We start from the raw sequence: 57671 nt of genomic DNA on the forward strand, positions 1-57671 counted from the left end.
GCTCCCGGGCGCGTGCCGGGGCGCCGTCCCGCCAGGCCGCGTACGCCAGCACGTACAGCGCGTACGACCGCGCCCAGCGCTCCCCGTGCTCCTCGCACACCCGGCGCACGTCCTCGCACAGCCGCACCGCGTCCGGCAGGTCCCCCTGGAAGGCTCGTGCCATCGCCAGCTCGACCCGCCCCATGAGCACGTTGCTGTTCAGCTCGCCGATCTCCCCGTAGCGGGCGAGTGCCGACCGCAGCAGCGTTTCTGCACGCGGCAGGTCGTCCGTCACCAGCGCCAGACAGCCGGTGCGGTGCTCGGCGTACGCCACCGCCAGCGGGTCGGCCGCCCGCTCCGCCCGCTCCCGGCACGCGCGCAGCGCCTCCCGCGCCGGCCCGCGGTCGCCCTGGAGCACCGCCACATAGCCGAGCACCCACAGCGCCTTGAGCCGGGACCGCTCGTACCCCGACTCCAGGGCCGCGCTCCGCTCCAGCCAGCGCCGCCCCTCCGCGAGCCGTCCGCAGCCCACCCAGCAGAACCACAGCGACCCCGCGAGGTACTGGCCGAGATGCGCCTCCTCGGGCTGGGTGAGGCAGAACTCCAGCGCGGCCCGCAGGCTGGGCAGCTCCACGGCCACCCGCGCCGCCACCTCCCGCTGCCGGGGCGAGAACCACTCCTGCTCGCACCAGGTCGCCAGCCCCAGGAACCAGTCCCGGTGCCGCCGGCGCAGCCGGGCCGCGTCCCCGGTCGCCTCCAGCCAGCCGGCTCCGTAGGCCCGCACGGTGTCGAGCATCCGGTAGCGCGACCCCGCCGGGGTCTCCTCACGGGTGATCACCGACTGGGCCACCAGCTCGCAGAGCACGTCGAGGACGTCCGGTTCGGGCAGTCCGTCCCCGCTGCACACGTACTCGACCGCCTCCAGGTCGAAGGTCCCCGCGAACACCGTGAGCCGCGCCCACAGCAGCCGCTCGGACGGGGTGCACAGCTCATGGCTCCAGCCGATCGCCGTGCGCAGCGTCTGGTGCCGGGGCAGCACGTCGCGGCCGCCGCCGGTCAGCAGCCGGAACCGGTCGTCCAGGCGGTCCAGCAGCTGCGCGGGGGACAGGGCCCGCAGCCGCCCCGCAGCCAGCTCCAGTGCCAGCGGGATGCCGTCCAGGCGTCGGCACAGCTCCCGCACCTCGGGACCGTCGGACACCGGGACCCCCTGCTCCCGGGCCCGGTCGGTGAACAGCTCCACCGCCTCGTCCGCGCCGAGCGGCGCCAGCGGGAACAGCCGCTCGCCCGCCAGGCCGAGCGGCCGCCGGCCCACCGCCAGCACCCGCAGCTCGGGCAGCTTGCGCAGCAGCTCCGAGACCAGCTCGGCCGTGGCGTCCACCAGGTGCTCGAACCCGTCGAGGACCAGCAGCACCGGGCGCCCGGCCAGCTGCTCCGGCACCGTCTCGCGCGGCGCCCGCGTGGTGTGGTCGGTGAGCCCGAGGGCCTCCGCCACCTCGTACTCCACGAACTCGGGGTCGTGCGCCGTCGCCAGTTCCACCCAGCCGTGCGCCGTCTCCCCGTCCGCGGCGACCCGCGCGGCCAGCCGGGACTTGCCCACGCCGCCGGCCCCGGTCACGGTCACCAGCCGGGCCGACCGCAGTGCCGCGGCGAGCCCCGCCGCCTCCGCCGTACGTCCGACGAATCCGGTCAGTTCGAGGGGCCGCCCGCCGTCGGCGAAAGGTTCTGGGCACTGAGGACCTCGCATGGGACACGGAGCGTACTGAACCGTGTTCGTTCCGTACAATCGCTTCCCGCGACTCCACCGCTCGCGCGGGAAACCGGTACGGAGCGTCCGCCCCGGCGCGATAGGCTCGGGACACGACTTTTCCGATGCTCAGGCACGTTTTCAGGGAGCGGGTGCGCACAGTGTCCGGTGGCGAGGTGGCCGGGATCCTGGTGGCCGTCTTCTGGGCGATCCTGGTCTCCTTCCTCGCGGTGGCTCTCGTGAGGCTGGCCCAGACGCTCAAGGCGACCACCAAGCTCGTGGCGGACGTGACCGACCAGGCCGTCCCGCTGCTCGCGGACGCCTCCCAGGCCGTGCGCTCCGCGCAGACCCAGATCGACCGGGTCGACGCGATCGCCACCGACGTCCAGGAGGTCACCTCGAACGCCTCCGCCCTGTCGACCACCGTCGCCTCCACCTTCGGCGGCCCGCTGGTCAAGGTCGCGGCCTTCGGCTACGGCGTCCGCCGGGCGCTCGGCGGCCGCCGGGCGGAGGACGTGCCCGAGAAGTCGCCCCGGCGTACCGTGATCGTGGGTCGCACGGTCCCCGCCGCACGACGCAAGCGCAACCTCCGCGGGAAGAGGGACTGAGACCGAGCCATGTTCCGCCGTACGTTCTGGTTCACCACCGGCGTCGCCGCCGGCGTCTGGGCCACCGCCAAGGTCAACCGCAAGCTGCGGCAGCTGACCCCCGAGAGCCTGGCCGCGACCGCGGCCGACAAGGCCCTGGAGACCGGACAGCGCCTGAAGGACCGCGCGGTCGGTTTCGCGCTCGACGTCCGCGACAACATGGCCCAGCGGGAGCACGAGCTCCAGGAGGCCCTCGGCATCCGGGAGGACCCCGGACTCCCCGCCCCCCGGCGGCTCGCCGCCATCGAGTACACCCCGAGCACCGACCGCACCCACCCGAAGTACATCGAATCCCCGATGCACTCGTACAACCGGAATGAGGACCACTGATGGAGTCGGCCGAGATTCGCCGCCGCTGGCTGAGCTTCTTCGAGGAGCGCGGGCACACCGTCGTCCCTTCGGCGTCGCTCATCGCGGACGACCCGACTCTGCTCCTCGTCCCCGCCGGCATGGTGCCCTTCAAGCCCTACTTCCTGGGCGAGGTCAAGCCGCCGTTCCAGCGCGCCACCAGCGTGCAGAAGTGCGTGCGCACGCCCGACATCGAAGAGGTCGGCAAGACCACCCGCCACGGCACGTTCTTCCAGATGTGCGGCAACTTCTCCTTCGGCGACTACTTCAAGGAAGGCGCCATCAAGTACGCCTGGGAGCTGCTCACCAGCTCCCGGGACAAGGGCGGTTACGGGCTCGACCCCGAGCGCCTGTGGATCACCGTCTACCAGGACGACGACGAGGCCGAGCAGATCTGGCACGAGGTCGTCGGCGTGCCCAAGGAGCGCATCCAGCGCCTGGGCAAGAAGGACAACTTCTGGTCCATGGGCGTCCCCGGCCCCTGCGGCCCGTGCTCCGAGATCAACTACGACCGCGGCCCCGAGTTCGGCGTCGAGGGCGGCCCGGCCGTCAACGACGAGCGGTACGTGGAGATCTGGAACCTCGTCTTCATGCAGTACGAGCGGGGCGAGGGCACCGGCAAGGACGACTTCGAGATCCTCGGCGACCTGCCCAGCAAGAACATCGACACCGGCCTCGGTCTCGAGCGCCTCGCCATGATTCTGCAGGGCGTGCAGAACATGTACGAGATCGACACCTCGATGGCCGTCATCGAGAAGGCCACCGAGCTGACCGGCGTCCGCTACGGCGACGCCCACGACTCGGACGTCTCCCTGCGCGTGGTCACCGACCACATGCGCACGTCCGTGATGCTCATCGGCGACGGCGTCACCCCGGGCAACGAGGGCCGCGGCTACGTGCTGCGCCGCATCATGCGCCGCGCCATCCGCAACATGCGCCTGCTCGGTGCCACCGGTCCGGTGGTCAAGGACCTCATCGACACCGTGATCGGCATGATGGGCCAGCAGTACCCGGAGCTGGTGACCGACCGCGAGCGCATCGAGAAGGTCGCCCTGGCCGAGGAGAACGCCTTCCTGAAGACGCTGAAGGCGGGCACCAACATCCTGGACACCGCCGTCACCGAGACCAAGCAGTCCGGTGGTTCCGTCCTGTCCGGCGAGAAGGCCTTCCTGCTCCACGACACCTGGGGCTTCCCGATCGACCTCACCCTGGAGATGGCCGCCGAGCAGGGCCTGTCCGTGGACGAGGAGGGCTTCCGGCGCTTGATGAAGGAGCAGCGGGAGCGCGCCAAGGCCGACGCCCAGGCCAAGAAGACCGGCCACGCCGACCTCGGTGCCTACCGCCAGATCGCCGACAGCGCCGGTGCCACCGACTTCATCGGCTACACCGACACCGAGGCCGAGTCCACCGTCGTCGGCCTGCTGGTCGACGGCGTCTCCTCGCCGGCCGCCTCCGAGGGCGACGAGGTCGAGGTCGTCCTGGACCGCACCCCGTTCTACGCCGAGGGCGGCGGCCAGATCGGCGACACCGGCCGCATCAGGATCGACTCCGGCGCCGTGATCGAGATCCGCGACTGCCAGAAGCCGGTCCCGGGTGTCTACGTCCACAAGGGCGTGGTCCAGGTCGGCGAGGTGACGGTCGGTGCCAAGGCCCACGCCTCCATCGACAACCGCCGCCGCAAGGCCATCGCCCGCGCCCACTCGGCCACCCACCTCACCCACCAGGCCCTGCGCGACGCCCTCGGCCCGACGGCCGCCCAGGCCGGTTCCGAGAACCAGCCCGGCCGCTTCCGCTTCGACTTCGGTTCGCCGTCCGCCGTGCCGACGGCCGTGATGACCGACGTCGAGCAGAAGATCAACGAGGTGCTGGCCCGCGACCTCGACGTGCGCGCCGAGGTCATGGGCATCGACGAGGCCAAGAAGCAGGGCGCCATCGCCGAGTTCGGCGAGAAGTACGGCGAGCGGGTCCGCGTGGTGACCATCGGCGACTTCTCCAAGGAGCTGTGCGGTGGCACGCACGTGCACAACACCGCCCAGCTGGGCCTGGTGAAGCTGCTCGGCGAGTCCTCCATCGGCTCGGGTGTGCGCCGCATCGAGGCCCTGGTCGGCGTGGACGCCTACAACTTCCTCGCCCGTGAGCACACGGTCGTCAACCAGCTGACCGAGCTGCTCAAGGGCCGCTCGGAGGAACTGCCGGAGAAGGTCTCCGCCATGCTCGGCAAGCTGAAGGACGCCGAGAAGGAGATCGAGAAGTTCCGCGCCGAGAAGGTGCTCCAGGCCGCCGGTGGTCTCGCCGAGTCCGCCAAGGACGTGCGGGGCATCGCCCTGGTCACCGGCCAGGTGCCGGACGGCACCACGCCGGACGACCTGCGCAGGCTGGTCCTCGACGTGCGTGGCCGCATCCAGGGCGGCCGGGCCGCCGTGGTCGCCCTGTTCACCGTGAACAACGGCAAGCCGCTGACGGTCATCGCCACCAACGAGGCCGCTCGCGAGCGTGGCCTGAAGGCCGGTGACCTGGTGCGTACGGCCGCCAAGACCCTCGGCGGCGGCGGCGGCGGCAAGCCGGACGTCGCCCAGGGCGGCGGCCAGAACCCGGCCGCCGTCGGCGAGGCCGCCGAGGCCGTCGAGCGTCTCGTCGCCGAGACGGCCAAGTGACGGGCGAGACCGCCAGCTGATCTCCGAGTAAGGAAACGGTCGGAAATGCGCAGAGGACGTCGGCTTTCGATCGACGTCGGGGACGCCCGGATCGGGGTCGCCTCGTGCGACCCCGACGGGATCCTCGCCACCCCGGTGGAGACGGTCCCCGGCCGGGACATCCCCGCCGCCCACCGCCGGTTGCGTCAACTGGTGGCGGAGTATGAGCCGATCGAGGTAGTCGTCGGTCTCCCTCGCTCCCTCAAGGGGGGCGAGGGCCCGGCCGCCGTCAAGGTCCGTGCCTTCGCGCAGGAGCTGGCCAAGGGCATCGAACCGGTGCCGGTCCGCCTCGTGGACGAGCGGATGACGACCGTGACGGCCAGTCAGGGGCTGCGGGCCTCGGGCGTGAAGTCCAAGAAGGGCCGGGCCGTCATCGACCAGGCCGCGGCCGTGATCATCCTGCAGCAGGCCCTCGAATCCGAACGGGTGTCAGGCAAGGCACCTGGCGAGGGCGTCGAAGTGGTCATCTGATCGCGATACGGTAACGTTCCGCGCGATGCGGCGGCGTTCGAACAGCCGACGCACAGCAAGAGGCGGAGCGGAAGCCGGCCCCCGGCCGCGTGACCGTCGGCCTCGCGGCTCTAGGGGATCGATGACTGAGTATGGCCGGGGCCCAGGCTCCGAACCGTGGCATCCGCAGGACCCGTTGTACGGGGACGGCGGATGGGAAGGGCAGCAGGCGTACGCCGGGCATCAGGCTGCCTACGGCGGCCGGTCGCAGCAGCAGTACCCCCAGCAGCCGCAGTACGGCGACTGGTCGCAGGGCCAGCAGCCGGGGTACGACGGTCAGCAGTACCCGTACTACGGTGACCAGGGACATCCTCAGTACGACCCCCAGTACCACGGGCAGCACCCGCAGTATCCCCAGCAGCCGGACCACTCCGGCCACCAGGGCGGCTGGGACGCGACCGGCACCCACGGCCAGGTGCCCTACGCGGCCGACCCGGGCGACCCCTACGGGCAGCACCCCGTGGCGTACGGCGCGGAGCAGCCCGACCTCTACGGCACCGAGGACGCCTATCCGCCGCCGGAGCCGCCCGGCCGCAGGCGCCCCGAGGCCGAACCCGAGCCGGACCCGGTCGCCGACGACGAGGAGGAGCACGCCTTCTTCGCGGGCGGCGGCGAGGACGACGAGGAGGAGCACGAGCTGGCCGGCCGCCGGGAGCGGCGCACCGGCAAGGGCAGAAAACCCGTCAAGGCCAAGAAACGGCGTACCGGCTGCGCCTGCATGGTCGTCGTCCTGGTCTTCGGCGGTGGCCTCGGCGGAGTCGGGTACTACGGCTACAAGTTCTACCAAAATCGTTTCGCCCCGGCCCCGGACTACGCGGGCGAGGGCACAGGCGAGACGGTGACCGTGGAGATCCCCAAGGGCGCCGGCGGCTGGGACATCGGGCGGCGGCTGAAGGAGGCCGGTGTCGTCAAGAGCGCCGAGGCCTTCGTGCACGCCCAGGGCACGACACCGGGCGGCGACTCGATCCAGGCCGGCGCCTATCTCCTGAAAAAGGAGATGTCCGCGGCCAGCGCCGTGCGCATGATGCTCGACCCGAAGAGCCAGAACAATGTGATCGTGACGCCGGGTGAGCGCAATGTCGCCGTTTACCAGGCCATCGACAAGAAGCTCGAGATCTCCGCCGGCAGCACCGAGAAGATCGCGAAGAAGGAGTACCGGGACCTCGGTATGCCTGCCTGGGCGCGGAACAGCCCCGAGGCGAAGGACCCGCTGGAGGGATTCCTCTTCCCTGGCACCTATCCGGCCGCCAAGGGAATGAAGCCGGACGCGATCCTCAAGCAGATGGTGGCCCAGGCCAAGGAGCGGTACGCCGCCTACGGCCTGGACGCGAAGGCCAGGTCGCTGGGCCTGCACGACGCTTTCGAGCTGGTCACGGTCGCGAGCCTGGTGCAGGCGGAGGGCAAGACCCACGACGACTTCCGCAAGATGGCCGAAGTGGTCTACAACCGTCTCAAGCCCACCAACACCGAGACGAACCAGCTGCTGCAGTTCGACTCGACGTACAACTACGCCAAGGGCACCAGCAACATCCATATCTCCGAGAAGGAGATCAACAGCAACCAGAGCCCGTACAACACGTACACCCACAAGGGCCTTCCGCCCGGTCCCATCGGAAACCCCGGCGAGGACGCGATCAAGGCGACGCTGAGTCCGACCCACGACGGCTGGATCTATTTCGTGGCGACCGACGGTACGACCAATACCGAATTCGCCCGTACCTACGAAGAATTCAAGCAGCTCAAGGAAAAGTTCAATGCCAGCTCGGGCAACTGACGCCCGCCGGGCCGCCGTACTCGGAAAGCCCATCGCCCACTCGCTCTCCCCGGTGCTGCACCGGGCGGCCTACGAGGAACTGGGACTCGCAGGCTGGTCGTACGACCGTTTCGAGGTCGACGAGGCCGCGTTGCCCGCCTTCTTCCGGGGGCTCGGGCCCGAGTGGGCGGGGTTGTCGCTGACCATGCCGTTGAAGCGGGCGGTCATCCCGCTGCTGGACGAGATCAGCGATACGGCCGCCGCCGTCGACGCCGTCAACACGGTGGTGTTCGACGCGGACGGCCGTAAGCGCGGGGACAACACCGACATCCCTGGCATGGTGGCCGCCCTGCGCGAACACGGGATCGAACAGGTGGGGTCCGCCGCGATCCTCGGTGCCGGCGCCACCGCCTCCTCGGCGCTCGCCGCCCTGTCCCGCGTCTGCACCGGCGAGGTCGTCGCCTACGTGCGCAGCGAGCCCCGCGCCGAGGAGATGCGCCAGTGGGGCCGCCGCCTGGAGGTGGACGTCCGCACGGCCGACTGGTCGGACGCGGCCGAGGCCCTGCGCGCCCCGCTGGTGATCGCCACCACCCCCGCCGGCACCACCGACGCCCTCGCCGCCGCCGTACCCGAACGCCCCGCCACCCTCTTCGACGTGCTCTACGAGCCCTGGCCCACCGAGCTGGCGGCCCGCTGGTCCATGTACGGCGGAGCCGTCGTCGGCGGCCTCGACCTGCTGGTCCACCAGGCCGTCCTCCAGGTCGAACAGATGACCGGGCTCGCCCCGGCGCCGCTGGAGGCCATGCGCAGGGCCGGGGAACAGGCGCTCGCCGCCCGCTGACCTTCCCGTGCCGCCTGCGCCGCCCGTCCGCGCCCCGTCCGCTTGCTGGACCGGGCACCGGACACCCGCCCCGGACGTGGGAGGATCGGAAGTGGCGGACCGGCGCCGCGCATCCGGTCACGCCGTCGGCGCCGGCGTGCGCCGGGCAGTACCGGGCGCGAACACTGAGGAGCACCGTTGAGCAGGCTGCGTTGGCTGACCGCGGGGGAGTCCCACGGTCCCGCACTTGTGGCGACGCTGGAGGGCCTTCCCGCCGGCGTACCGATCACCACGGAGATGGTGGCGGACCACCTCGCGCGGCGGCGGCTCGGCTATGGCCGCGGTGCGCGGATGAAGTTCGAGCGGGACGAGGTCACCTTTCTGGGTGGTGTCCGGCACGGGCTGACCCTCGGTTCGCCGGTCGCGATCATGGTGGGCAACACCGAGTGGCCGAAGTGGGAGCAGGTCATGTCGGCCGACCCGGTCGACGCCGAGATCCTCGACGGACTCGCCCGCAACGCGCCGCTGACCCGGCCGCGGCCCGGTCACGCGGACCTCGCGGGCATGCAGAAGTACGACTTCGACGAGGCCCGCCCGATCCTGGAGCGCGCCTCGGCCCGTGAGACCGCGGCGCGGGTGGCGCTGGGCGCGGTGGCCCGGTCGTACCTGAAGGAGACGGCAGGCATCGAGATCGTCTCCCACGTGGTCGAACTGTGCTCGGTGAAGGCCCCGGCCGGGGTGTACCCGACGCCGGCCGACGTGGAGAGGCTGGACGCGGACCCGCTGCGCTGCCTGGACGCGGACGCGTCGAAGGCGATGGTCGCGGAGGTCGACCAGGCCCACAAGGACGGCGACACCCTCGGTGGCGTGGTCGAGGTGCTGGCCTACGGCGTTCCGGTGGGCCTGGGCTCGCACGTGCACTGGGACCGGAAGCTGGACGCGCGCCTGGCGGGCGCCCTGATGGGCATCCAGGCGATCAAGGGCGTGGAGATCGGCGACGGCTTCGAGCTGGCGCGGGTGCCGGGCTCGAAGGCGCACGACGAGATCGTGAGCACCCCGGAGGGCATCCGGCGTGTCTCCGGCCGCGCGGGCGGCACCGAGGGCGGGCTGTCCACGGGTGAGCTGCTGCGGGTGCGCGCCGCGATGAAGCCGATCGCGACCGTGCCGCGCGCGCTGCGGACCGTGGACGTGGCCACCGGTGAGGCCGCGCAGGCCCACCACCAGCGCTCGGACGTCTCGGCCGTGCCGGCCGCGGGCATCGTGGCCGAGGCCATGGTCGCGCTGGTGCTGGCGGACGCGGTCGCGGAGAAGTTCGGCGGCGACTCGGTGGGCGAGACCCGCCGCAACGTCCGGTCGTACCTCGACAACCTGCGGATCCGATGAGCGGGCCGCGTCTCGTCCTCGTCGGCCCGATGGGTGTCGGCAAGTCCACCGTCGGCCGCCTGCTGGCCGAGCGGCTGGGCACCGGCTACCGGGACACCGACGACGACATCGTGGCCGCCGAGGGCCGGGCCATCTCCGAGATCTTCGTGGACGAGGGCGAGGAGTTCTTCCGGGCGCTGGAGAAGGCGGCCGTGGCCACCGCGCTCGCCGAGCACGAGGGCGTCCTCGCGCTCGGCGGCGGCGCGGTCCTCGACGCGGACACCCGCGCGCTGCTCGCCCGGCACCCGGTCGTCTACCTCTCCATGGACGTCGAGGAGGCGGTGCGGCGCACCGGCCTGAACGTGGCCCGCCCGCTGCTCGCGGTCAACCCGCGCAAGCAGTGGCGCGAGCTGATGGAGGCCCGGCGCCATCTGTACGAGGAGGTCGCCACCGCCGTCGTCGCCACCGACGGCCGCACCCCCGAAGAGGTCACCCAAGCAGCGCTGGACGCACTGGAGTTGAAGAAGGCATGAGCGAGGCAGTCACCCGGATCCAGGTCGCGGGCACCGCGGGCACCGACCCGTACGAGGTGCTGGTCGGCCGTCAACTCCTGGGCGAACTGGCCGGGTTGATCGGTCCCAGGGCCAAGCGCGTGGCCGTGGTGCACCCGGAGGCGCTGGCCGAGACCGGGGACGCGCTCCGCGCCGACCTGGCCGAGCAGGGCTACGAGGCCATCGCCATCCAGGTGCCCAACGCCGAGGAGGCCAAGACCGCCGAGGTCGCCGCCTACTGCTGGAAGGCCCTCGGCCAGTCCAACTTCACCCGCACCGACGTCATCGTCGGCGTGGGCGGCGGCGCCACCACGGACCTCGCGGGCTTCGTGGCGGCGACCTGGCTGCGCGGGGTGCGCTGGATCGCCGTACCGACCACCGTGCTCGCCATGGTGGACGCGGCGGTCGGCGGCAAGACCGGCATCAACACCGCCGAGGGCAAGAACCTGGTGGGCGCCTTCCACCCGCCGGCCGGCGTGCTGTGCGACCTCGCGGCCCTGGACTCCCTGCCGGTCAACGACTACGTCTCCGGACTCGCCGAGATCATCAAGGCCGGCTTCATCGCCGACCCGGTGATCCTCGACCTGATCGAGGCGGACACGGAGGCGGCGCGCACCCCGGCGGGACCGCACACGGCCGAACTGATCGAGCGCTCGATCCGGGTCAAGGCCGAGGTCGTCTCCTCGGACCTGAAGGAGTCCGGCCGCCGCGAGATCCTCAACTACGGCCACACGCTCGGCCACGCCATCGAGAAGAACGAGCGCTACAAGTGGCGGCACGGCGCCGCGGTCGCGGTCGGCATGCACTTCGCCGCCGAACTCGGCCGCCTCGCGGGCCGGTTGGACGACGCGACCGCCGACCGGCACCGCGCGATCCTGGAGTCCGTGGGCCTGCCGCTGCACTACCGCTACGACCAGTGGCCCAAGCTGGTCGAGAACATGAAGGTCGACAAGAAGTCCCGCGGCGATCTGCTGCGCTTCATCGTCCTGGACGGACTGGCCAAGCCGACCGTCCTGGAGGGCCCGGACCCGGCCGTCCTGCTGGCCGCCTACGGGGAAGTCGGCGAGTAGTCCTCTCAGGCCGCGCCGTTCTCTTCGGCGCGTCGGGCACTTCGGGCCGCCCCCGGCCGTTTCACCGAACGACGGCCGGGGACGGTACCGTTCGGAAAGGAGCGGGGTCCACCCCCCGCCGCCTGCACCCCCAACTGCCTGTACGAGACGGAGTGGCAACGGATGCAGCACGCAGTGGGTTCTCCGCTGCCGCCGCCCCACCAGCCGGGGCACCGGCCGCACACCGGCTGGCCGTCGGCCGCACACCACCCGGGCGACCACCCCGCGCCCGCCCAGGGCCCCGCCGTCCCGCCCCCGGCCTTCCCGCCTCCGTCGGGACAGGTCCCTCCGGGCGGGCCCCGGCCCCTGGCCCCCGCGGGGCCGGGACACCCCCAGCCCCTCGCGCCCTCGGGTCCGGTGCCGCCGGGGCAGCCGCACCAGCCGAACCGTTCCGCCCCGGGGCACCCGCAGCCGCCGGCTCCCGCCGGCCCGCCGCCGCAGGCGCCCGCGCCGCGGCGGATGCCCGCTCCGCCGGCCCCGGACAGCACCGGTCATGTGCACCTGCCGCCCGGCGGGCCGTTCGGAGTGCCCACCCCGGCGCCGACCGCGGCCGCGACGCCCGATCCGACGACCACCACGCTGGCCGTTCTGCTGATCGGTCCCGCCGGTGCGGGCAAGACCAGCGTGGCGAAGTACTGGGCGGACCACCGCCGCGTGCCCACGGCCCACGTCAGCCTGGACGACGTCCGCGAGTGGGTGCGTTCCGGCTTCGCCGACCCCCAGTCCGGCTGGAACGACCACTCGGAGGCCCAGTACCGCCTGGCCCGCCGCACCTGCGGCTTCGCCGCGCGCAACTTCCTGGCCAACGGCATCTCCTGCATCCTTGACGACGCCGTGTTCCCGGACCGCCCGGTCGTGGGCCTCGGCGGCTGGAAGCGCCACGTCGGCCCCGGCCTGCTCCCGGTCGTCCTGCTGCCCGGCCTGGACGTCGTCCTGGAGCGCAACGCCGAACGCTCGGGCAACCGCCGCCTCACCGACGAGGAGGTCGCCCGCATCCACGGCCGCATGGCCGGCTGGTACGGCTCGGGCCTCCCGATCATCGACAACTCGCAGCTGGACGTCCCGGGCACGGCGAGGGTCCTGGACGAGGTCCTGGCGAGGGCGATAGCGAGCCCACCGAACTGGTGATCGCGGGGGGCACCGGTCCGGGACCCGAGGGCGTGGGCAACGGCCGCGACAGGCCCACCGCCACCCGCGCCCCGACCGCGGAGCCCCCTGGCATCCCCACTCGGCGGCTATAAATCGGCATAAACGACATAAAACTCCTAAGCTCATCTCATGTCAGAGGTGTACGCGAACCGCCGATCCCGCCTCCGGGACCACTTCAACGCGGCCGGCACCGCGGCAGCGCTCGTCACCCGTCCCGCCAACGTGCGCTACCTCGCGGCCGCCGCCCCGCACGGCGCCGTCCTGCTCCTCGGCGGTCACGAGGACCTCCTGGTGTGCGCGGTCCCGCCCGACGACCGCCCCTTCGAGGGCCGCCCGGACGACAGCCTGCGGGTGCACGTCCTTCCCGCGCGGGGCGGCGACACCGCCGTGACCGCCGCCGACCTCGCCCGGGACCAGGGCGCGGACTCCCTCGCCGTCGAGGAACACCATCTGACGGTCACCCGGCACCGGGCCATCTCCGCCGCCGCCCCCGCCCTGCGCCTCACCGACGTCGGCGGCGCCGTGGAACAGCTCCGGATCGTCAAGGACGAGGAGGAGATCTCCTGCCTGCGCATCGGCGCCGAGATCGCCGACCAGGCCCTCGGCGAGCTGCTGGAGTCGATCCTCGTCGGCCGCACCGAACGGCACCTCGCCCTGGAGCTGGAGCGCCGCCTGGTCGACCACGGCGCCGACGGCCCGGCCTTCCCCACCTCCGTCGCCACCGGCCCGAACTCCGGCCGCCGCGGCCACCGGCCCACCGACCGGCGCGTGGAGGAGGGGGACTTCCTCTCCGTCTGCCTCGGCGCCACCTACCGCGGCTACCGTTGCGAGATCGGCCGTACGTTCGTCATCGGCACGTCGCCGGCGGACTGGCAGATCCAGCTGTACGACCTGGTCTTCTCCGCCCAGCGCGCCGGACGCGAGGCCCTCGCCCCCGGTGCCGCGTACCGTGACGTGGACCGCGCGGCACGCCAGGTACTGGACTCCGCGGGCTATGCGGAGGCCCTGCCACCGCTCACCGGCCACGGCGTCGGACTCGAAATCGACGAGGACCCGGAGCTGGCGCCCGCGGCCATGGGTAAACTGGACGCTTGCGTGCCGGTCACCGTCGAACCGGGGGTCCACCTCCCGGGCCGGGGCGGTGTCCGGATCGATGACACGCTCGTCGTGCGCCCCGAGGCGGACGGCGGACCCGAGCTACTCACCATCACGACCAAGGAGCTGCTCGCGCTGTAGCGCGTGACCCGGGGTCGTACGTCAGTCCAGGAGATTCCGCAACCGTGGCTTCCACGAACGACCTCAAGAACGGCCTGGTGCTCAAGCTCGAAGGCGGCCAGCTCTGGTCCGTCGTCGAGTTCCAGCACGTCAAGCCCGGCAAGGGCCCGGCCTTCGTGCGCACCAAGCTCAAGAACGTGCTCTCCGGCAAGGTCGTCGACAAGACCTTCAACGCCGGTGTCAAGGTCGAGACCGCCACTGTCGACAAGCGCGACATGCAGTTCTCGTACATGGACGGCGACTACTTCGTCTTCATGGACATGGAGACCTACGACCAGCTGATGGTCGACCGCAAGGCCGTCGGCGACGCCGCCAACTTCCTCATCGAGGGCTTCACCGCGACCGTCGCGCAGCACGAGGGCGAGGTGCTCTTCGTGGAGCTGCCCGCCGCCGTCGAGCTGACCATCCAGGAGACCGAGCCGGGCGTCCAGGGCGACCGCTCCACCGGTGGCACCAAGCCCGCCACCCTGGAGACCGGCCACCAGATCCAGGTCCCGCTCTTCATCACCACCGGTGAGAAGATCAAGGTCGACACCCGTACGAGCGACTACCTCGGCCGGGTGAACAGCTAACCGTGGCTGCCCGCAACACGGCCCGCAAGCGCGCCTTCCAGATCCTCTTCGAGGGCGACCAGCGCGGCGCCGACGTCCTCACGGTCCTCGCCGACTGGGTGCGGCTGTCCCGGTCCGACACCCGGCAGCCGCCGGTCAGCGAGTACACGATGCAGCTGGTCGAGGGGTACGCCGAGCACGCCCGGCGCATCGACGAGCTGATCGCCCAGTACGCGGTCGGGTGGACGCTCGACCGGATGCCGGTCGTGGACCGCAACATCCTGCGGCTGGGCGCGTACGAGCTGATCTGGGAGGACGAGACCCCGGACGCCGTCGTGCTGGACGAGATGGTGCAGCTGGCGAAGGAGTTCTCGACCGATGAGTCGCCCTCGTTCGTCAACGGTCTGCTGGGTCGGCTCAAGGAGCTGAAGCCGTCGCTCCGCCGGGCCTAGCCGTCGGCTGCGCCGGGCTTGGCCGGAAAGACCGCCTGGAGGGGCGCGGGGAGAATTGCGACACGAAGGCCACGAGTCGTCCGTGGCCTGTCGCGCAGTTCCCCCGCGCCCCTTACGCATGGGCGCGGCCACCGGCGTCGACGGCGTGGCCCGACGGCCGTGACAAACGTCGCCGGGGTGGCCCGAACCGTCTGGTTCAGGCCACCCCGGCGACACGTTTCTGCGTAGGGCCCTACGTCCTCACGCCTCTTCGTGCGTGGCGACCGCGCGACGGGCGTCCGCGTCCAGGACGCCCCAGCTGATCAGCTGCTCGGTGAGGACCGACGGGGACTGGTCGTAGATGACGGCGAGTGTGCGCAGGTCGTCCTGGCGGATGGACAGCACCTTGCCGTTGTAGTCGCCGCGCTGGGACTGGATCGTCGCCGCGTAGCGCTGGAGGGGGCCCGCCTTCTCGGCCGGCACGGTCGCCAGCCGCTCCAGGTCGAGGACCAGCTTCGGCGGCGGCTCGGCGGCGCCGCCAGGCGTGGTGCCCGGCAGAAGCTCCTGTACCGGGACGCCATAGAAGTCGGCCAGCTCGGCAAGGCGCTGCACGGTCACGGCACGGTCGCCGCGCTCGTACGAGCCCACCACCACGGCCTTCCAGCGACCCTGGGACTTCTCCTCGACACCGTGGAGGGAAAGGCCCTGCTGGGTGCGGATGGCCCGGAGCTTGGCCCCGAGCTGTTTGGCGTATTCGCTGGACATATAGCTCCCCGGACACTGTGTCGACGCGGCCGGCTGTCTTCCCGCCGCGCGTTTTGGTAACTCACTGTGAGGTTACGCAGCGTGATTCTTCTGCGTCAAGCCGAATGGGCCACCCCGACGCTTCCGTGGTAGTGAACACCGGATGGGCCAAGGGGGTGACCGGAGACCGCCCCGGGGACCTGCTACGGTAGATGGCGCAATTCCGACGTCCTTTAAGGTCCGTCCCGTGAGGCGGAGAAGGAGGTCCGTTTTCTATGGACACGAACGCCCACCCCCAGGCGACCGATGCCCGGCCCGTTCTCGAGGGCCCCGACATCGCGCGGGTGCTGACCCGCATCGCCCACGAGATCGTCGAGCGCGCCAAGGGCGCCGACGACGTGGTGCTCCTCGGCATTCCCACCCGGGGCGTCTTCCTCGCCCAGCGGCTGGCCGCCAAGCTCGAGCAGATCACCGACCGCGCCATCCCGGTCGGCTCCCTCGACATCACCATGTACCGCGACGACCTGCGCATGCACCCGCCGCGTGCGCTGGCCCGCACCGAGATCCCCGGTGACGGCCTCGACGGCAAACTGGTCGTCCTCGTGGACGACGTGCTCTTCTCCGGTCGCACCATCCGCGCCGCCCTCGACGCCCTGAACGACCTCGGGCGCCCACGCGCGGTCCAGCTCGCGGTCCTGGTCGACCGCGGCCACCGCGAACTGCCGATCCGCGCCGACTACGTCGGCAAGAACCTCCCCACGTCGCTGCGGGAGACGGTCAAGGTCCAGCTCGCCGAGGAGGACGGTCGCGACACCGTGCTGCTCGGTGTGAAGCCGGCCGACCAGTAGCGACCCAGGCGCACAAGGGTCGCTTCGGCGTACCCGCCCGTGCCCGGGTTCGCCCCTAACCTCCCGAACTGCCTTACGGAGCCTGACAGATGCAGCGTCATCTCATCTCGGCCGCCGACCTCTCCCGCGACGACGCCGTCCTGATCCTCGACACCGCCGAGGAGATGGCCCGGGTCGCGGACCGGCCGATCAAGAAACTGCCGACCCTGCGCGGCCGTACCGTCGTGAACCTCTTCTTCGAGGACTCCACGCGCACCCGGATCTCCTTCGAAGCCGCCGAGAAGCGCCTGTCCGCTGACGTCATCAACTTCTCCGCCAAGGGGTCGAGCGTGTCCAAGGGCGAGTCCCTGAAGGACACCGCCCAGACCCTGGAGGCGATGGGCGTCGACGCCGTCGTCATCCGGCACGGTGCCTCCGGCGCGCCCTACCGCCTCGCCACCTCCGGCTGGATCGACGCCGCCGTGATCAACGCCGGCGACGGCACCCACCAGCACCCCACCCAGGCCCTCCTGGACGCCTTCACCATGCGCCGCCGCCTGGTCGGCCGCGACACCGGCCTCGGCCAGGACCTGGCCGGCAGGCGCGTCACCATCGTCGGCGACGTCCTGCACAGCCGGGTCGCCCGCTCCAACGTCGACCTGCTGCACACCCTCGGCGCCGAGGTCACCCTGGTGGCCCCGCCGACCCTGCTCCCGGTCGGCGTCGAGTCCTGGCCCTGCGCGGTCTCGTACGACCTGGACAGCACCCTGCCCAAGAGCGACGCGGTGATGATGCTGCGCGTGCAGCGCGAGCGGATGAACGCCGCGTTCTTCCCGACCGAGCGCGAGTACTCCCGGCGCTACGGCCTCGACGGCGACCGCATGGCCAAGCTGCCCGAGCACGCCATCGTGATGCACCCCGGCCCGATGGTGCGCGGCATGGAGATCACCGCCGAGGTCGCCGACTCCGACCGCTGCACCGCCGTCGAACAGGTCGCCAACGGCGTGTCCATCCGGATGGCCGTCCTGTACCTGCTGCTCGGCGGCAACGAGCCCGCCGCCGCCCCCATCCGCACTGAGGAGAAGTAAGAACATGAGCAAGATCCTGATCCGCGGTGCGAAGGTGCTGGGCGGCGAACCGCAGGACGTGCTGATCGACGGCGAGACCATCGCCGAGGTGGGCACCGGACTCAGCGCCGAGGGCGCCGAGGTGATCGAGGCGGACGGCAAGGTGCTGCTGCCGGGCCTGGTCGACCTGCACACCCATCTGCGCGAGCCCGGCCGCGAGGACTCCGAGACCGTCCTCACCGGCACCCGCGCGGCCGCGAGCGGCGGCTACACCGCCGTCTTCGCCATGGCCAACACCTTCCCCGTCGCCGACACCGCCGGCGTCGTCGAGCAGGTCTGGCGGCTCGGCAAGGAGCACGGCTACTGCGACGTCCAGCCCATCGGCGCCGTGACCGTCGGCCTGGAGGGCAGGAAGCTCGCCGAACTCGGCGCCATGCACGAGTCGGCCGCCGGGGTCACCGTCTTCTCCGACGACGGCAAGTGCGTGGACGACGCGGTGATCATGCGCCGCGCCCTGGAGTACGTGAAGGCGTTCGACGGCGTCGTCGCCCAGCACGCCCAGGAGCCCCGGCTGACCGAGGGCGCGCAGATGAACGAGGGCGTCGTCTCCGCCGAACTGGGCCTCGGCGGCTGGCCGGCCGTCGCCGAGGAGTCGATCATCGCCCGCGACGTCCTGCTCGCCGAGCACGTCGGCTCCCGGGTCCATATCTGCCACCTGTCGACCGCCGGCTCCGTCGAGATCGTCCGCTGGGCCAAGTCCCGCGGCATCCGGGTCACCGCCGAGGTCACCCCGCACCACCTGCTGCTCACCGACGAACTGGTGCGCACCTACGACCCCGTCTACAAGGTCAACCCGCCGCTGCGCACCCAGCGCGACGTCATGGCCCTGCGCGAGGCGCTCGCCGACGGCACCATCGACATCGTCGCCACCGACCACGCCCCGCACCCGCACGAGGACAAGGACTGCGAGTGGGCCGCGGCCGCCATGGGCATGGTCGGCCTGGAGACCGCGCTGTCGGTGGTGCAGGAGACCATGGTCGACACGGGCCTGCTGGACTGGGCCGGCGTCGCCGACCGCATGTCCGCCAAGCCCGCGCGGATCGGTGGGGCCACCGGACACGGCCGTCCCGTCTCGGCCGGTGAGCCTGCCAACCTCACCCTGGTCGACACGGCATACCGTGGCCAGGTGGACCCCGCGGGCTTCGCCTCGCGCAGCCGCAACACCCCCTACCAGGGACGCGAGCTGCCGGGCCGTGTGACGCACACGTGGCTGCGGGGCAAGGCCACGCTCGTCGACGGGAAGCTCACGTGACACCTGTAATCCTCCTGGCCGAGGCCGAGAAGTCGGCGCCGGTCACCGACTGGCCGGCTCGTATCGGCTGGCTCGTCGGTCTCCTGCTCTTCATCGCGCTCGTCTACTGGCTGATGCGCGAGGGCTGGAAATGGCGCGCCACCCTCCAGAGCGACATCCCGGAGCTGCCCGGCGCGCCCGAGGAGACCGGCCCGGTGAGACTGAGCATGAGCGGCCGCTACCACGGCTCCACCACCGCCGGGCAGTGGCTGGACCGCATCGTGGCCCACGGCCTGGGCACCCGCAGCCTGGCCCGGCTCACCCTCACCGACGCGGGCCTGGAGGTCGAACGCCCCGGGGCGAACGACTTCTTCGTCCCCGCCGCCGCCCTGCGCGGGGCCCGGCTCGACAAGGGCATCGCCGGCAAGGTCCTCACCGAGGGCGGACTGCTGGTGGTGACCTGGGCGCACGGCGACAAACTGATCGACTCGGGCTTCCGCTCCGACCACGCGGCCGAGCACCCCGAATGGGTCGACACCCTGAACCACATGATCAACGACACGGAAGGCGCACGATGACGACCTCCACCAGGGGAGCCGCGAAGGCTCCCGCCGTACTCGTCCTGGAGGACGGCCGCACCTTCCGCGGCCGTGCCTACGGGGCCGTGGGGGAGACCTTCGGCGAGGCCGTGTTCTCCACCGGCATGACCGGCTACCAGGAGACCCTGACCGACCCGTCGTACGACCGCCAGATCGTCGTCGCCACCGCCCCGCAGATCGGCAACACCGGCTGGAACGACGAGGACGACGAGTCGGCCCGCATCTGGGTCTCCGGCTACGTGGTCCGCGACCCCGCGCGCGTGCCGTCCAACTGGCGCTCGAAGCGCTCCCTGGACGACGAACTGGAGCGCCAGGACGTCGTCGGCATCTCCGGCATCGACACCCGTGCCCTCACCCGCCACCTGCGCGAGCGCGGCTCCATGCGCGCCGGCATCTTCTCCGGAGAGGCGATCGCCGCCGACTCCGAACTCCTCGCCCGTGTGCAGGCCCAGCCGCACATGAAGGGCGCGAGCCTGTACGAGGAGGTCGCGACCAAGGAGGCGTACGTCGTCCCCGCGGTCGGCGAGAAGAAGTTCACCGTCGCCGCCATCGACCTCGGCATCAAGGGCATGACCCCGCACCGCATGGCCGAGCGCGGCATCGAGGTGCACGTCCTGCCCGCCACCGCCACCGCCGACGAGGTCTACGCCCTCGCCCCCGACGGCGTGTTCTTCTCCAACGGCCCCGGCGACCCCGCCACCGCCGACGGTCCGGTCGCCCTGATGACCGCCGTCCTGGAGCGCGGGACGCCGCTGTTCGGCATCTGCTTCGGCAACCAGATCCTCGGGCGCGCCCTCGGCTTCGGCACCTACAAGCTGAAGTACGGCCACCGGGGCATCAACCAGCCGGTCCAGGACCGCACGACCGGCAAGGTCGAGGTCACCGCGCACAACCACGGCTTCGCCGTCGACGCGCCCCTCGACCGGGTCAGCGACACCCGGTTCGGCCGCGCCGAGGTCTCGCACGTCTGTCTCAACGACGACGTCGTGGAGGGGCTCCAGCTGCTCGACCAGCCCGCCTTCTCCGTCCAGTACCACCCCGAAGCGGCGGCCGGTCCGCACGACGCCGCCTACCTGTTCGACCGCTTCGTTTCCCTGATGGAGGGCCAGCGTGCCTAAGCGCACCGATATCCAGTCCGTCCTGGTCATCGGCTCCGGCCCGATCGTCATCGGCCAGGCCGCCGAGTTCGACTACTCCGGCACCCAGGCGTGCCGCGTGCTCAAGGCCGAGGGCCTGCGCGTCATCCTCGTCAACTCCAACCCGGCGACGATCATGACCGACCCGGAGATCGCCGACGCCACCTACGTCGAGCCGATCACCCCCGAGTTCGTCGAGAAGATCATCGCCAAGGAGCGCCCCGACACCCTGCTGCCCACCCTGGGCGGCCAGACGGCCCTGAACACCGCCATCTCGCTGCACGAGAACGGCGTCCTGGCCAAGTACGGAGTCGAGCTGATCGGCGCCAAGCCCGAGGCCATCCACAAGGGCGAGGACCGCGACCTGTTCAAGGAGGTCGTGGAGGAGGTCCGCCGCAAGATCGGGCACGGCGAGTCCGCCCGCTCGGTGATCTGCCACTCCATGGACGACGTCCTCAAGGGCGTCGAGACGCTCGGCGGCTACCCCGTCGTCGTGCGCCCCTCCTTCACCATGGGCGGCGCGGGCTCCGGCTTCGCCCACGACGAGGAGGAGCTGCGCCGCATCGCCGGCCAGGGCCTCACCCTCTCGCCGACCACCGAGGTGCTCCTGGAGGAGTCCATCCTCGGCTGGAAGGAGTACGAGCTGGAGCTGATGCGCGACAAGAACGACAACGTCGTGGTCGTCTGCTCCATCGAGAACTTCGACCCCATGGGCGTGCACACCGGTGACTCCATCACCGTCGCGCCCGCGATGACGCTCACCGACCGCGAGTACCAGATCCTGCGCGACATCGGCATCGCCGTGATCCGCGAGGTCGGCGTCGACACCGGCGGCTGCAACATCCAGTTCGCCGTCGACCCCGAGGACGGCCGCGTCATCGTCATCGAGATGAACCCGCGCGTCTCCCGCTCCTCGGCCCTCGCCTCCAAGGCGACCGGCTTCCCGATCGCCAAGATCGCCGCCAAGCTGGCCGTCGGCTACACCCTGGACGAGATCCCGAACGACATCACCCAGGAGACCCCGGCCTCCTTCGAGCCCACGCTCGACTACGTCGTCGTCAAGGCGCCCCGGTTCGCCTTCGAGAAGTTCCCGCAGGCCGACTCCACGCTGACCACCACCATGAAGTCGGTCGGCGAGGCCATGGCCATCGGCCGCAACTTCCCCGAGGCCTTCCAGAAGGCGCTGCGCTCGCTGGAGAAGAAGGGCAGCCAGTTCACCTTCACCGGCGAGCCCGGCGACAAGGAGACCCTGCTGCGCGAGGCGGTGCGGCCCACCGACGGCCGGATCAACACCGTCATGCAGGCCATCCGCGCCGGCGCCACCCCGGAGGAGGTCTTCGCGTACACGAAGATCGACCCCTGGTTCGTGGACCAGCTCTTCCTCATCAAGGAGATCGCGGACGAGCTGGCCGACGCCGCCGAGCTGACCGGTGACCTGCTCGCCGAGGCCAAGCGGCACGGCTTCTCCGACCAGCAGATCGCCGAGATCCGCGGCCTGCGCGAGGACGTCGTCCGCGAGGTCCGGCACGCCCTCGGCATCCGCCCGGTCTACAAGACGGTCGACACCTGCGCCGCCGAGTTCGCCGCGAGGACGCCGTACTTCTACTCCGCCTACGACGAGGAGTCGGAGGTCGCCCCGCGCGAGAAGCCGGCCGTCATCATCCTCGGCTCCGGCCCCAACCGCATCGGCCAGGGCATCGAGTTCGACTACTCCTGCGTCCACGCCTCCTTCGCGCTGTCCGACGCCGGGTACGAGACCGTGATGGTCAACTGCAACCCGGAGACCGTCTCCACCGACTACGACACCTCCGACCGGCTCTACTTCGAGCCGCTCACCCTGGAGGACGTCCTGGAGATCGTGCACGCCGAGCAGCAGGCGGGGCCGGTCGCGGGCGTCATCGTCCAGCTCGGCGGCCAGACCCCGCTCGGCCTGTCGCAGGCCCTCAAGGACAACGGCGTGCCGGTCGTGGGCACCCCGCCGGAGGCCATCCACGCCGCCGAGGACCGCGGCGCCTTCGGCCGCGTCCTCGCCGAGGCGGGCCTGCCGGCCCCCAAGCACGGCACCGCCACCACCTTCGCCGGGGCCAAGGCCATCGCCGACGAGATCGGCTACCCGGTCCTCGTGCGGCCGTCGTACGTGCTCGGCGGGCGCGGCATGGAGATCGTCTACGACGAGACCCGCCTCGCCGCCTACATCGCCGAGTCCACCGAGATCAGCCCCTCCCGGCCGGTCCTCGTCGACCGCTTCCTGGACGACGCGATCGAGATCGACGTCGACGCCCTCTACGACGGCGAGGAGCTGTACCTCGGCGGCGTCATGGAGCACATCGAGGAGGCCGGCATCCACTCCGGCGACTCGGCGTGCGCCCTGCCCCCGATCACCCTCGGCGGCTTCGACATCAAGCGGCTGCGCGCCTCCACCGAGGCCATCGCCAAGGGCGTCGGCGTGCGTGGCCTGATCAACATCCAGTTCGCCATGGCGGGGGACATCCTCTACGTCCTGGAGGCCAACCCGCGCGCCTCCCGTACGGTCCCCTTCACCTCCAAGGCGACCGCCGTGCCGCTCGCCAAGGCCGCCGCCCGCATCTCGCTGGGCGCGACCATCGCCGAGCTGCGCGCGGAGGGGCTGCTGCCGAAGCACGGCGACGGCGGCGAGCTGCCGCTGGACGCGCCGATCTCCGTCAAGGAGGCCGTGATGCCGTGGTCGCGCTTCCGCGACATCCACGGCCGCGGCGTGGACACCGTCCTCGGCCCGGAGATGCGCTCCACCGGCGAGGTCATGGGCATCGACTCCGTCTTCGGCACGGCCTACGCCAAGTCGCAGGCGGGCGCCTACGGCCCGCTGCCCACCAAGGGCCGCGCGTTCATCTCGGTCGCCAACCGCGACAAGCGCTCGATGATCTTCCCGGCCCGCGAGCTGGTCGCCCACGGCTTCGAGCTGCTGGCCACCTCCGGCACCGCCGAGGTCCTCAGGCGCAACGGCATCAACGCCACCGTGGTGCGCAAGCAGTCCGAGGGCACCGGTCCCGACGGTGAGAAGACGATCGTCCAGCTCATCCACGACGGCGAGGTCGACCTCATCGTCAACACCCCGTACGGCACCGGCGGCCGCCTCGACGGCTACGACATCCGCACGGCCGCCGTCGCCCGCTCCGTGCCGTGCCTGACGACCGTCCAGGCCCTCGCCGCGGCCGTCCAGGGCATCGACGCCCTCAACCACGGCGACGTGGGCGTCCGCTCGCTCCAGGAACACGCGGAACACCTGACCGCGGCCCGCGACTAGCAGCCCCGAGGGGGACACCGGAAACGGTGTCCCCCTCTTCATGAGGACCCTCGGTCCGCATGAGAACCCAGAGGACATTCCCAGATGTACAAGCTGTTCTTCCGCCTGGTCTTCACACGGATGGACCCCGAGAAGGCCCACCACCTCGCCTTCCGCTGGATCCGGCTCGCCGCGCGCGTCCCGGTGCTGCGCACCTTCGTCGCGGCGGCCCTCGCGCCCCGCCACAAGGAGCTGCGCACCGAGGCGTTCGGGCTGCGGATGCACGGCCCGTTCGGGCTCGCCGCCGGTTTCGACAAGAACGCCGTGGCGATCGACGGGATGTCGATGCTGGGCTTCGACCACGTCGAGATCGGCACGGTCACCGGCGAGCCGCAGCCCGGCAACCCCAGGAAGCGGCTGTTCCGCCTCGTCGCCGACCGCGCGCTGATCAACCGCATGGGCTTCAACAACGACGGTTCGCTGGCCGTGGCGGCCCGCCTGGCCACCCGCGAGCCCGTCTTCAGGACCGTCGTCGGCGTCAACATCGGCAAGACCAAGGTCGTCCCCGAGGCGGAGGCCGTCGCGGACTACGTGAAGTCGGCCGAGCGCCTCGCGCCGTACGCCGACTACCTGGTCGTCAACGTCTCCTCGCCGAACACGCCCGGACTGCGCGACCTCCAGGCGGTCGACCACCTGCGCCCGCTGCTGACCGCCGTCCGCGAGGCCGCCGACCGCACGTCCGCGAGCCGCCGCGTCCCGCTGCTGGTGAAGATCGCCCCGGACCTCGCCGACGAGGACGTCGACGCCGTCGCCGACCTGGCCGTGGAGCTGGGCCTGGACGGCATCATCGCCACCAACACCACCATCGCCCGCGACGGCCTCGGCCTGAGGTCCCCGGCCGCGCTGGTCGGGGAGACCGGCGGCCTGTCCGGCGCGCCGCTCAAGGCCCGCTCCCTGGAGGTCCTGCGCCGCCTGTACGCGCGGGTGGGCGACCGGATCACCCTGGTGGGCGTCGGCGGCATCGAGACCGCCGAGGACGCCTGGCAGCGCATCCTGGCCGGCGCCACGCTGGTCCAGGGCTACAGCGCCTTCGTCTACGAGGGCCCCTTCTGGTGCCGCGCGATCCACAAGGGCCTCGCCGCCCGCCTGCGCACCAGCCCGTACGCCACCCTCGCCGACGCGGTCGGCGCCGACGTGAGGAAGCCCCGATGACCAGCCTGAGCCCGATCGAGCCCTTCGGCGCCCGTCTGCGCCGCGCCATGGACGAGCGCGGCCCGCTGTGCGTCGGCATCGACCCGCACGCCTCCCTGCTCGCCGAGTGGGGCCTCGGCGACGACGTGGCCGGCCTGGAGCGGTTCAGCCGCACCGTGGTTGAGGCGGTGGCCGGCCGGGTGGCCGTGCTGAAGCCGCAGAGCGCCTTCTTCGAGCGGTTCGGCTCGCGCGGCCTCGCCGTCCTGGAGAAGTCGGTCCAGGAGGCTCGCGCGGCCGGCGCCCTGGTCGTGATGGACGCCAAGCGCGGCGACATCGGCTCGACCATGGCCGCCTACGCCGAGGCGTTCCTGCACAAGGACGCCCCGCTGTTCTCCGACGCGCTGACCGTCTCGCCGTACCTCGGCTACGGCTCGCTGAGCCCGGCCGTGGCGCTGGCGAAGGAGAACGGCGCCGGGCTGTTCGTGCTGGCGCTGACCTCCAACCCGGAGGGCGGCGAGGTGCAGCACGCCGTGCGCGCCGACGGCCGCAGCGTGGGCGCGACCGTGCTGGCCCACCTGGCGGCCGAGAACGCGGGACAGGAGCCGCTGGGCTCCTTCGGCGCGGTCGTCGGCGCCACCCTCGGCGACCTGTCCGCGTACGACCTGGACATCAACGGCCCGCTGCTCGCGCCCGGCATCGGCGCCCAGGGCGCGACCCCGGCCGACCTCCCGTCGGTCTTCGGGGCGGCCGTGCGCAACGTCGTGCCGAACGTCAGCCGGGGTGTGCTGCGTCACGGACCCGACGTCGGGGCGCTGCGCGCGGCGGCCGAGCGCTTCGCGGAGGAGATCCGGGCGGCCGTCGACGGGGCTGACACCCGCCGGTAGGCGCTCGGCTGAGCGGGCCGGTGCGGAATTGAGTGTGAATACATCCTCAAATCAAGGGCAATATGTCTGAAATGTCCGACCTGGCGGAGGCTGACCAGGACTTTTCCGCTGTTCTCGCTGACTCTGGCGGACTTGGCCGCTAGTCTCCGAGCGAGGGTGAAACGGGCAAGCGTGTTGCTCGTGGCTCCCCAGGTGTGGGGCGACTAGGTTCCTCACCGGTCCGTATCCGACAGTTCGACATCCGAGGTGACGTAGGCGTGGCTCTTCCGCCCCTTACCCCTGAACAGCGCGCAGCCGCGCTCGAAAAGGCCGCCGCGGCTCGCCGGGAGCGGGCCGAGGTCAAGAATCGACTCAAGCACTCCGGCGCCTCCCTGCACGAGGTCATCAAGCAGGGCCAGGAGAACGACGTCATCGGCAAGATGAAGGTCTCCGCGCTGCTCGAGTCCATGCCGGGCGTGGGCAAGGTCCGCGCCAAGCAGATCATGGAGCGTCTGGGCATCTCCGAGAGCCGCCGGGTGCGCGGCCTCGGTTCCAACCAGATCGCTTCCCTGGAGCGTGAGTTCGGCAGCACCGGCGCCTGAGTCCGGGGCCCGCGCCGGACCGGAGTCCCGGGCACCCCGGGATTGCTGGAATAATCGCTGCATGAGTGAACGTCCGCGGCTGACCGTGCTCTCCGGCCCCTCGGGGGTCGGCAAGAGCACGGTCGTCGCCCATATGCGCAAGGAACACCCCGAGGTATGGCTCTCGGTGTCGGCGACGACCCGCAAGCCGCGCCCCGGTGAGCAGCACGGGGTCCACTACTTCTTCGTCACCGACGAGGAGATGGACAAGCTGATCGCCAACGGCGAGCTGCTGGAGTGGGCCGAGTTCGCCGGCAACCGGTACGGCACGCCCCGCGCGGCCGTCCTGGAGCGGCTGGAGAAGGGCGAGCCCGTCCTGCTGGAGATCGACCTCCAGGGCGCTCGCCAGGTCCGTGAGTCCATGTCCGACGCACGGCTGGTGTTCCTGGCTCCGCCCTCCTGGGAGGAGCTGGTGCGCAGGCTGACCGGCCGGGGCACCGAGTCGCCCGAGGTCATCGAGCGCCGCCTGGAGGCGGCCAGGACCGAACTGGCGGCCGAGCCGGAGTTCGACGAGACCCTGGTCAACACCTCCGTCGAGGACGTGGCCCGTGAGCTGCTAGCCTTGATGGACGTTGTGTAATCGTGACTCTGATCACGATCATTGATTCTTTTCCATCCATCGGAAGGTAGAGCGTGTCCTCTTCCATCACCGCGCCCGAGGGCATCATCAACCCGCCGATCGACGAGCTCCTCGAGGCCACCGACTCGAAGTACAGCCTCGTGATCTACGCGGCCAAGCGTGCTCGCCAGATCAACGCGTACTACTCGCAGCTCGGCGAGGGCCTCCTCGAGTACGTGGGTCCGCTCGTCGACACCCACGTCCACGAGAAGCCGCTCTCGATCGCCCTGCGCGAGATCAACGCCGGTCTGCTGACCTCCGAGGCCATCGAGGGCCCCGCGCAGTAGTACTCCGCGGACGCGCCCGGATCCCAAGGGCGTACCCCGGTCGTACGTTCAGACCGCACTTGGTTTTTCCACAGACCCGGCAGTCACACTGCCGGGTCTGTGGTGTGTCATGGGTGTTGCAGGATTTCCGGACCGAGGAGACATGGTGGACAAGCCGAGGGTGGTACTTGGGGTCAGCGGTGGCATCGCCGCCTACAAGGCCTGTGAGCTGCTGAGAAGGTTCACCGAGTCGGGCCACGACGTGCGCGTGGTGCCGACCGGGTCCGCGCTGCGCTTCATCGGCGCCGCGACCTTCTCGGCCCTGTCCGGCAACCCCGTCTCCACCGAGGTCTGGGACTCCGTGCACGAGGTCCCGCACGTCCGCATCGGCCAGCATGCCGACCTCGTCGTGGTCGCCCCCGCCACCGCCGACATGCTCGCCAAGGCCGCCCACGGCCTCGCCGACGACCTGCTCACCAACACCCTGCTGACGGCCCGCTGCCCCGTGGTCTTCGCCCCGGCCATGCACACCGAGATGTGGGAGCACCCCGCCACCCAGGAGAACGTGGCCACGCTGCGCCGCCGCGGCGCCGTCGTCGTCGAACCCGCCGTCGGCCGCCTCACCGGCGCCGACACCGGCAAGGGCCGGCTGCCCGACCCCACGGAGATCTTCGAGGTCTGCCGACGCGTCCTCGCCCGCGGCGTCCAGGAGCCCGACCTGCGCGGACGCCATGTGGTGGTCTCCGCCGGCGGCACCCGCGAGCCCCTGGACCCGGTGCGCTTCCTCGGCAACCGCTCCTCCGGCAAGCAGGGCTACGCCCTCGCCCGCACCGCCGCCGCCCGCGGCGCCCGGGTGACGCTGATCGCGGCCAACACCCACCTGCCCGACCCGGCGGGCGTGGACGTCGTCCGGGTCGGCACCGCCGTCCAGCTGCGCGAGGCCGTGCTGAAGGCCGCGGCGGACGCCGACGCCGTCGTCATGGCCGCGGCCGTCGCCGACTTCCGCCCCGCGGCCTACGCCACCGGCAAGATCAAGAAGAAGGACGACAAGGAGCCCGAGCCCATCGTCCTGGTCCGCAACCCCGACATCCTCGCCGAGGTGTCCGCCGAACGGGCCAGGGCCGGACAGGTGATCGTGGGCTTCGCCGCCGAGACCGACGACGTCCTCGCCAACGGCCGCGCCAAGCTCGCCCGCAAGGGCTGCGACCTGCTCGTCGTGAACGAGGTGGGGGAGCGCAAGACCTTCGGTTCCGAGGAGAACGAGGCCGTCGTGCTCGGCGCCGACGGCAGCGAGAACCCCGTGCCGCACGGGCCCAAGGAGGCCCTCGCCGACGTCGTCTGGGACCTGGTCGTGGACCGCCTGGACTGACGCGGGCGCGGTCGGCCGGGCGAACCCGGTGGACGGATTCAGGCCATGCTCAAGTCGGGGGCCGCTACCCTGGCCAAGGTCGCCGGGCATTGTGCAGAATGCTCGTGCCGCAGGTCACAGCGCTCCCGAGAGGCGAGACGGTGACCCACCGGCCGAGTGCGACCGATAAACTGTTCAAGGTCGACCGGGCGCAGCCCCGCGTTCGACTGCAAATGATCAGCCAGCAGCCGCTGCAACCACAGGGAGCGTTGTGTCCCGTCGCCTGTTCACCTCGGAGTCCGTGACCGAGGGTCACCCCGACAAGATCGCTGACCAGATCAGCGACACCATCCTCGACGCGCTTCTGCGCGAGGACCCGTCCTCCCGGGTCGCCGTGGAGACGCTCATCACCACCGGCCTGGTGCACGTGGCCGGCGAGGTGACCACCAAGGCGTACGCGGACATCGCGACCCTGGTACGCGGCAAGATCCTCGAGATCGGTTACGACTCCTCGAAGAAGGGCTTCGACGGCGCCTCCTGCGGCGTGTCCGTGTCCATCGGCGCGCAGTCCCCGGACATCGCGCAGGGTGTCGACACCGCCTACGAGTCCCGCGTCGAGGGCGACGAGGACGAGCTGGACAAGCAGGGCGCCGGCGACCAGGGCCTGATGTTCGGTTACGCGTCCGACGAGACGCCGACCCTCATGCCGCTGCCGGTCTTCCTCGCCCACCGCCTGTCGAAGCGGCTGTCGGACGTCCGCAAGAACGGCACGATCCCCTACCTGCGCCCGGACGGCAAGACGCAGGTCACCATCGAGTACGACGGCGACAAGGCCGTCCGTCTCGACACGGTCGTCGTCTCCTCGCAGCACGCCTCGGACATCGACCTGGAGTCGCTGCTCGCCCCCGACATCCGCGAGTTCGTGGTGGAGCCGGAACTGAAGGCGCTGCTCGATGACGGCATCAAGCTGGACACGGAGAACTACCGTCTCCTGGTCAACCCCACCGGCCGCTTCGAGATCGGCGGCCCGATGGGCGACGCGGGCCTGACCGGCCGCAAGATCATCATCGACACCTACGGCGGCATGGCCCGCCACGGTGGCGGTGCCTTCTCGGGCAAGGACCCGTCCAAGGTGGACCGCTCGGCCGCCTACGCGATGCGCTGGGTCGCCAAGAACGTCGTGGCCGCCGGTCTGGCCTCGCGCTGCGAGGTGCAGGTCGCGTACGCGATCGGCAAGGCCGAGCCGGTGGGCCTGTTCGTGGAGACCTTCGGCACCCACAAGGTCGACACCGACAAGATCGAGAAGGCCATCGACGAGGTCTTCGACCTCCGCCCGGCCGCGATCATCCGCGACCTGGACCTGCTGCGCCCGATCTACGCCCAGACCGCCGCCTACGGCCACTTCGGCCGCGAGCTCCCCGACTTCACCTGGGAGCGCACGGACCGCGTGGACGCCCTGCGCAAGGCCGCCGGTCTGTAGTCCCACAGCCGCTCACGAGGCCCGGCTCCCTTCGGGGGGACCGGGCCTTTGCGCTCTCGGGGGTCAACGGGCAGGTCCCAGCCGGAGCCGCCGGCGCGCACGGTCGACCTCCAGGACCCCGACCCGAAGCTCCTGCCCCTCCTCGACGCTCCGACCGGCCAGTTCGCCGGAGTGCACCAGGCCCTCCACGAACGCGTTGACGCGGACGAAGACCCCGAAGGGGACGATCTTGGTAACCGGCCCGGTCACGACGTCCCCGACGGCCGGGGCCGACGCGTCCCAGGGGTCGTCCTGGAGCGCTTTGAGGGAAAGGGCGACCTGGCCGCGGCGGGTGTCCGCGACGAGCACCTGTGCCGTGATCCGCCGACCCGGCGCCACCACATCCGCCGGATCGTCGAACCGGGACCAGGACAGCTCGGGGACGTTGACGAACCCGGTGCCCTCGTAGACCGGATGCGCGGGCTCGCCGTCGAGTCGTACGAAGACCCCGAAGCGGTGGACCGAGGAGACGGTCCCCGTCACGACGTCGCCCCGCGCGATGCCCAGCAGGAAGCGGTACAGCGCCTCGTCCTCGCAGGCCCGCCCCGACAGCAGAGTCCTGCCCTCGCGCCCGTCCCGCATCGTCACCTCCGCCCGGACCCGCTGCCCCACCGTGAGCACGTCCGACGGGCGCTCGATGCGGCGCCAGGTCAGCTCACCGCCGGGGATGCGGCCGGTGGGGCCTTCCGTGTCGCCGTCCAGCAGGACGAGCACGTCGTCTCCGTCGAACCCGGCCACGGTGCCGGTCAGCAGCTCCCCGGGGGCGACGAGACGTTCTCTCAGGTGATCCAGCGGGTCCGGCGTCGGTTCGGTCATGGGGACGAGCGTAGGCGCGCCGCCCCGGCACCGGAACCGGACGAGCCCGTGGGCTCCCCGCACCACGCGGCGTTGTCGGTCGGGTTTGGTAAGAATGCAGACGTGAGCAGCCAGAACGGGGAGCCCCGGGCGAACGGGGACGGCGGGGCCGAAGAGGCGCCGCCGGAGCAGCTCGCGCTCATCCGGGAGAGCGTGCGCAAGGCCAGGACGCCCCGGGCCAAACCGCGCACCTGGCGCGGCGCCGCGCTCGCCGAGCACCTGCCCGTCGCGCGGGTACTGGTCGACAAGGGCGTCCTCCACCTCGACCGGTACTTCGACTACGCGGTCCCCGCCGAACTGGACGAACAGGCACAGCCCGGCGTGCGCGTGCGCGTGCGGTTCGGCGCCGGACGGCACCGCGTGCGCGAGGGCCGCCGCGAGGGCGGCGGCCTCATCGACGGCTTCCTCGTCGAACGGCGGGCCGAGTCCGACTACTCCGGCCCCCTCGCCGCGCTCGCCCAGGTCGTCTCCCCCGAACCCGTCCTCGGCGAGGAACTACTCGGCCTCGCCCGCGCCGTCGCCGACCGGTACGCGGGCAGCCTCGCCGACGTGCTCCAACTCGCCGTACCGCCCCGCAGCGCCCGAGCCGAGAAGCGCCCCTCACCCGCGCCCCTGCCACCCCCCGAGGCACCCGACCCCGGCTCCTGGACGCGGTACGAACAGGGCAGCGCCTTCCTGCGGACCCTGGCCACCGGCGGCGCCCCCCGCGCGGTGTGGCACGCGCTGCCCGGACCGCTGTGGAGCGAGGAACTGGCCCGCGCCGTCGCCGCCACCCTCGCCTCCGGACGCGGCGCGCTCGTCGTCGTCCCCGACGGACGCGCCGCCGCCCGCGTCGACGCCGCACTCACCGCCCTGCTCGGCCAGGGACACCACGCCCTGCTCACCGCCGACGCCGGCCCCGAGAAGCGGTACGCGCAGTGGCTCGCGGTACGGCGCGGCTCCGTGCGCGCGGTCGTCGGCACCCGTGCGGCCATGTTCGCGCCCGTACAGGACCTCGGGCTCGTCGCGATCTGGGACGACGGCGACGACAGCCACAGCGAACAGCACGCCCCCCAGCCGCACGCCCGCGACGTCCTGCTGCTGCGCGCGACCCTCGACAAGTGCGCCTTCCTGCTGGGCGGTCTCTCCTGCACCGTGGAAGCGGCCCAACTGGTCGAGAGCGGCTGGGCCCGGCCCCTGATCGCCGGACGGGAGCAGATACGGCGGTCCGCGCCGCTCGTACGCACCGTCGGGGACGAAGACCTCGCCCGCGACGAGGCCGCCCGCGCCGCCCGGCTGCCCACCCTCGCCTGGCAGGCTGCCCGCGAGGGCCTGCGGCACGGACCGGTGCTGGTCCAGGTGCCCCGCCGGGGGTACGTGCCACGCATGGCCTGCGACCGGTGCCGGGCCCCGGCGCGCTGCCGCCACTGCTCCGGGCCGCTCCAGGGGCAGGACGCGGGCGTGCTGCGCTGCGGCTGGTGCGGACGAGAGGAAGGGGCCTGGCACTGCCCCGAGTGCGGCGGCTTCCGGCTGCGCGCCCAGGTGGTGGGCGCCCGGCGCACCGCCGAGGAACTGGGCCGCGCCTTCCCCGCCGTACCCGTGCGCACCTCGGGCCGCGAACACGTACTGGACACCGTGCCGGGCACCCCCGCGCTGGTGGTGAGCACCCCGGGCGCCGAACCGGTCGCCGAGGGCGGATACGCGGCGGCGCTGCTGCTCGACGGCTGGGCCATGCTCGTACGACCCGACCTGCGGGCCGGTGAGGACGCGCTGCGCCGGTGGATCGCGGCGGGGGCGCTGGTGCGGCCGCAGGGCGAGGGCGGCACGGTGGTCGTGGTGGCCGAGCCGACCCTGCGGCCCGTGCAGGCGCTGGTGCGCTGGGACCCCGTCGGGCATGCGCTGCGGGAGCTGTCCGAGCGGGCCGAACTGGGCTTCCCGCCGGTGTCCCGGATGGCGGCCGTGTCCGGGACGCCGACGGCCGTGGCGGAGTTCCTCGCCACGGTACAACTGCCGCCGGACGCCGAGGTGTTGGGTCCGGTACCGCTGCCGCCCGCCCCGCCCGGGGGCCCTCGCAGATCCGGGGCGGCGCCGCCCGGCGAGCACTGGGAGCGGGCCCTCGTCCGGGTCCCGCCGGGCAGCGGCTCGGCGCTGGCCGCCGCCCTGAAGACCGCGCAGGCCGCGCGGATGGCGCGGGGGAGCGGGGAGGCGGCACGGGTGAGGGTGCGGATCGATCCGCCGGACATCGGGTGAGCGCCTGGGGGCTCGCGCCGGGCGGAGGAGTGCGTCCTCGGGGCGGGCTCCCTCCGCCCGGGGACTTTCCGGAGCGAGCCCCGTCCCCGGGACCTCCCGGAGGCCGAGAGGCCGACCCGGCCCCCTCCCGGAGGCCAGAGGCCGACCCGGCCCCTCCCGGAGGTGCGCACCGGCCCTCCCGGGAGGGCGAGGCAGGTCAGCCGCTGCGCGGGCCCGGGAAGGCCGTGGGGCGGGGCTCCTCCCGGAGCGTCGGGCTGCCCGCCGTCGGCTGGGTGGGCATCGAGCGGGCGGCGGGGACCGTCGGCACCGCGGGCAGGCCGGCGTTCACGTTGAGCGTGCGGGTGCCGGACGGCTCCGGGGTCCGCTCGGCCTCCGCGGCCGCCTGGGCCGCGGCGCGGCGGGCGCCGTAACGGCGGTGCACCGCCTGCTTGGTGACCCCGAGCGCCGAGCCCACCGCGTCCCAGGAGAAACCGAGCGAGCGGTCGAAGTCCACGGCGGCGGTGACCAGGGTCTCGACACTGTCGCGGAGTTCCTGGGCGAGGCGGACCGTCGGGGCGGGGGCGCGTCCGTAGACGACGAAGCCCGTGGACGGGCCGGTGCGGCGCGGACGGTAGACGTTGCCCAACTGGGCGGTGAGCGTGCGCAGTGCGTCCACCTGCCGGCGGACCCGCTCGATGTCCCGCACCAGCAAGTGCAGGCTGGCCCGAGCCTGGGCGTCGTGGGTTGCGTGGTCGGCCATGAACAAGCCTCTCGAACCGGCGTTGAAAGGAAATGGGCGGCTGAAGCGGCCCTATGTGGTCAACTCTTTCTTGACCAACGCGTGTGCGCTCCCCTGGTCACGGGGTGGGGGCGTGCGGGCATATGCGTACGCCGTCGGTCCGCCCGCGCGCCGCCCGACCCCAGGGGGCCGGGGGGCGGGGCGAGTTGACGGCCGCCGTGCTCCGCGAGGTGCCGCTTCCCGCGCGGTCATAGACTGGTGCGCTGCCCGTCCGATCCCCGCCCGAGAGGCCCGATCCCGCCCATGAAGCTCGTCTTCGCCGGTACCCCCGAGGTCGCCGTTCCCGCCCTGGACGCCCTGCTCGCCTCCGGGCGGCACGAGGTGGCCGCCGTCGTCACCAGGCCCGACGCCCCCGCCGGACGGGGCCGCAGGTTGGTCGCGTCGCCCGTGGCCGAGCGGGCCGAGGAGGCCGGCATCGAGGTGCTCAAGCCGGCCAAGCCGCGGGACCCCGACTTCCTCGCGCGGCTGACGGAGATCGCCCCCGACTGCTGCCCGGTCGTCGCCTACGGTGCGCTGCTGCCCCGCGTCGCCCTCGACATCCCCGCCCACGGCTGGGTCAACCTCCACTTCTCGCTGCTGCCCGCCTGGCGCGGCGCCGCGCCCGTGCAACACGCGCTCATGGCGGGCGACGAGATCACCGGCGCGTCGACCTTCCTCATCGAGGAGGGCCTGGACTCCGGGCCGGTGTACGGGACGGTGACCGAGGAGATCCGCCCCACGGACACCAGCGGCGACCTGCTCACCCGGCTGGCCTTCGCCGGGGCCGGGCTGCTCGCGGCGACCATGGACGGCATCGAGGACGGCACCCTGAAGGCCGTACCGCAGCCGGCGGAGGGCATCACCCTCGCGCCGAAGATCACCGTCGAGGACGCCCAGGTGCACTGGGCGGCGCCGGCGCTGCGCGTCGACCGGGTCGTGCGCGGCTGCACCCCGGCACCCGGCGCCTGGACCACCTTCCGCGGCGAACGGCTCAAGCTCATCCAGGTCGCCCCGGTGCCCGAGCGGACCGACCTCGCGCCGGGACGGATCGCCGCGGGCAAGAACAGCGTGCACGTGGGCACCGGCTCCTACGCCGTCGAACTCCTCTGGGTCCAGGCCCAGGGGAAGAAGCCGATGCGCGCGGCGGACTGGGCCCGGGGGGTGCGGATCGCGGAGGGGGAGGCGTTGGGCGGCTGAGCGGACCGCGTTTACGTCTCCGGGGGGCCTCCCCCCGCCCCCTCCCCCCGCCCCTCCCCACCCCCGCCCCCCTCACCCCGCCCCCGAGGATCTCCCCGCCCCGGTACCCGGCCGGGGCTCGCGCCGTCCCGGGACGCACAGCGGGACGCACCGCGGGCCGCCGCCGCAACGCCCCGGGCCGGGGAGTGGCCGCGAGGGGCCGGGCCGACCCGCGCCACCTCGACGGAGGCTGTGGACGTAGGCTTGGCCGCATACCCCTTTCACTTCCGGAGCACCTTTTTCGTGAGCGAGCAGTCGCGGCGGGTTCGTAAGCCCGCCAAGCCCTATCGGCGTCCCAAGAAGGACCCCGTCCGCATCCTGGCCTTCGAGGCGTTGCGGGCGGTGGACGAGCGGGACGCCTACGCCAACCTCGTGCTGCCCCCGCTGCTGAGGAAGGCGCGGGAGAAGGACGACTTCGACGCGCGGGACGCCGCGCTCGCGACCGAGCTGGTGTACGGGACGCTGCGCCGCCAGGGCACCTACGACGCCGTGATCGCGGCCTGCGTCGACCGGCCGTTGCGCGAGGTCGATCCGCCGGTGCTGGACGTGCTCAGCCTGGGCGCGCACCAGTTGCTGGGGACGCGGATCCCGACGCACGCCGCCGTGTCCGCCACGGTGGAACTCGCCCGGGTCGTGCTCGGTGACGGGCGGGCCAAGTTCGTCAACGCGGTGCTGCGCAAGGTCGCGCAGGACGATCTCGACGGATGGATCGCCAAGGTCGCGCCGCCCTACGACGAGGACCCCGAGGACCATCTCGCCGTCGTGCACTCCCATCCCCGCTGGGTCGTCTCCGCGCTGTGGGACTCGCTGGGCGGCGGGCGCGCCGGCATCGAGGAACTGCTCGCGGCCGACAACGAGCGGCCCCGGGTCACGCTGGTCGCGCGGCCGGGCCGGGCCACCACCGAGGAACTGCTGCGCGAGGAGGCCGCGGAGGCCGGGCGCTGGTCGCCGTACGCCGTGCGGCTGGCCGAGGGCGGCGAGCCGGGCGCGGTCGAGGCGGTGCGCGAGGGCCGCGCCGGGGTGCAGGACGAGGGCAGCCAGCTGGTCGCCCTCGCGCTGGCCAACGCGCCCCTGGAGGGGCCGGACACCAAGTGGCTCGACGGCTGCGCGGGGCCCGGTGGGAAGGCGGCGCTGCTGGGGGCGCTCGCCGCCGAGCGGGGCGCCGTGCTCCTCGCCTCGGAGAAGCAGCCGCACCGGGCCGGTCTGGTGGCCAAGGCGCTGGCCGGCAACCCGGGGCCGTACCAGGTGATCGCGGCGGACGGTACGCGGCCGCCGTGGCGGCCCGGCAGTTTCGACCGGGTGCTGGTGGACGTGCCCTGCACCGGGCTCGGCGCGCTGCGGCGGCGGCCCGAGGCGCGCTGGCGCCGGCGTCCCGAGGACCTGGACAACTTCGCTCCTCTCCAGCGCGCCCTGCTGCGCACTGCGCTCGACTCGGTGCGCGTCGGCGGCGTGGTCGGCTATGCCACCTGCTCCCCGCACCTCGCCGAGACCAGGGCGGTCGTCGCCGATGTGCTCAAGCAGTACCCGGACGCCGAACTCCTCGACGCCCGGCCGCTGCTGCCCGGGGTCCCCGCGCTCGGCGAGGGCCCGGACATCCAGCTGTGGCCGCATGTCCACGGCACTGACGCGATGTACCTCGCGCTGATCCGCCGGACCGCCGGCTGACGGTCGCGAGGAACGGGTTGCGCGGTTCACATTTCACCGCGTGCGTCGGCTTCGTCGCCGTCGGTTATCCACAGGAACGGGCGGATCAACTGATGAACCGCGGATCAGTATGATGAACGGTCTCGCCTGTGGACGGGCGCGAACATCAGTGCCTCGGGCATGGCAGTCTTGGGGCATGGCCGTGCAGATCAACCCCAGCATCCTGTCCGCCGACTTCGCGCGCCTCGCGGAGGAGGCCAAGGCTGTCCAGGGCGCCGACTATCTCCATGTCGACGTCATGGACAACCACTTCGTCCCCAACCTCACGCTCGGCGTGCCGGTGGTGGAGTCCCTGGCGCGTGCGACGGACACCCCGCTGGACTGCCACCTGATGATCGAGGACCCTGACCGCTGGGCTCCTCAGTACGTGGAGGCGGGCGCCTCGTCCGTCACCTTCCACGTGGAGGCGGCCGCCGCCCCGGTCCGCCTCGCCCGCGAGATCCGCGCCAAGGGTGCGCGCGCCTCCATGGCGCTCAAGCCCGCGACGCCGATCGAGCCCTTCGAGGATCTGCTGCCGGAACTCGACATGCTCCTGATCATGACCGTCGAGCCGGGCTTCGGCGGCCAGGCCTTCCTCGACATCATGCTGCCGAAGATCCGCCGCACCCGTGAGCTGATCGCCAAGCACGGCCTCCAGCTCTGGCTCCAGGTCGACGGCGGCGTCTCGGTGTCCACGATCGAGCGGTGCGCCGAGGCGGGCGCCGACGTGTTCGTCGCCGGCTCGGCGGTCTACGGGGCGCAGGACCCGGCGGAGGCGGTGCGCGCCCTGCGCGCCCAGGCGGAGACGGCCACCGCCAAGGCGACCTGGGCATGCGACCACTGAGCCACGGCTATGTGAACGGTTGAGAGAACGGCGCCCATCAGGGCGGATCAGTTGCGCCGAATCTGCAAGGATGAACGGCGAATCCAGAGTGTGAACAGCAGTGAGGAGATCGCCGTGTCGGGTATGTCGGCGGGCCGGTCAGCCATGCGGATGGGACCCGCTGAGCTGGTCCAGGCGGCGGCCATGGCCCGCCGCTTCTACCTCGAGGGCAAGTCCAAGATCCAGATCGCGGAGGAGTTCGGCGTCAGCCGCTTCAAGGTGGCCCGGGTCCTGGAGACGGCTCTCGAACGGGATCTCGTACGCATCGAGATCCGTGTGCCGGCCGAGCTGGACGCCGAGCGCTCCGACGCGCTCCGCGCCCGCTACGGCCTGCGGCACGCCGTCGTGGTCGAGTCCCCGGCCGAGGCGGAGGAGACCCCCGACCCCGAGAACCTCGGCGAGGTCGCCGCGGACCTGCTCGGCGAGCTGGTCAACGAGGGGGACGTGCTCGGGCTCGCCTGGGGCCGGTCCACCATCCACATGGCCGCCGCGCTCGACCGGCTGCCGCCGTGCACCGTGGTGCAGCTGACGGGTGTGTACGACGCGGGTACCTCGGAGCGCGGTTCGGTCGAGGCCGTGCGCCGTGCCGCGCAGGTGTCGGGCGGCGACGCCCACCCGATCTACGCGCCGATGCTGCTGCCGGACGCGGCCACCGCGGCGGCGCTGCGCAGCCAGACCGGGATCGCCCGCGCCTTCGAGTACTTCGACAAGGTCACGGTCGCCTGCGTCTCCATCGGTTCCTGGGAGCCGGGCATCTCGACGGTCCACGACATGCTCAGCGACGAGGAGCGGGCGCACTACGCCTCGCTCGGCGTCGCCGCCGAGATGGCCGCGCACCTCTTCGACGCCGAGGGGCGCCGGATCGGGCGGGACCTCGGGGAGCGGTGCATCACCGTCAAGGCCGACCAGCTGCGCCGTATCCCGGAGGTCGTCGCGATCGCCGGTGGTCAGCGCAAGGCGGCCGCGATCGACGCGGTGCTGCGTTCCGGGCTGGTCACCAGCCTGGTCACGGACACCTCGGCCGCGGACTACCTGATGACGGCGGGCCAGACCCCGAAGCCCGCGCTGAGCCGCCAGGACCCTGACGGGCAGTGAGGGAGCCGGGGGCCGACGGCGCCTGGTGAGGGGGTGCGGTCACCGACGCGCCGGCCGGGTCCCGGTTCGTCCGTGGTCCCGCCGTCGCACCGCCGACGGCCACGCCACCCCGGTTCCCGGCCGGCCCCGGCACCGCTGACCGTCCCCTCGGCGTGCCGTGCTGTCGTCGATACGCGACCGTCGTGACAGCATCGTCCGCATGGTGTTGCGCTGCGTCCCCTCGATGTCCGGACGGCACCGGCCCCGGGCGCCCGGCCGGACCGTGCCCCGGCTTCTCGCGGGGCTGCTCGTCGTCCTCGCCGTCCTGCTCGCCGGCTGTGCCACGGGCACGACCACCGGTACGGGAACGCGTACCGGCTCGCCCACCGGCACCGGCACCGCCGCTCCCGGGTGGGCCAGGGGCATGGCGACCGTGCCGGAGTCGCGCTTGCCGGCGGAGGCCCGGCGGACGCTGGCCCTCATCGACCGGGGCGGGCCCTATCCCTATGCGCGGGACGGGATCGTCTTCGGCAACCTCGAGCGGCACCTGCCGAAGCACCCGCGCGGCTACTACCACGAGTACACCGTGAGGACACCGGGGTCGCGCGCGCGGGGCCCGGCGCATCATCACCGGACAGGGCGGGGAGTTCTACTACACCGATGATCACTACAACTCGTTCCGGGCGGTGCTGAGATGACCGAGGAACTCGGCGACCGCCTGGTCGTCACCCTGGACCTCACCGGCGTCACCGACAAGGCCGGCCTGATGGACGCCGTGGCGCGGGCCCTCGGCCTGCCCGGCTGGTTCGGCCGGAACTGGGACGCACTCCTCGACAGCCTCACCGACCTCTCCGTCTGGCCGCCCGCGGCGCGCGGGCACGGGCTGCTGCTCGTCGTCACCGGGTGGGAGCCGTACGCGGACGCCCGGCCCGAGGAGTGGCGGGTGGCCCGCGAGGTCTTCACCGAGGCGGGCGAGCGCACCGCCCCGCTCACCGTGGCCCTCGCGCTGGGATGAGCGTGTCCCGCCGCGCGGGCTCGGCGTGACGGCACGTCAACTCCGCTTGCGAAGAGGCTTCGGTGGGCTTCGCGGCGTCCTTCGCGGGTCCTCTCCCGTCGCGGCTCCCCTCCCGGGTGCGTGGCGTGCCCCTGTCGCCCGGGGTGCCGTGGGCGGGCAGCTCGGCGGGACGGCCGGATGATCGTGCCGGGGAGGTCGAACCGGCCCGCACGCCGTGTCCACGCACGGGGCGCATCGATGGACGAGTGGTTCGTCGCCGGGAGCAGCGGGACGGCAGGCGTACGTCCGCTCGCTTCCCGGGAACGGCGCGCGCCGCCCCGGGGTGATCGGTTTCGGCGGATCCTCCGAAGGCCGTCCGGACACCCTGGAGGTTCCGCCCGGGTACGCGCCGGGCCGGGCCATGGGAGAATGAAGTACGTGCTCTTTTCCCCCCGGCGCACCCGTCGGGGGGTCACCTCTGAACGACTGGGATGTGCAGCACGTGCGTTTCCTCAATGACATCCGGCCCACGTACGACCTGACGTACGACGACGTGTTCATGGTGCCGAGCCGCTCCGCCGTGGGCTCCCGGCAGGGCGTGGACCTCAGTTCGCCGGACGGCACGGGCACGACCATCCCGCTCGTCGTCGCCAACATGACCGCCATCGCCGGGCGCCGCATGGCCGAGACGATGGCCCGCCGCGGCGGCCTCGTGGTCATCCCCCAGGACATCCCGAGCGACGTCGTCACCGAGGTCGTCTCCTGGGTGAAGAGCCGCCACCTCGTGCTGGACACCCCGATCGTGCTGGCCGCGCACCAGACCGTCGCCGACGCCCTTGCCCTGCTGCCCAAGCGGGCGCACAACGCGGGCGTGGTCGTGGACGAGAACCAGCGGCCCATCGGCGTCGTCACCGACGAGGACCTCACCGGCGTCGACCGCTTCACCCAGCTCGAAGTGGTCATGTCCAAGGACCTGCTCCTGCTGGACGCGGACATCGACCCGCGCGAGGCCTTCCACACCCTCGACACGCACAACCGCCGCTACGCGCCCGCCGTCGACAAGGAGGGCCGGCTGGCCGGCATCCTCACCCGCAAGGGCGCCCTGCGCGCCACCCTGTACACCCCGGCCGTGGACGCGAACGGCAGGCTGCGCATCGCCGCCGCCGTCGGCATCAACGGCGACGTGGCGGGCAAGGCCAAGGAACTGCTCGACGCGGGCGTGGACACACTCGTCATCGACACCGCGCACGGCCACCAGGAGTCGATGATCAGCGCGATCAAGGTGGTGCGGGCACTCGACCCGCAGGTGCCCGTCGTCGCGGGCAACATCGTCTCCGCCGAGGGCGTCAAGGACCTGATCGACGCGGGCGCGGACATCGTCAAGGTCGGTGTCGGCCCCGGCGCCATGTGCACCACCCGCATGATGACCGGCGTGGGCCGCCCGCAGTTCTCCGCGGTGCTGGAGTGCGCCGCCGAGGCCAGGAAGTACGGCAAGCACGTGTGGGCCGACGGCGGCGTCCGCCACCCGCGCGACGTGGCCATGGCCCTCGCCGCGGGCGCCTCGAACGTGATGGTGGGCTCCTGGTTCGCCGGTACGTACGAGTCCCCGGGCGATCTCCAGCACGACGCGGACGGCCGCCCGTACAAGGAGTCGTTCGGCATGGCCTCGGCGCGCGCGGTGCGCAACCGTACGTCGGAGGAGTCGTCGTACGACCGTGCCCGCAAGGCGCTGTTCGAGGAGGGCATCTCCACCTCGCGGATGTTCCTCGACCCGGCCCGCCCGGGTGTGGAGGACCTGGTCGACTCGATCATCGCGGGGGTCCGTTCCTCCTGCACCTACGCCGGCGCCGGCTCGCTGGAGGAGTTCCACGAGCGGGCCATCGTCGGCGTCCAGAGCGCGGCCGGGTACGCCGAGGGCAAGCCGCTGCACGCCAGCTGGAACTGATCTCCGCGGCCCACGGCTCCCGCCGCCCCCGCGAAGGGAACGGCGGGGCCGTCGCCGCGTCAGCGGCCGCCGGGGGCTCGGCGCGCGCCCGATGCGCCGCGGGCCCGTGGAACCCGGTGCTCGGTGTCCGGCCGACGGCCGGGCTCGTGTTCTACTTCGGGTACGGCTTTCGCCGTTCCCGTCTCGCGACCGGTGACGACCCCGCGGTGGCGGCAGCGAAGTGAACGAACCGAAGAAGTAAGTGAACCACCCCCTGTGCTGAACGATCTCGACGAACGCATCGTGCACGCCCTCGCCGAGGACGCCCGCCGCTCCTACGCGGACATCGGACAACTGGTCGGACTGTCCGCACCCGCGGTGAAACGCCGCGTCGACCGGTTGCGGGCGACCGGAGCGATCACCGGATTCACCGTGCGGGTGGATCCCGCGGCGCTCGGCTGGGAGACCGAGGGGTACATCGAGATCTACTGCCGGCGCAACACGTCGCCGGAGACGATCCTGCGGGGGCTGGAGCGGTACCAGGAGGTGGTGGCCGCCTCGACGGTCACCGGGGAAGCCGATGCGATCGCGCAGGTCTTCGCCTCCGACATGCGGCATTTCGAACGGGTGCTGGAACGGATCGCGGGGGAGCCGTTCGTGGAGCGGACGAAGTCCGTGCTCGTCCTGTCGCCGCTGCTGCGGAGGTTCTCCTCGGGGGCGCCGGGATAGCGGCGGATTCCGGCGCGGGGGGTTCGGCGCGATGCCGGGGCGGCTGGGCCCGAGGCCGCGGGAGACCGCCACGGACCCGCGCCGGCATCCGGGGACACGGCCCGCGTCCTAGTCCGCCGCCTTCCGCGACAGCGCGTTGTTCCCGATCGAGTTGTGCACGCTGAAGGTCACCGCGTCCGGCCGGTAGCGGTCGTCCGACCACTCCACCGGGCGGCCCTCGCGCGTCGTCGTCACCCGGCGGACCCGCAGCAGCGGACTCGTGCGGCGCACGCCCAGCAGTTCCGCGTCCCGCGCACCGCAGGCGACCGCGTCGATGATGTGCTCGCCGTAGGCGAAGACGAGGCCGGTGTTGTCGAAGAGGCGCTGGGTGACGGAGGGACAGTCGGGTTCGATGGACTCGACGGCGGGGGAGATCCAGTCGGCGTACACCGTGCGTTCGAGCAGGACGGGCTCGCCGTCCAGTCCGCGCAGTCGCAGAACATGCAACACCGGTGCGCGCAGGGGGACCTGGAGGCGGACGGCATCCTCGTGGGTGGCCGGGCGGTACGACTGTGCCACCACGTGGCCGGTGGCCTCGCGGCCCATCGCGCGCGCCCACTGGGCGAAGCTGCGCAGCTCCTCGAAGCTCTGGCTGCGGCGGCTCGCGAGGACGACGCGGCGGGCGCCCTGGCGGGAGCCGATCAGCCCCTCCGCGGTGAGCGCCGCGACGGCCTGGCGGACGGTGCCGCGCGAGACGCCGTAGTGGGCGGCCAGCTCCGACTCCGAGGGCAGTCGGCTGCCGACCGTGTACTGCTCGCGGTCGATCGCGCGCCGCAGCTCGTCGGCGATCTCCTCGTGTCGCGCCGTCATGCTTCCCCTCTGCTCAGGCCGCTGTGCACAGCGTGACCAGCCTAGTCGACGTCCCGGTGTGATCCGGGCGAGCCGTAACTGTGCAGGGAATCAGCGGCTGGAGTTCCCTCCGCGTTTACGGACAGGACATCGCGGGCGGGCGTACTGGGGCCGACTTGTTCAGACAAGTTTGTCTAGCGAGTCTCAAGACCCTCGTAGCACCTCACCCCCGTGCTTCCCCTGGAGAGACCGTGAAGTTGTCCCTGCCGAGAAACGCCGTGCTCGGCGGTTCCCTCGCCGTCGTCGCCGCGCTCGCGCTGAGCGCCTGCGGCGCCGCCCCCGACAACGCGTCGACCACGACCAAGGACGGCAAGAGCGCCGCCACCGCCGCCTCCGCGGCCGACTTCGGCGGCATGGACGCCCTCGTCAAGGCGGCCAAGAAGGAAGGCTCGCTGCACATCATCGCGGTGCCCCGCGACTGGGCCAACTACGGCGCGATCATCGACGCCTTCCAGAAGAAGTACGGCATCAAGATCCAGGACGAGAGCCCCGACGGCTCCAGCCAGGACGAGATCAACGCCGTCACCTCCCGCAAGGGCCAGGACCGCTCCCCCGACGTCCTCGACCTCGGCAGTTCCTTCGCCCTCAGCGCCGCCCAGCAGGGACTGCTCGCGCCCTACAAGGTGGCCTCCTTCGCCGACATCCCGGCCGGCCAGAAGGACCCGCAGGCGCGGTGGTACAACGACTACGGCGGCTACATCTCCATCGGGTGCGACGCCAAGCGCGTCAAGGTGTGCCCGACCACCTTCAAGGACCTGCTCAAGCCCCAGTACAAGGGCCAGGTCGCGCTCAACGGCAACCCCACCAAGTCCGGTTCGGCCTTCGGCGGCGTCTACGCGGCGGCGCTCGCGGGCGGCGGCTCCTTCGACGACATCCAGCCCGGCCTGGACTTCTTCGCCAAGCTGAAGAAGAACGGCAACTACACGCCGGTCGAGTCCACCCCGGCCACCGTGGAGAAGGGCGAGACCCCGATCTCCATCGACTGGGACTACCTGAACGCCGGTTACGCCGACGAGTTCAGGACCAAGGGCCTCGACTGGAAGGTCACCGTCCCCAGCGACGGCCAGTACGCCCAGTACTACTCCCAGGCCATCACCAAGGACGCCCCGCACCCCGCGGCCGCCCGGCTGTGGCAGGAGTTCCTGTACAGCACCGAGGGCCAGAACCTGTGGCTCAAGGGCTACGCGCGCCCGGCCCTGATGACCGCCATGCAGTCGGCGGGCACGCTCGACACCTCGGCCGCCGCCAAGCTGCCCAAGGTCACCGGCGCGCCGTCGTTCCCGACCGAGGCCCAGCAGAGCAAGGCCAAGACGGTCATCGCCCAGGGCTGGGGGAAGGCCGTCTCCGGATGACCACCGCCCTCCCGCATACGGACGTGGCGCCCGTCGCTTCTGCGAAGCGGCGGCGCCGCGCCCCGGGCTGGCTCGCCGTGCTGCCGCTGCTGGTCTTCACCGCCGTCGCCTTCGGCCTGCCCGCGATCGCCATCCTCGACGGCGCCTTCACCGCCAAGGACGCCACCACCGGCGCCACCTCCTACACCGGCGCCAACCTGACGGCCTCGCTGCACGGCGCGTACCTCACCGCCCTGCTCGGCAGCGTCAAGCTGTCCGCGATCTCCGCCGTTCTCGGCGCGCTGCTCGGGCTGCCGCTCGCACAGGCCGTGGCCGGTTCGCGTTCCCGCGCGCTGCGCGAGGCCGTGCTGACCGCCTCCGGCGTGCTCGCCAACTTCGGCGGTGTCCCGCTGGCCTTCGCCTTCGTCGCCACCCTCGGCAACGCGGGCGTGCTCACCATGCACCTCGGCCTGAAGGACAGCGGCTGGAACCTGTACAGCTTCTGGGGCCTGGTCCTCGTGTACCTGTACTTCCTCATCCCGCTGATGGTCCTCACCATCACCCCCGCCCTCGACGGCCTGCGGGCCCAGTGGCGGGAGGCCGCGCTGAACAACGGCGCCACCGGGGCGCAGTACTGGCGGCACGTGGCCCTGCCCGTGCTCGCGCCCTCCCTGCTCGGTGGTTTCGTCCTGCTGTTCGGCAGCGCCTTCGCCGCCTACGCCACCGCCGCCGCCATGGTCGGCAGCGCGGTTCCGCTGGTCACCCTCCAGATCGCCGACGCGCTGTCCGGCAACGTCCTGGTCGGGCAGGAGAACGTCGCCCTCGCCCTCAGCCTCGACATGGTCCTGGTGGCCGGACTGGTGATGGCCGTGTACCTGCCCCTGCAACGCCGGAGCGCCCGATGGCTCGACGCCTGACCCCCTGGCGGTGGGCCGTCCTCGGCCTCGCCGCCCTGTACTTCCTGGTGCCGCTCGCCGCCTCCGTGGTCTTCACGGTGGACGATCCGGACGGGATCAGCTTCGACGCCTACACCAGGATCCTGTCCACCGGCGGCTTCGTCTCCAGCCTCGTGCTGTCGCTGGAGCTGGCCCTGGCCACCATCGTGGTCGTGCTGCTGCTGATGGTGCCCGCCGTGGTGGCGCTCCGGCTCGGCGCGCCCCGGCTGCGCCCGGTGGTCGAGGTGGTCTGCTCGCTGCCGCTGGTGGTGCCGCCGATCGCGTTCGTCGCCGGCATCGTCACCGTCCTGAAGTGGGGGCCGGACCACCTGTCCCGGACCCCGCTGTTCCAGACCTTCGTGGCGATCCAGAACCCGGGCTTCCCCGTCGTGCTGGTCCTCGCCTACGTCGTGATGGCGCTGCCCTTCGTGTACCGGGCGCTGGACGCGGGCCTGCGCGCCATGGACGTGCGCACCCTGGTGGAGGCCGCCCGCAGCTGCGGCGCCAACGGACCGCAGGCGCTGGTGCGGGCCGTCCTGCCCAATCTGCGCGGGGCGCTGCTGAACGCGGCCTTCCTCACACTGGCGCTGGTCCTCGGCGAGTTCACCGTCGCCCAGCTGCTGGGCTACCAGCCCTTCGCGGTGTGGATCTACAACGTCGGCGGCGACCAGGCCCAGATGTCCGTCGCCGTGTCCGTGCTCAGCCTGCTCGTCACCTGGGCCCTGCTCCTCGCGCTCGCCGGCGTCGGCGGCGGACGCAACCGAACCGCTCCTTCCCGGGGATGAGAACACACCATGACCGCGACCACACTTGAGAAGGCCGCCACCGAGCAGGCCGCGACCGTCGAGTTCCGGGGACTGCGCCGCGAGTTCGGTGCCACCGTCGCCCTCGACGGGCTCGACCTGACCGTCCGGCCGGGCGAGTTCCTGGCCCTGCTCGGCCCCTCCGGCTGCGGCAAGACCACCGCCCTGCGCATGCTCGCCGGATTCGAACACCCCGACTCGGGCGCGGTGCTGGTGGACGGCCGGGACATCACCCGGGTGCCGGCCCACCGTCGCGACGCCGGGATGGTCTTCCAGTCGTACAGCCTCTTCCCGCATCTCGACGCCGTCGACAACGTGGCCTTCGGACTGCGCATGCGGGGCGTCCGAAGCGCCGAACGGCGAGGCAGGGCCGCCGAGTTGCTGGAGCTGGTCGGCCTCGGCGACAAGGGGAAGCGCTTCCCGCACCAGTTGTCCGGCGGCCAGCAGCAGCGCATCGCGCTCGCCCGCGCCCTCGCCCTGCGCCCCCGCGTCCTGCTGCTCGACGAACCGCTGTCCGCCCTGGACGCCAAGGTGCGGCTGAGCCTGCGCGAGGAGATCCGCCGACTCCAGCAGGAACTCGGCATCACCACCCTGTTCGTCACCCACGACCAGGAGGAGGCCCTCTCGATCGCCGACCGGGTCGCCGTGATGCGCGCCGGACGGCTCGAACAGTGCGCCGAGCCCGCCGAGTTGTACGGCCGACCCGCCACCGCCTTCGTCGCCGAGTTCGTCGGCACCATGAGCCGGATCGCGGGCACGCTGAAGGACGGCACGGTCGAGGTGCTCGGACAGCGGCTGCCCGCCGACGGCGAGGCGGCGGACGGCGAGGTGGACGTCCTGGTGCGGCCCGAGAACCTGCGGGTACGGGCCGACGCGCACGGCGGCGCCCAGGTCGTCGCCACCGCCTTCCTCGGCGCGGTCGTCCGGCTCACCGTCCGGCTCGCCGACGGCACCGAGGCCAAGGCCGACCTGCCCGCGCACGAGGCCGCGGGTCTCGGCGCCGGAGCCGCCGTCTCCGTCTCGCTGCCCGAGCGCCCCGTACTCGTGGCCACCCGTACCCGGAACTGAGGACTGACACCCACGTGACCACCCCCCACACCTCTCAACTCCCGCTCCAGGCAGTCCTGTTCGACATGGACGGCACGCTCGTGGACACCGAGCACCTGTGGTGGGAGGCGGTCGAGGCGGTCGCCGGGCGGCCGCTGAACGACGCCGACCAGCCGGACGTCCTCGGCCGTCCGGTGGAGCACACCGCGGCCTGGCTCGCCGCCGCCACGGGGCGGCCGGTCGCGGATCTCGCCGCCGGTCTCCACCGCGAGTTCGCCGACCGGGTCCGCACCCGGACCGAGCCCCGCCCCGGCGCCCTCGCCCTGCTGGACGAACTGGCCGCCGAGGGCGTCCCCACCGCGCTGGTCACCGCGTCCCCGCGCGCGGTCGCCGACGTGGTCCTCCGGGCCCTGGGCGCCCACCGGTTCGCGGTCTCCGTGACCGCCGACGACACCGCCCGCACCAAGCCCGAGCCCGACCCCTACCTCGCCGCCTGCCGCGCCCTCGGCGTCGACCCGGCCGCCTGCGTGGCCGTCGAGGACACCGAGACCGGCGTGGCCTCCGCCGAGGCCGCCGGGTGCGCCGTGCTCGCCGTGCCGTCCCTCGCCCCGATCGGCGCGGCGCCCGGCCGCACCGTGCGGGGCAGCCTGGCCGGGGTCACCGTGCGGGAGCTGAGCGGCATGGTCACGCCCGCGCTGACCGTCATGAGCTGGAACCTGTGGCTCGGCGGCGCGAAGATCGACGACCACCGCGCCAAGCAGGTCAAGGTGATCCTGGACAGCGGCGCCGACGTCGTCGGGCTCCAGGAGACCGCGGGCACCGCCGCCCGGGAACTGGCCGAGGCGCTCGGCTGGTACCACCACCGGGCCGGCGAGAACCTCGGCGTCATCAGCCGCCACCCGATCACCGCCCGCTTCGGCGACCCGGACGTCGGCTTCTACGGCGCCGCGGGCGTCCGCGTCCAGGTCGCCCCGGGCCGCGCGGTCGACGTGTGGACCGCGCATCTGCACTACACGCCGTACGGGCCCTACGAGCACGCCTTCGACGGGCTGCCCGCGGCCGAACTGATCGCCCACGAGGAACTGCGCCTGACCCAGATGCGCGACGCGCTGGACCGGATCGCGCGGGCGTCCGAGGAAGGCGTCCCGGTCGTCCTCACCGGCGACTTCAACTGCCCCTCCCACCTGGACTGGCCCGACGTGGCCTGGCCGGTGACGCGGGCCGCCGAGGAGGCCGGGCTCACCGACTCCTACCGCGCGGCCCACCCGGACCCCGTCGCCGAGCCCGGACACACCTGGTCGCCGGTCCACCCGGTGCACGAGGACGGTGGCGGACGGCCCGAACCGCAGGACCGGATCGACTACGTCCTGCACCGGGGCCTGATCGTGCGAGGCGCGCGGACCGTGGTCACCGGGGAGGTGCGCCCCTGGCCGGACGTGGCCGAAAACGAATGGCCCTCCGACCATGCGGCGGTGCTCACCACCTTTGTGTTTCCTATGAGCTGACCTGGGGTTACCGCCGGTCACCATTGCGGTTCGAGGTGACCGTCCCGTAAGTTGTGCGCGCTCTCTACTGACTGGTAATCCGTTAGGTCCTCCATGCGCTGGCCCCTCGGCCGTCCCACCACCGTCCGCACCCGGATCGTGGCGCTCGCGCTCGCTCCGGCCGTCGCCCTGATGGCCCTGTGGGGCTTCGCCATGGTGTCGGTCACCGCGGAGCTGCGCGCGCTGATCCGGGCCCAGGGGGTGTACCACGACTTCGGCACCCCCGTGGACACCGCGATCGGGCAGATCCAGATCGAGCGCCGGATGTCCGCCGCCTATCTGGGCGCCGGCGGCCGCGACGCCGCCGGCGCGGGCGAGCTGCTCCGCCAGCAGCGCCGTACCGACCATGTGGTCGACGCGATGCGGCAGGCGATCCGGGGCGGCGACCGGAGCCGGCTCACGGGGCGGCAGCGGCAGTCGCTGGACGCCATGGTCGCGGCCACCGGCGAGCTGGACGGGCTGCGCCGGCGCGTGCTCACCCGGCGGATCGGCTGGGACCAGGCGGTCGAACAGTACAGCGCGCTGGTGGAGCCCGCCTTCGACGTGCAGTCCACGCTGACCGCCCTGCAGGCCGGGCAGCTCGCCCGCGAGACCGAGACCGTCTTCGAACTGGTCCGGGTGCGCGAGTTCGTCTCCCGCGAGGACGCGCTGGTCGCCGGGGCGCGGGCGGCCGGGACCACGCTGACCCCCGGCCAGTACGGTGCGCTCACCCAGACCATCGAGGACCGGCGCGTCTTCCAGCAGACCTATGTGCCGGACCTGCCCGCCGACTCCCGGGCCCTGTTCGAGGAGTTCCAGCGCGGCGACCTGTACCGCTCGCTGAACCGGGGTGAGGACGCGCTGCTGCGGGCCGGGGCCGGCGGGGCGTTTCGGGCGGTGGCGGCGGACGACTGGCGCTCGACCATCGACCGAATCGTCAAGCGGTACCGCGACCTGTGCACCGCGGCCGGGGACAACTCCGCGGCGCGCGGCCGGGCGTTCGCCTACCAGGAGCTGACCAAGGCGGCCGTCGCCGGCGGTGCCGGACTGGTCGCGGCGGGCCTGTCGCTGTGGTTCGCGGTGCGCGGCGCCCGGCGCATCTCGCGCCGCCTGGAGGTCCTGCGGGACGCGGCCGATGTCCTCACCACCCGGCAACTGCCCGACGTGATGCGCCGGCTGGGGGCCGGTGAGGAGGTGGACGCGCTGGCCGAGGCGCCGCCGCTGCCCGCCGCCGCGGTCCGTGACGACGAGATCGGGCAGGTCGGCCGGTCCTTCAACACCGCGCGCCTGGCCGCCGTCGAGGCCGCGGTGAAGCAGGCCACCCTGCGCCGGGGCCTGTTCGCGGTGCTGCTCAACATCGCGCGCCGCAACCAGGCGCTGGTGCACCGGCAGCTGAAGCTCGTCGACACCCTGGAGCGGCGCACCGAGGACCCGGACATCCTGCGCGAGCTGTTCCGCATCGACCACCTCACCACCCGCATGCGGCGGCACGCGGAAAGCCTGATCATCCTCTCCGGCTCGGCGCCCGGCCGGCGTTGGCGCCGGCCCGTGCCCGTCGCACACGTCGTCTCCTCCGCGGTCGGGGAGATCGAGGACTACACGCGCGTGGTCGTGCCGCCGATGCCGGACACCGGGATCGCGGCGGACGCGGTCGCCGACGTCGTCCATCTCCTCGCCGAACTGCTGGAGAACGCCACGGTGTTCTCGCCGCCGCACACCCAGGTCACCCTGCGCTCCGGGCGGGTCGCCGGCGGCTTCGTGCTGGAGATCGACGACCGCGGCCTCGGCCTCGACGCCGAGGCCCACGCCCACGCCGAGCGCACCCTCACCGACCCCGACACCTTCGACCCCACCCGGCACGACCGCCTCGGCCTCTACGTCGTCGGCCGCCTCGCCGCCCGCCACGGCATCGAGGTCGGCCTCCGGGACTCCCCGTACGGGGGCACGACCGCGGTGGTACTGCTGCCGGAGACGATCCTGGCGGAGGTCGGGGCGACGGGGGGCGCCGCCCGGGGGGAGGCCGGGACCGGGGCCGTGGCAGGTGCACGGGTGCCGCTCCCGCCCGAGGAGCACGGCGAGGTACGACCGCTGCCGTCGCGGCGCCCGGGAGGGCCCGCGCCCGCGCGGGACGGCGGGTCGCCGTCCGCGGCCTTGCCGGCGACGGGGCCGACCCCGCCCGCGTCCGGTGCCGCGCGGTACGGAGCGTCGGCGCCCGCGCCCCTGTCCGCCGGGAGGCCCGGCGCGCAGGAGTCCGGTGCCGGGGCGCGGACGCCGTCCGAACCTCTGCCGTCGCGGAGGCGCGGGGCGCACGACTCCGGCACCGCGCCGGGGCCGACCCCGCCCGCGCCCGGTGCCGTACCCGGGGCACCGCCCGCGCCCGGTGCTGTATCGGGGAGCTTGCCCCCGTCCGGTGCCGTACCCGAGATCCCGCCCGCGCCCGGTGCTGTATCGGGGAGTCTGCCCGCGCCTGGTGTCGTACCGGGGACCCCGCCCGCGTCCGGTGGCGTACCGGGGAGTCTGCCCGCGTCTGGTGTCGTACCGGGGACCCCGCCCGCGTCCGGTGCCGTACCGGGGAGTCTGCCCGCGTCTGGTGTCGTACCGGGGACCCCGCCCGCGTCCGGTGCCGTACCGGGGAGTCTGCCCGCGCCCGGAGTCGTACCCGGGGCACCGCCCCCGCCCGGTCACCCCTCGCGAGCGGCTCCCGAGCCCCCGCACACCGCCGGGCCCGCCGTTCCCACCCTGCCCATCCGTGTGCGTCAGGCCTCCCTCGCGCCGGAGTTGCGCGACGAGCCGCGGCCACCGGAGGAGCCCGCGCGCCGGGAGGTCGGCGCCGAGGAGATGCGGGCGATCTTCGGCGCCTTCCAGCGCGGTCTCGACCAGGGGCGCAAGGGGATACCCGCGCGGCCCGGCGCGATCCGCGACGACACCGTGACCACTCACGCCGACGAAGGGACGGACACCGACGATGCACGGTGACGACCAGACCCCCGACAAGCCCTCCGCACCCGCCGGAACGCCCGGCACGGACCTCGGCTGGCTGCTGGACGACCTCGTGGCGCGCACCGACCACGTCCGCCAGGCCGTGCTGCTCACCGCCGACGGCCTCACGCTGAGCAGTTCGGAGGGCATGCCCCGGCAGGACATCGAGCATCTCGCCGCCGTCTGCTCCGGATTCCACGGCCTCGCCCGGTCGGCGGGGGAGCGCTTCGCGGCCGGCGAGGTGCGCCAGACCATGGTGATGCTGGACGACGCCTACCTGTTCATCACCCCGGCGGGACACGGCAGCCGGCTCGCGGTGCTCAGCGAGGCCGGCACCGACGTCGGCCAGCTCGCCCACGAGATGGCCCTGCTGGTCCGCCGCCTCGGCAGCCATCTGGACGCGGCAGCCCGTGCCACCCCATGATCCGGCCGTGAGCGACGAGCACTGGTACGAGGACGAGACCGGGGCGATGGTGCGCCCCTACATGGTGACCCGGGGCCGTACCCGGCCCTCGGACCGGCATTCCATCGATCTGATGTCCCGGGTCACCGCCCTGGAGACGGCGGACGCCGCGGCGGCCGGCGTCGACCACGCGAGCGCCGCTCTGCTGGACCTGGTGCGGCGCGGGCCGCGCCCGGTCGCGGAACTGGCCGCGGACGCCGACCTGCCGCTGACCGTGGTGCGGGTGCTGCTCGGCGACCTGGCCGAGGCGGGCCTCGTCCGCATCGACGAGCCCCGGCGCGACCAGGCGGGGGGCCCGGCCGCCGATCCCGGTCTGCTGCGGGAGATCGTGGCGCGGCTGCGCGGAATCTAGCGTTTGTCACAGCCGTGTAGGGGACCGGTGTCGGACGGAACCCGCGACGCACCCCGGTTGTCTCACACCACAGCACGTCAGCCGTACCTCTTAAGGGGAATCATGCGCGTCCAGAAGATCTCTCTGCTCGCCGTCGCGGTCGCCGCGGGTCTGTCCCTCACCGCCTGTGGGAGCAGTGACAGCGGCTCCTCCGGCGGCAGTGACTCCTCCTCGCCGAGCGCCACCGCCTCGGACAGCTCCGGCGGCCAGGGTTCCGCCTCCCCGGGCTCCGGAAGCTCCGGCGGCTCCGGCGGCTCCACCGGGTCCACGGGGTCCACGGGGTCCACCGGCCGGAACGGCGGCCAGTCGGGCACCGCCCACGGCCCCACCGGCTCCGGCCGCGCGTCCGGCTCCGGCTGCACCACCGCCCACCTGTCGTTCAGCACCTCCGGCGGCATGGCCGAGGGCGAGCTGATCGTCAACATGAAGAACACCGGCTCGGCCAACTGCACCCTGCACGGCTTCCCGGGCGTCGACCTGAAGAGCAAGGACGGCACGATCAGCGCCTCCCGCAGCAAGCTCGCCGCCCCCACGGTCACCCTCCAGCCGGGCGCCGAGACCCGCTTCACCCTGCACTACCCGCCGAACACCTCCGGCGGCTCCGGCGAGACCTTCACCCAGCTCGTCGTCACCCCGCCGAACGAGACCCACTCCACGACCCTGAACGCCGGCATCAACGTCCCCGTCACCGACGGCGGCCCCGGCATCACCGTCGACCCGGTCGGCACCGGCAAGTAACCCATGCTCCATCCGCCCGGGGAGCCCGCACAGCGCCCCCGGGCGGCACCCGGCCGTGAGACGCAACGAATCGCCGTCCGGGCCCCCGCGCACGCAACGAACCGCGCACCGGCGCGCAACGGCTGCTCCTTGTCCGGCCGAGCGCGCCGACCGTACCGTCTATCTGACCCCGAACCCCCTCCGCGACCGGTGAGGTAGACGCATGCGCACCGCCCTGCTCCAGAGCTCCGGCCACCCCGGCTCCGTCGCCGAGAACCTCGCGGTTCTGGACGGGGCCGCGGGCCGGGCCGCCGCCGCGGGCGCCGCGCTGCTGACCGCACCCGAGATGTTCCTCACCGGCTACGCGATCGGCGACGCCGTCGGCCGCCTCGCCGAGCCCGCCGACGGCGCCCGCGCCGCCGCGATCGCCGAGATCGCCACCCGGCACGGCCTCGCGATCGCCTACGGCTACCCCGAGCGCGACGGCGACACCGTCTACAACTCCGCCCAGCTGATCTCCGCCGACGGCACCCGGCTCGCGAACTACCGCAAGACCCACCTGTTCGGCCGCTTCGAGCGCGAGCACTTCACCCCGGGCGAGCGGCAGCTCGTCCAGGCCGAGCTGAACGGCCTCACCGTCGGCCTGCTGATCTGCTACGACGTCGAGTTCCCGGAGAACGTCCGCGCCCACGCCCTCGCCGGCACCGACCTGCTGCTGGTCCCGACCGCGCAGATGCACCCCTACCAGTTCGTCGCCGAGTCGATGATCCCGGTGCGCGCCTTCGAGAACCAGATGTACGTCGCGTACGTCAACCGGGTCGGTTCGGAGGGGGAGTTCGAGTTCGTCGGCCTCTCCGTCCTCGCCGGGCCCGACGGCGTCGCCCGGGTCCGAGCCGGGCGCGCCGAGCAGTTGGTGTTCGCGGACGCCGACCCGGCCTTCCTGGCCGCCTCCCGCGAGGCCAACCCGTACCTGGCGGACCGTCGCCCGGGGCTGTACGGCTCCCTGATCTGACACTCCCTCAACTCGTTCTTCCCCACCTGTTCTTTCGTGCAAGGAGTCCGCACCCCATGACGTCCACGGTGCCCAACGCCGTCGAGCACACCGACGGGCAGCAGCCGCCGATCACCATGTTCGGCCCGGACTTCCCCTATGCCTACGACGACTACCTCGCCCATCCGGCGGGCCTCGGCCAGATCCCCGCGACCGAGCACGGCACCGAGGTCGCCGTCATCGGCGGCGGTCTGTCCGGCATCGTCGCCGCGTACGAGCTGATGAAGATGGGCCTCAAGCCCGTCGTCTACGAGGCGGACCAGCTCGGCGGCCGGCTGCGCACGGTCGGGTTCGAGGGCTGCGACGAGTCACTGAACTGCGAGCTGGGCGCGATGCGCTTCCCGCCGTCCTCCACCGCGCTCCAGCACTACATCGACCTCGTCGGCCTGACCACCAGGCCCTTCCCGAACCCGCTGGCCGAGGCGACCCCGTCGACCGTCGTGGACCTCAAGGGCGAGTCGCACTACGCCGTCACCATCGACGACCTGCCCCAGGTGTACCGGGACGTCGCCGACGCCTGGAACAAGTGCCTCGAAGAGGGCGCCGACTTCTCCGACATGAACCGCGCCATGCGCGAGCGGGACGTGCCGCGCATCCGCGAGATCTGGGCGCGGCTGGTCGAGAAGATGGACAACCAGACCTTCTACGGATTCCTGTGCGACTCCGAGGCCTTCACGTCCTTCCGGCACCGCGAGATCTTCGGCCAGGTCGGCTTCGGCACCGGCGGCTGGGACACCGACTTCCCCAACTCCATCCTGGAGATCCTGCGCGTCGTCTACACCGAGGCCGACGACCACCACCGCGGCATCGTCGGCGGCTCGCAGCAGCTGCCGCTGCGGCTGTGGGAGCGCGAGCCGGAGAAGATCGTCCACTGGCCGTACGGCACCTCGCTGAGCTCCCTGCACGTGGACGGCGAGCCGCGCCCGGCCGTGACCCGGCTGCACCGCACCGCGGGCGACCGGATCACCGTGACCGACGCGAACGGCGACATCCGCACCTACAAGGCGGCGATCTTCACCGCCCAGTCCTGGATGCTGCTGTCCAAGATCGCCTGCGACGACTCGCTCTTCCCGATCGACCACTGGACCGCGATCGAGCGCACCCACTACATGGAGTCCAGCAAGCTCTTCGTCCCCGTCGACCGGCCGTTCTGGCTGGACAAGGCCGTCGACGACCGGGGGAACCCGACGGGGCGCGACGTCATGTCGATGACGCTCACCGACCGCATGACGCGCGGGACCTACCTGCTGGACGACGGACCGGACAGGCCCGCGGTGATCTGCCTGTCGTACACCTGGTGCGACGACAGCCTGAAGTGGCTGCCGCTGTCCGCGAACGAGCGGATGGAGGTCATGCTGAACTCGCTCGGCGAGATCTACCCGAACGTCGACATCAGGAAGCACGTCATCGGCAACCCGGTGACCGTCTCCTGGGAGAACGAGCCTTACTTCATGGGCGCGTTCAAGGCCAACCTCCCCGGCCACTACCGCTACCAGCGCCGCCTGTTCACGCACTTCATGCAGGACCGGCTGCCCGCCGACAAGCGGGGCATCTTCCTCGCCGGCGACGACATCTCCTGGACGGCCGGCTGGGCCGAGGGCGCCGTCCAGACCGCGCTGAACGCGGTCTGGGGCGTCATGCACCACTTCGGCGGCGAGACCGACGCGACCAACCCGGGCCCGGGTGACGTGTACGACGAGATCGCGCCGGTGGAGCTCCCGGAGGACTGAGCGGCGGACGCGGGCGGCCGGTCAGACGCCGGCCGCCCGCGCCTTCTCGAACACCTCGGCGGCGACGTCCGTCAGCTCCTGCGCGTCCCGCGCGGTGCCCTGGAGGTCGAGGAGGATCTCCTCCAGGCCGATCTCCGCGTACTCCACCAGGTCCTGGACGATCTGGTCGGCGCTGCCCCGCAAGGGCCGGCGGCCGGCGCCCTCGTGCGCCTCGGGCAGGAGTTCGGCGTTCACCCGCAGCACCGTGCGGATCGGTTCCGTACGGCCCCGCTCCTCGGCGAGTTCCCGCAGCTCGCGCCACTGGGCGGCGACCCGCGCGCCGCCCATGGCCACCGGCAGCCAGCCGTCGGCCCGCTCCACCAGCCGGCGCCAGGCCCGCCGGTTGCCCGCGGCCAGCAGGATCGGGATCGGCCGGGCGGGCTTGGGTCCCACCACGGCCGGGGCGATCCTCGTCAGCGGGCCGTCGTGGGCGACCGGGTCCGGGCCCCACACGGCGCGGCACACGTCGATGATCTCGTCCAGCACCCTGCCGCGCTCCGCGAAGGGCCGTACGCCCGCGGCCGCGTACTCGTCCAGGGACCAGCCGGTGCCGAGGCCCGCCAGCACCCGGCCGCCGCTCGCCGCGTCGAGCGAGGCCAGCGCCTTGGCGAGCTGGAACGGCAGGTGCAGCGGCGCCACCAGCACGCTGGTGCCCAGCTCCGCGCGCTCGGTGGCCGCGGCGGCCAGCGTGAGGGTGACCAGCGGTTCCGCCACGGACCGGTACTGGTCGGGCCAGGGCAGGCCGTCGATGTCGTACAGCCCCTGGGCGGCGGGCTCCGGGAACAGGGCCCGTTCGAAGACCCACAGGCTGTCGTAGCCGATCGCCTCGGCGGCGCGGGCCACCTCCGGGACGTCCCTGCCGATCGAGAACTGCCGCATCTGGGGGAGACCGAGACCGAGCCGGGTCGCCATGCCGTCGCTCCTTCGTAGTCGGGTTCTCTCAGCGCGCGAGCGGTGTCAGCAGCATCCTTCCCGCGAATCCCACCGCCGCGTCCAGCCGTTCGGCGAACTCCCCGGCGACGTCCGGGCAGTGGCGCAGCGCCCACAGGGCCCGCGCCGCCGCCCAGGCGGCGTCCCGGGCGCGCTCCAGGCTCCAGGCGCCCAGGAGATGGGTG

General features: G+C 72.4%; 52 protein-coding genes and 1 pseudogene (2 of these 53 only partly in view). 46 read left to right on the plus strand and 7 right to left on the minus strand.

All coding sequences use genetic code 11. From position 1 onward, the window contains the following. A protein-coding gene (locus QSK45_RS25640; RefSeq protein WP_285560831.1) for an ATP-binding protein crosses the window boundary here: on the minus strand, nt 1-1723 show its 5' portion. It extends 413 nt beyond the left edge of the window; the window shows 1723 of its 2136 coding nt (coding positions 1-1723); its start codon is at nt 1721-1723; its stop codon lies beyond the left edge, outside the window. Between the two features lie 161 nt (nt 1724-1884). On the opposite strand from QSK45_RS25640, the gene QSK45_RS25645 reads away from it, so the two are divergent. The 13 genes from QSK45_RS25645 to nusB all read left to right on the plus strand — a co-directional run bounded on the left by QSK45_RS25645 (nt 1885) and on the right by nusB (nt 14943). Further along, complete coding sequence (locus QSK45_RS25645) at nt 1885-2331, plus strand: DUF948 domain-containing protein (RefSeq protein ID WP_285561057.1); 447 nt, start codon at nt 1885-1887, stop codon at nt 2329-2331. 9 nt (nt 2332-2340) lie between these two features. Then, nucleotides 2341-2700 carry a hypothetical protein gene (locus QSK45_RS25650; RefSeq protein WP_285560833.1) on the plus strand — a complete coding sequence of 120 codons (360 nt, stop codon included), beginning with the start codon at nt 2341-2343 and terminating at the stop codon, nt 2698-2700. After that, nucleotides 2700-5372, plus strand: a complete 2673-nt coding sequence (gene alaS / locus QSK45_RS25655; protein ID WP_285560835.1) for an alanine--tRNA ligase — start codon at nt 2700-2702, stop codon at nt 5370-5372. Before QSK45_RS25650 ends, alaS begins: the two co-directional genes overlap by 1 nt. A 45-nt stretch (nt 5373-5417) precedes the next feature. Continuing rightward, nucleotides 5418-5882 (plus strand): Holliday junction resolvase RuvX, encoded by a 465-nt coding sequence (gene ruvX / locus QSK45_RS25660; RefSeq protein ID WP_285560838.1) that lies wholly within the window; start codon nt 5418-5420, stop codon nt 5880-5882. A gap of 121 nt (nt 5883-6003) precedes the next feature. Next, nucleotides 6004-7695: an endolytic transglycosylase MltG gene (mltG, locus tag QSK45_RS25665; protein ID WP_285560839.1), complete on the plus strand. Its 1692-nt coding sequence runs from the start codon at nt 6004-6006 to the stop codon at nt 7693-7695. Further along, nucleotides 7676-8515, plus strand: coding sequence for a shikimate dehydrogenase (locus QSK45_RS25670; RefSeq protein WP_285560841.1), 840 nt, complete (start codon nt 7676-7678; stop codon nt 8513-8515). The genes mltG and QSK45_RS25670 overlap by 20 nt, the downstream gene beginning before the upstream one ends. A 177-nt stretch (nt 8516-8692) precedes the next feature. Beyond that, nucleotides 8693-9877 (plus strand): chorismate synthase, encoded by a 1185-nt coding sequence (gene aroC / locus QSK45_RS25675; RefSeq protein WP_285560843.1) that lies wholly within the window; start codon nt 8693-8695, stop codon nt 9875-9877. After that, complete coding sequence (locus tag QSK45_RS25680) at nt 9874-10389, plus strand: shikimate kinase (RefSeq protein WP_285560844.1); 516 nt, start codon at nt 9874-9876, stop codon at nt 10387-10389. The genes aroC and QSK45_RS25680 overlap by 4 nt, the downstream gene beginning before the upstream one ends. After that, nucleotides 10386-11477, plus strand: a complete 1092-nt coding sequence (aroB, locus tag QSK45_RS25685) for a 3-dehydroquinate synthase (protein ID WP_285560846.1) — start codon at nt 10386-10388, stop codon at nt 11475-11477. The genes QSK45_RS25680 and aroB overlap by 4 nt, the downstream gene beginning before the upstream one ends. Before the next feature lie 162 nt (nt 11478-11639). Beyond that, nucleotides 11640-12644, plus strand: a complete 1005-nt coding sequence (locus tag QSK45_RS25690; protein ID WP_285560849.1) for an AAA family ATPase — start codon at nt 11640-11642, stop codon at nt 12642-12644. A 150-nt stretch (nt 12645-12794) separates the two neighbouring features. Beyond that, nucleotides 12795-13901, plus strand: coding sequence for an aminopeptidase P family protein (locus QSK45_RS25695; RefSeq protein ID WP_285560851.1), 1107 nt, complete (start codon nt 12795-12797; stop codon nt 13899-13901). A 44-nt stretch (nt 13902-13945) separates the two neighbouring features. Beyond that, nucleotides 13946-14512, plus strand: coding sequence for an elongation factor P (efp, locus tag QSK45_RS25700; RefSeq protein ID WP_285560852.1), 567 nt, complete (start codon nt 13946-13948; stop codon nt 14510-14512). Between the two features lie 2 nt (nt 14513-14514). Beyond that, nucleotides 14515-14943 carry a transcription antitermination factor NusB gene (gene nusB / locus QSK45_RS25705; RefSeq protein ID WP_285560854.1) on the plus strand — a complete coding sequence of 143 codons (429 nt, stop codon included), beginning with the start codon at nt 14515-14517 and terminating at the stop codon, nt 14941-14943. A gap of 240 nt (nt 14944-15183) precedes the next feature. On the opposite strand, the gene bldD is transcribed toward nusB, so the two are convergent. Continuing rightward, nucleotides 15184-15687, minus strand: coding sequence for a transcriptional regulator BldD (gene bldD / locus QSK45_RS25710; protein WP_014671524.1), 504 nt, complete (start codon nt 15685-15687; stop codon nt 15184-15186). Nucleotides 15688-15941: 254 nt separating this feature from the next. On the opposite strand from bldD, the gene pyrR reads away from it, so the two are divergent. From pyrR to metK, 13 genes are all read left to right on the plus strand, one after another. Continuing rightward, on the plus strand, nt 15942-16514 hold the full coding sequence (gene pyrR, locus QSK45_RS25715) for a bifunctional pyr operon transcriptional regulator/uracil phosphoribosyltransferase PyrR (protein WP_285560857.1): 573 nt from the start codon (nt 15942-15944) through the stop codon (nt 16512-16514). Between the two features lie 89 nt (nt 16515-16603). After that, complete coding sequence (locus tag QSK45_RS25720) at nt 16604-17581, plus strand: aspartate carbamoyltransferase catalytic subunit (protein WP_285560859.1); 978 nt, start codon at nt 16604-16606, stop codon at nt 17579-17581. Between the two features lie 4 nt (nt 17582-17585). After that, on the plus strand, nt 17586-18872 hold the full coding sequence (locus QSK45_RS25725; protein WP_285560860.1) for a dihydroorotase: 1287 nt from the start codon (nt 17586-17588) through the stop codon (nt 18870-18872). Continuing rightward, nucleotides 18869-19429: a PH-like domain-containing protein gene (locus QSK45_RS25730; protein WP_285560863.1), complete on the plus strand. Its 561-nt coding sequence runs from the start codon at nt 18869-18871 to the stop codon at nt 19427-19429. Before QSK45_RS25725 ends, QSK45_RS25730 begins: the two co-directional genes overlap by 4 nt. Next, nucleotides 19426-20568 (plus strand): glutamine-hydrolyzing carbamoyl-phosphate synthase small subunit, encoded by a 1143-nt coding sequence (carA, locus tag QSK45_RS25735; RefSeq protein WP_285560864.1) that lies wholly within the window; start codon nt 19426-19428, stop codon nt 20566-20568. Before QSK45_RS25730 ends, carA begins: the two co-directional genes overlap by 4 nt. Beyond that, a complete protein-coding gene (gene carB, locus QSK45_RS25740) occupies nt 20561-23869 on the plus strand; it encodes a carbamoyl-phosphate synthase large subunit (protein WP_285560865.1) in 3309 nt (1102 codons plus the stop codon). Before carA ends, carB begins: the two co-directional genes overlap by 8 nt. Nucleotides 23870-23953: 84 nt before the next feature. Further along, nucleotides 23954-25060 (plus strand): quinone-dependent dihydroorotate dehydrogenase, encoded by a 1107-nt coding sequence (locus tag QSK45_RS25745; RefSeq protein ID WP_285560867.1) that lies wholly within the window; start codon nt 23954-23956, stop codon nt 25058-25060. 5 nt (nt 25061-25065) lie between these two features. After that, nucleotides 25066-25923: an orotidine-5'-phosphate decarboxylase gene (pyrF, locus tag QSK45_RS25750; RefSeq protein WP_285561059.1), complete on the plus strand. Its 858-nt coding sequence runs from the start codon at nt 25066-25068 to the stop codon at nt 25921-25923. 257 nt (nt 25924-26180) lie between these two features. Next, nucleotides 26181-26504 carry an integration host factor gene (locus tag QSK45_RS25755; protein WP_037651003.1) on the plus strand — a complete coding sequence of 108 codons (324 nt, stop codon included), beginning with the start codon at nt 26181-26183 and terminating at the stop codon, nt 26502-26504. A 61-nt stretch (nt 26505-26565) separates the two neighbouring features. Continuing rightward, nucleotides 26566-27123 carry a guanylate kinase gene (gmk, locus tag QSK45_RS25760; RefSeq protein WP_285560871.1) on the plus strand — a complete coding sequence of 186 codons (558 nt, stop codon included), beginning with the start codon at nt 26566-26568 and terminating at the stop codon, nt 27121-27123. Between the two features lie 53 nt (nt 27124-27176). Next, a complete protein-coding gene (rpoZ, locus tag QSK45_RS25765) occupies nt 27177-27449 on the plus strand; it encodes a DNA-directed RNA polymerase subunit omega (protein WP_005319902.1) in 273 nt (90 codons plus the stop codon). 145 nt (nt 27450-27594) lie between these two features. Then, complete coding sequence (gene coaBC / locus QSK45_RS25770) at nt 27595-28797, plus strand: bifunctional phosphopantothenoylcysteine decarboxylase/phosphopantothenate--cysteine ligase CoaBC (RefSeq protein ID WP_285561061.1); 1203 nt, start codon at nt 27595-27597, stop codon at nt 28795-28797. A 250-nt stretch (nt 28798-29047) separates the two neighbouring features. Further along, a complete protein-coding gene (gene metK / locus QSK45_RS25775) occupies nt 29048-30256 on the plus strand; it encodes a methionine adenosyltransferase (RefSeq protein WP_285560873.1) in 1209 nt (402 codons plus the stop codon). 63 nt (nt 30257-30319) lie between these two features. Here metK and QSK45_RS25780 read toward each other — a convergent pair whose 3' ends face one another. After that, complete coding sequence (locus QSK45_RS25780) at nt 30320-31111, minus strand: S1 RNA-binding domain-containing protein (RefSeq protein ID WP_285560875.1); 792 nt, start codon at nt 31109-31111, stop codon at nt 30320-30322. Nucleotides 31112-31213: 102 nt separating this feature from the next. Between QSK45_RS25780 and QSK45_RS25785 the strand changes: the two genes are divergently transcribed. Continuing rightward, a complete protein-coding gene (locus QSK45_RS25785) occupies nt 31214-33379 on the plus strand; it encodes a primosomal protein N' (protein WP_285560877.1) in 2166 nt (721 codons plus the stop codon). 196 nt (nt 33380-33575) lie between these two features. Here QSK45_RS25785 and QSK45_RS25790 read toward each other — a convergent pair whose 3' ends face one another. Further along, the gene (locus tag QSK45_RS25790; RefSeq protein ID WP_285560879.1) at nt 33576-34118 is read right to left on the minus strand and encodes a hypothetical protein; all 543 of its coding nucleotides are present in this window, start codon (nt 34116-34118) and stop codon (nt 33576-33578) included. A gap of 282 nt (nt 34119-34400) precedes the next feature. Here QSK45_RS25790 and fmt point away from each other — a divergent pair, with 282 nt between their 5' ends. The 8 genes and pseudogenes from fmt to QSK45_RS25830 all read left to right on the plus strand — a co-directional run bounded on the left by fmt (nt 34401) and on the right by QSK45_RS25830 (nt 42659). After that, nucleotides 34401-35333 (plus strand): methionyl-tRNA formyltransferase, encoded by a 933-nt coding sequence (gene fmt, locus QSK45_RS25795; protein WP_285560881.1) that lies wholly within the window; start codon nt 34401-34403, stop codon nt 35331-35333. A gap of 282 nt (nt 35334-35615) precedes the next feature. Continuing rightward, complete coding sequence (locus QSK45_RS25800; protein WP_285560883.1) at nt 35616-37037, plus strand: RsmB/NOP family class I SAM-dependent RNA methyltransferase; 1422 nt, start codon at nt 35616-35618, stop codon at nt 37035-37037. 175 nt (nt 37038-37212) lie between these two features. Further along, complete coding sequence (gene rpe / locus QSK45_RS25805) at nt 37213-37899, plus strand: ribulose-phosphate 3-epimerase (protein ID WP_285560885.1); 687 nt, start codon at nt 37213-37215, stop codon at nt 37897-37899. A gap of 90 nt (nt 37900-37989) precedes the next feature. Then, complete coding sequence (locus QSK45_RS25810) at nt 37990-39033, plus strand: sugar-binding transcriptional regulator (RefSeq protein WP_285560886.1); 1044 nt, start codon at nt 37990-37992, stop codon at nt 39031-39033. A gap of 199 nt (nt 39034-39232) precedes the next feature. Continuing rightward, nucleotides 39233-39710 (plus strand): annotated as a pseudogene (locus QSK45_RS25815) (guanyl-specific ribonuclease). Then, on the plus strand, nt 39707-40027 hold the full coding sequence (locus QSK45_RS25820) for a barstar family protein (RefSeq protein WP_285560888.1): 321 nt from the start codon (nt 39707-39709) through the stop codon (nt 40025-40027). Before QSK45_RS25815 ends, QSK45_RS25820 begins: the two are co-directional and overlap by 4 nt. A gap of 481 nt (nt 40028-40508) precedes the next feature. After that, nucleotides 40509-41951, plus strand: coding sequence for a GuaB1 family IMP dehydrogenase-related protein (locus QSK45_RS25825; protein WP_285560890.1), 1443 nt, complete (start codon nt 40509-40511; stop codon nt 41949-41951). A gap of 255 nt (nt 41952-42206) precedes the next feature. Further along, nucleotides 42207-42659, plus strand: coding sequence for an Lrp/AsnC family transcriptional regulator (locus QSK45_RS25830; protein WP_037650980.1), 453 nt, complete (start codon nt 42207-42209; stop codon nt 42657-42659). A gap of 108 nt (nt 42660-42767) precedes the next feature. Here QSK45_RS25830 and QSK45_RS25835 read toward each other — a convergent pair whose 3' ends face one another. After that, on the minus strand, nt 42768-43508 hold the full coding sequence (locus QSK45_RS25835) for a GntR family transcriptional regulator (protein WP_285560893.1): 741 nt from the start codon (nt 43506-43508) through the stop codon (nt 42768-42770). 230 nt (nt 43509-43738) lie between these two features. On the opposite strand from QSK45_RS25835, the gene QSK45_RS25840 reads away from it, so the two are divergent. The 11 genes from QSK45_RS25840 (at nt 43739) to QSK45_RS25890 (ending at nt 56517) form a co-directional block, all read left to right on the plus strand. Further along, on the plus strand, nt 43739-44899 hold the full coding sequence (locus tag QSK45_RS25840; RefSeq protein ID WP_285560894.1) for an ABC transporter substrate-binding protein: 1161 nt from the start codon (nt 43739-43741) through the stop codon (nt 44897-44899). Next, nucleotides 44896-45795: an ABC transporter permease gene (locus tag QSK45_RS25845; protein ID WP_285560896.1), complete on the plus strand. Its 900-nt coding sequence runs from the start codon at nt 44896-44898 to the stop codon at nt 45793-45795. Before QSK45_RS25840 ends, QSK45_RS25845 begins: the two co-directional genes overlap by 4 nt. Then, on the plus strand, nt 45780-46598 hold the full coding sequence (locus tag QSK45_RS25850; protein WP_285560898.1) for an ABC transporter permease: 819 nt from the start codon (nt 45780-45782) through the stop codon (nt 46596-46598). The genes QSK45_RS25845 and QSK45_RS25850 overlap by 16 nt, the downstream gene beginning before the upstream one ends. Before the next feature lie 9 nt (nt 46599-46607). Then, a complete protein-coding gene (locus tag QSK45_RS25855) occupies nt 46608-47684 on the plus strand; it encodes an ABC transporter ATP-binding protein (RefSeq protein WP_285560900.1) in 1077 nt (358 codons plus the stop codon). Between the two features lie 14 nt (nt 47685-47698). Continuing rightward, the gene (locus tag QSK45_RS25860) at nt 47699-49168 is read left to right on the plus strand and encodes an HAD-IA family hydrolase (protein WP_285560902.1); all 1470 of its coding nucleotides are present in this window, start codon (nt 47699-47701) and stop codon (nt 49166-49168) included. Between the two features lie 93 nt (nt 49169-49261). Continuing rightward, a complete protein-coding gene (locus QSK45_RS25865) occupies nt 49262-52162 on the plus strand; it encodes a sensor histidine kinase (RefSeq protein WP_285560903.1) in 2901 nt (966 codons plus the stop codon). Beyond that, nucleotides 52152-52589, plus strand: a complete 438-nt coding sequence (locus QSK45_RS25870; RefSeq protein ID WP_285560905.1) for a roadblock/LC7 domain-containing protein — start codon at nt 52152-52154, stop codon at nt 52587-52589. The genes QSK45_RS25865 and QSK45_RS25870 overlap by 11 nt, the downstream gene beginning before the upstream one ends. A gap of 7 nt (nt 52590-52596) precedes the next feature. Continuing rightward, complete coding sequence (locus QSK45_RS25875) at nt 52597-52980, plus strand: DUF742 domain-containing protein (protein ID WP_285560907.1); 384 nt, start codon at nt 52597-52599, stop codon at nt 52978-52980. A gap of 102 nt (nt 52981-53082) precedes the next feature. Next, complete coding sequence (locus tag QSK45_RS25880; RefSeq protein ID WP_285560909.1) at nt 53083-53757, plus strand: DUF4232 domain-containing protein; 675 nt, start codon at nt 53083-53085, stop codon at nt 53755-53757. Nucleotides 53758-53959: 202 nt separating this feature from the next. Next, nucleotides 53960-54748, plus strand: a complete 789-nt coding sequence (locus QSK45_RS25885) for a carbon-nitrogen hydrolase family protein (protein WP_285560911.1) — start codon at nt 53960-53962, stop codon at nt 54746-54748. 56 nt (nt 54749-54804) lie between these two features. Beyond that, nucleotides 54805-56517, plus strand: coding sequence for a flavin monoamine oxidase family protein (locus tag QSK45_RS25890; protein WP_285560913.1), 1713 nt, complete (start codon nt 54805-54807; stop codon nt 56515-56517). Nucleotides 56518-56538: 21 nt separating this feature from the next. On the opposite strand, the gene QSK45_RS25895 is transcribed toward QSK45_RS25890, so the two are convergent. Both QSK45_RS25895 and QSK45_RS25900 read right to left on the minus strand, forming a co-directional pair. After that, nucleotides 56539-57468, minus strand: a complete 930-nt coding sequence (locus QSK45_RS25895) for an LLM class F420-dependent oxidoreductase (protein ID WP_285560915.1) — start codon at nt 57466-57468, stop codon at nt 56539-56541. Between the two features lie 28 nt (nt 57469-57496). Continuing rightward, nucleotides 57497-57671, minus strand: the 3' end of a protein-coding gene (locus tag QSK45_RS25900; protein WP_285560917.1) for a DUF5995 family protein. 515 nt of this gene lie beyond the right edge of the window; 175 of the gene's 690 nt are visible here — the last part of the coding sequence; its start codon lies off the right edge, out of view; its stop codon occupies nt 57497-57499.

The organism is Streptomyces hygroscopicus subsp. hygroscopicus (assembly GCF_030269125.1).
GTDB classification, from domain to species: domain Bacteria; phylum Actinomycetota; class Actinomycetes; order Streptomycetales; family Streptomycetaceae; genus Streptomyces; species Streptomyces hygroscopicus_C.

Coding starts and splice junctions, on each gene's coding strand:
- pyrR (WP_285560857.1), top strand. CDS start 15,942: ATGGACACGAACGCCCACCCCCAGGCGACCGATGCCCGGCCCGTTCTC.
- aroB (WP_285560846.1), top strand. CDS start 10,386: ATGAGCGAGGCAGTCACCCGGATCCAGGTCGCGGGCACCGCGGGCACC.
- QSK45_RS25695 (WP_285560851.1), top strand. CDS start 12,795: ATGTCAGAGGTGTACGCGAACCGCCGATCCCGCCTCCGGGACCACTTC.
- QSK45_RS25845 (WP_285560896.1), top strand. CDS start 44,896: ATGACCACCGCCCTCCCGCATACGGACGTGGCGCCCGTCGCTTCTGCG.
- QSK45_RS25880 (WP_285560909.1), top strand. CDS start 53,083: ATGCGCGTCCAGAAGATCTCTCTGCTCGCCGTCGCGGTCGCCGCGGGT.
- QSK45_RS25720 (WP_285560859.1), top strand. CDS start 16,604: ATGCAGCGTCATCTCATCTCGGCCGCCGACCTCTCCCGCGACGACGCC.
- QSK45_RS25870 (WP_285560905.1), top strand. CDS start 52,152: ATGCACGGTGACGACCAGACCCCCGACAAGCCCTCCGCACCCGCCGGA.
- mltG (WP_285560839.1), top strand. CDS start 6,004: ATGACTGAGTATGGCCGGGGCCCAGGCTCCGAACCGTGGCATCCGCAG.
- ruvX (WP_285560838.1), top strand. CDS start 5,418: ATGCGCAGAGGACGTCGGCTTTCGATCGACGTCGGGGACGCCCGGATC.
- QSK45_RS25680 (WP_285560844.1), top strand. CDS start 9,874: ATGAGCGGGCCGCGTCTCGTCCTCGTCGGCCCGATGGGTGTCGGCAAG.
- rpe (WP_285560885.1), top strand. CDS start 37,213: ATGGCCGTGCAGATCAACCCCAGCATCCTGTCCGCCGACTTCGCGCGC.
- alaS (WP_285560835.1), top strand. CDS start 2,700: ATGGAGTCGGCCGAGATTCGCCGCCGCTGGCTGAGCTTCTTCGAGGAG.
- QSK45_RS25690 (WP_285560849.1), top strand. CDS start 11,640: ATGCAGCACGCAGTGGGTTCTCCGCTGCCGCCGCCCCACCAGCCGGGG.
- QSK45_RS25885 (WP_285560911.1), top strand. CDS start 53,960: ATGCGCACCGCCCTGCTCCAGAGCTCCGGCCACCCCGGCTCCGTCGCC.
- QSK45_RS25850 (WP_285560898.1), top strand. CDS start 45,780: ATGGCTCGACGCCTGACCCCCTGGCGGTGGGCCGTCCTCGGCCTCGCC.
- carA (WP_285560864.1), top strand. CDS start 19,426: ATGACGACCTCCACCAGGGGAGCCGCGAAGGCTCCCGCCGTACTCGTC.
- QSK45_RS25835 (WP_285560893.1), bottom strand. CDS start 43,508: ATGACGGCGCGACACGAGGAGATCGCCGACGAGCTGCGGCGCGCGATC.
- QSK45_RS25890 (WP_285560913.1), top strand. CDS start 54,805: ATGACGTCCACGGTGCCCAACGCCGTCGAGCACACCGACGGGCAGCAG.
- QSK45_RS25725 (WP_285560860.1), top strand. CDS start 17,586: ATGAGCAAGATCCTGATCCGCGGTGCGAAGGTGCTGGGCGGCGAACCG.
- fmt (WP_285560881.1), top strand. CDS start 34,401: ATGAAGCTCGTCTTCGCCGGTACCCCCGAGGTCGCCGTTCCCGCCCTG.
- QSK45_RS25895 (WP_285560915.1), bottom strand. CDS start 57,468: ATGGCGACCCGGCTCGGTCTCGGTCTCCCCCAGATGCGGCAGTTCTCG.
- QSK45_RS25855 (WP_285560900.1), top strand. CDS start 46,608: ATGACCGCGACCACACTTGAGAAGGCCGCCACCGAGCAGGCCGCGACC.
- QSK45_RS25820 (WP_285560888.1), top strand. CDS start 39,707: ATGACCGAGGAACTCGGCGACCGCCTGGTCGTCACCCTGGACCTCACC.
- QSK45_RS25865 (WP_285560903.1), top strand. CDS start 49,262: ATGCGCTGGCCCCTCGGCCGTCCCACCACCGTCCGCACCCGGATCGTG.
- QSK45_RS25745 (WP_285560867.1), top strand. CDS start 23,954: ATGTACAAGCTGTTCTTCCGCCTGGTCTTCACACGGATGGACCCCGAG.
- QSK45_RS25780 (WP_285560875.1), bottom strand. CDS start 31,111: ATGACCGAACCGACGCCGGACCCGCTGGATCACCTGAGAGAACGTCTC.
- QSK45_RS25790 (WP_285560879.1), bottom strand. CDS start 34,118: ATGGCCGACCACGCAACCCACGACGCCCAGGCTCGGGCCAGCCTGCAC.
- bldD (WP_014671524.1), bottom strand. CDS start 15,687: ATGTCCAGCGAATACGCCAAACAGCTCGGGGCCAAGCTCCGGGCCATC.
- QSK45_RS25670 (WP_285560841.1), top strand. CDS start 7,676: ATGCCAGCTCGGGCAACTGACGCCCGCCGGGCCGCCGTACTCGGAAAG.
- gmk (WP_285560871.1), top strand. CDS start 26,566: ATGAGTGAACGTCCGCGGCTGACCGTGCTCTCCGGCCCCTCGGGGGTC.
- QSK45_RS25650 (WP_285560833.1), top strand. CDS start 2,341: ATGTTCCGCCGTACGTTCTGGTTCACCACCGGCGTCGCCGCCGGCGTC.